This is a genomic window from Pseudomonas rubra (genome assembly GCF_028656935.1).
GTDB lineage: Bacteria > Pseudomonadota > Gammaproteobacteria > Pseudomonadales > Pseudomonadaceae > Aquipseudomonas > Aquipseudomonas rubra.
This window is the reverse complement of the sequence record NZ_JAMDGZ010000013.1, coordinates 1-57,318: the sequence shown is the minus strand read 5'-3', so window position 1 is coordinate 57,318 and position 57,318 is coordinate 1. Positions and strand designations below refer to the sequence as shown.

Below are 57,318 nucleotides of genomic sequence, written 5' to 3'. Positions count from 1 at the left end.
GACATGGCGATGGTCTTCCAGGACCCGATGACCGCGCTCAACCCCAGCTACACCGTGGGCTTCCAGATCGAGGAAGTGCTGCGCCAACACCTGGGCCTGCGCGGCAAGGCCGCTCGCCAGCGCGCTCTGGAGCTGCTCAAGAAGGTTGAAATCCCCGGCGCCGAAAGCCGCCTGAACGCCTACCCGCACCAGCTTTCCGGCGGCATGAGCCAACGGGTGGCGATCGCCATGGCGATTGCCGGCGAGCCCAAGCTGCTGATCGCCGACGAACCGACCACGGCCCTGGACGTGACCATTCAGGCGCAGATCATGGAGCTGCTGCTCAACCTGCAAAAAGAGCAGAACATGGCCTTGATCCTGATCACCCACGACCTTGCCGTGGTCGCCGAGACCGCCAAACGGGTCTGCGTGATGTACGCAGGCCAGGCTGTGGAAGTCGGCCAGGTGCCGGAGCTGTTCAACGTACCGGCACACCCCTACAGCGAAGCACTGCTGGCCGCGATCCCCGAGCACAGCGAAGGCGCCGAACGCCTGGCGACCCTGCCGGGCATCGTCCCCGGGCGCTATGACCGCCCTGAAGGCTGCCTGCTTTCACCGCGCTGCCCCTATGTGCAGGACAGCTGCCGTCGGCAACGGCCAACCCTCGATCCCCAGGCCCATAGCCAGGTACGTTGTTTCTACCCGCTGAACCAGGAGGTGGCGTAATGACTGTCGTCCTTACCGCCCGTGAACTGACCCGTCACTACGAAGTTTCCCGTGGCCTGTTCAAGGGCCATGCCCTGGTACGCGCACTCAACGGTGTGTCCTTTGAACTGGAAGCCGGCAAGACCCTGGCCGTGGTCGGTGAGTCCGGCTGTGGCAAGTCGACCCTGGCTCGCGCCCTGACCCTGATCGAAGAGCCCTCCTCCGGTTCGCTGAAAATTGCCGGCCAGGAAGTCGCCGGGGCCAACAAGGCCGAGCGCAAGCAGTTGCGCAAGGACGTGCAGATGGTCTTCCAGAGCCCCTATGCCTCGCTCAACCCGCGGCAGAAGATCGGCGACCAGCTGGGCGAGCCGTTGCTGATCAACACCAACCTGTCCAGGGCCGAACGTCGCGCGAAGGTCCAGGCGATGATGCAGCAGGTCGGCCTGCGCCCTGAGCATTATCAGCGCTATCCGCACATGTTTTCCGGTGGTCAGCGCCAGCGTATCGCTCTGGCCCGGGCAATGATGCTGCAACCCAAAGTGCTGGTGGCCGACGAGCCGACGTCCGCACTCGACGTGTCGATCCAGGCCCAGGTGCTGAACCTGTTCATGGACCTGCAGAAAGAGTTCAACACCGCCTATGTGTTCATCTCCCACAACCTTGCGGTAGTGCGCCATGTGGCCGACCAGGTGCTGGTGATGTACCTGGGCCGTCCGGCGGAAATGGGGCCCAAGGAGGACATCTACAACAAGCCGCTGCACCCTTACACCCAGGCGTTGCTGTCGGCCACGCCGACCATTCATCCGGACCCGCTCAAACCGAAGATCAAAATCTCCGGCGAGCTGCCCAACCCGCTGAATCCGCCGTCTGGCTGCGCCTTCCACAAGCGTTGCCCGTACGCGACCGAGCGTTGTGCTGCTGAGGAACCGGCGTTCAGGCAGGTGGGGACGCGGCAGGTGGCATGCCATTACGCTGAGCAGTTCCTGTAACTGTATCGCGGGTCAAGCACGCTCCCACAGGGCACACTGTAGGAGCGGGCTTGACCCGCGATCGGGCACTCCATCACTATCGCGCAATGACCCCTGAGCCAATCCCCGACGGCCCGCAACAAACCCCGGAAACCGCCGCCACCGTCCTGCGGTACCACCTGTGCTGGAAGCATCGCGACCTGGACGGGGTGATGGCCTTGTATCACCCCGATATCCAGTACAACGATTTCTTCCAGAACCGTGTCCTGCACCTCGATGAGCTGCGTGAGTACGTGCGCGTGAGCATGCCCCGCGAAGCCGATGAAGACATCGTCCACAGCGACCGCATCCGCGTCGATGGCTGTACCGCCTTCATCCAGTACCAGGTCACCCTGCGCGGTGGCGAGGGCCTGGTGGCGTTCCAGTCCAGCGAAGCGATCACCGTGCGCGACGGGCTGATCTGGCGGGTCAACGAATATGCCTCGCTGGTCCGTGCCCCCAGCCAGGACACCGGCCACAATGACCTGCGCCCGGCCGTCAGCCGCCTGGGCCTGTCACCACGCCAGTTGAGCTTCATGGCCCAGGACCTGGAGCAGTACTTCCAGCGCCAGCAACCCTACCTCGATCCGGAACTGGACCTGCAACGGGTGGCTCGCGAAAGTGGCTACAGCCGCAACCAGATCTCCTACCTGCTCAATCAGGTGCTCGGCCAGAGCTTCTACCGCTACGTCAATCAGGCGCGCCTGCAACACTTGCTGACCCGCCTGGGGGCCAGCGCTACGGTCGCGCCCATCGACGAGCTGGCGTTTGCCGCCGGCTTCAACTCGCTGTCGGCATTCTACAAGTGCTTTCGCCAGCACACCGGCCTGTCGCCCAAAGCCTATGTGAAGCAGAATTCTCTGCGTGCACGCACGTAAGACACAGCCCCCCGCAAGCTTCTAGGATCGCCACAGACCGTTTTGATGTGGAGCCGAACAATGCTGGCATGGCGCAGTATCAGCCTGTGGATGGACCAACTCGATGAGCCGTTGAGCGCACGCCCCGCGCTGCAACAGGACCTGGACGTCGACGTTTGCATCATCGGCGCCGGTTATACCGGCCTGTGGACCGCCTACTATCTCAAGCGTCTGGCACCGCAGTTGAACATCGCCATCGTCGAAGCGCAGATTGCAGGCTTTGGAGCCTCCGGACGCAATGGCGGCTGGCTGATGGGCAATCTGCTGGGCGAAGACCGCCTGCTCGCCGGTTGCTCGGCCGAACAACGGCGTGCGGCTTACGACCTGCTGCACGGCATTCCCGATGAAGTCGCCCAGGTACTGCAACGCGAAGGCATCGACTGCGACTATCGCAAAGGTGGCGTGCTGTACTGCGCCGCGCGCTACCCCGAGCAGGAAACCAGCCTGCGCAATTACCTGAACAAACTCTACAAACAAGGCCTGAACGAGGCCGACTATCGCTGGCTGAGTCCCGGCGAGCTGGCCTCCCAGTTGCGTATCAGCCGCCCCTTTGGCGCAATCTTCAACCCCAATGTCGCCACCATCCAGCCGGCCAAGCTGGTGCGCGGCCTGGCCCGCACGGTAGAGGCCATGGGCGTGACACTCTATGAGAACAGCCCTGTAACCCAATGGCGCACCGGTGAGGTACGCACCTCGCAGGCACGGGTCAAATGCCAGTGGCTGGTGCCGGCGGTCGAGGGATACTCGGTCAACCTGCCGCCACTGGGCCGCTATCAAATGCCGGTGCAAAGCCTGCTGGTGGCCACCGAGCCGCTGTCCGATCAGGTCTGGGAGCAGATCGGCCTCGACCGCGGCCAGGCCTTCAGTGAGAACAGTCGCCAGGTCACCTATGGCCAGCGCACCCTGGACAACCGCCTGGTGTTCGGCGCCCGTGGCGGCTATCGCTTCGCCGGGCGCCTACGAGAAAACTTCGACCTCAGCGACAGTGAAATCGAACTGCGCCGCTACCTGTTCGGCGAGCTGTTCCCGCAACTGAAGAACGTCAACATCACCCACGCCTGGGGTGGCAACCTGGGCATGGCCCGGCGCTTCCAGCCGCACATGTTCTGCGACCGCAAACAAGGCATAGCCCTGGCCGGTGGCTACGGTGGCGAAGGCGTTGGCGCCAGTAACCTGGGCGGGCGAACCCTGGCCGAGCTGATCCTGGAGCGGCGCGGCGTGCTTACCGAGCAGCCCTGGGCCAGCCATGACCGGCCCCTGTACAGCCTGCCCGGCTGGGAGCCAGAACCCTGCCGCTGGCTGGGCTACAACGCGATCATCAAAAGCTTCGTCCATGAAGACCAGACCCTCGCCAACCCGGCCAGCGCTCCCTGGCGCCGACGCCTGGCCAGCGGCGTAGCGGACTTCATGGAAGGTTTCATGCGCTGACTTTTCGATCCCCCTGCACAGGATTCACCGCGATGAGCATTACTCAGTTCAAGAACACCGACAGCGTCACCCTGGCCGAATCCAACCCGGTGGCCGTCCCCCTCGGCGAGCCGGTCTCGATCGCCTCGGTCACCTGCGTTGAACGCAGCGATGGCGTTGAAACCGGCATCTGGGAATGTACCCCGGGGCGCTGGCGCCGGCAGATCGTCCAGCAGGAGTTCTGCCACTTCATCAAGGGCCGCTGCACCTTTACGCCGGATGGCGGCGAGCCGCTGACCATCGAAGCCGGCGACGCCATCCTGCTGCCGGCCAACAGTACCGGTATCTGGGACATCCAAGAGACCGTGCGCAAGACCTACGTGCTGATTTTCTGATCATTTGATCGCCTGCCTCCTTCGATAACAAACAGACCAAGCAAGGAATCCAGACATGCGCCCATTGCTCTTCGCACCCTTATTGCTGGCCGCCTCCGTCGCCCAGGCGGCCGATTCGGTGAAGATCTACAACTGGTCCAGCTACATTGCCCCCGACACCTTGAAGAACTTCCAGCAGGCCAGCGGCATCGTGCCGACCTACGACGTGTTCGACAGCAACGAAACCCTCGACGGCAAACTGATGACCGGCAACTCAGGCTATGACGTGGTGTTCCCGTCCAACCACTTCATGGCCCGGCAAATCCAGGGCAAGGCGCTCAAGCAACTGGACAAACGCCAGTTGCCCAACTGGAAGAACCTCAACCCGGTACTGCTCAAGGCCCTGGAGGTCAACGACCCGGGCAACCAGTACGGCTTTCCCTACCTGTGGGGCAGTACTGGCATCGGCTATAACATCAACAAGGTCAAGGCCGTACTGGGCGACAACGCGCCAATTGACTCCTGGGACCTGATCTTCAAGCCCGAGTACATCAGCAAGCTCAAAAGCTGCGGCGTCGCGGTGCTCGACAACGGCCCGGAACTGCTGCCGATTGCCCTCCATTACCTGGGCCTGCCGCACCACAGCCAAAAGCCGGAGGACTACGACAAGGCCAAGGATCTGCTGATGAAGGTGCGCCCGTACATCAGCTACTTCCACTCCTCCAAGTACACCGGTGACCTGGCCAATGGCGATGTCTGCGTGGTGGTGGGTTTTTCCGGTGATGTGCTACAGGCCAGAAATCGCGCCGAAGAGGCCAACAATGGCGTGAAAGTCGGCTACTCGATCCCCAAGGAGGGCGCGCCGATGTGGTTTGACATGGTCGCCATGCCGGCTGATGCGCCGGATGAAAAGGCCGGTTACGCCTACATGAACTACCTGCTTGAGCCCAAGGTGATGGCCAACATCAGCAACCACGTGCAGTACGCCAATGGCAACCTCCAGGCCGACACACTGGTCGACCCGGCCCTGAAGACCAACACCATGATCTACCCGAGCGATGAGATGCTCGGCACGCTGTATGCCCTGGAGGCAATGCCCGCCAAGATCGACCGCCTGCGCACGCGGATCTGGACCAGCATCAAGGCCGGCAATTGATCTATGTAGTGTTTCAACGCACAAGCGCCCCGGCAGACTGAAGGACGCCGGGGCCAGTTGGCATCCCGGCCTACCTTGAGCACTGACGAGGCCTGCCGATGCCACTGCGCGATCTTCCTTGTTTTCACCGTGATGTCCTGCGCGCGGGTTTTCTCCAGCATCTGAATCTGGCACACACAGCCGGTCTGCTCGACGACGAGGAGTACCGGCTGCTCCCTCTGCTCGCCTCCCCCACTGGAACGCCTGCGCCCACCGACCTTTGGCGGCTTGAAGGGCTCAACGCCCTGAGCGCCGAGAGCCAGGCCTTGCCCCTGGACAGCAGCGTACTCATCAGCGACAGAGCCGCCAGGGTATTTCTCTACACCCCGGATATCGGCCTGCAGCGCTTCATCGACCGCCACCAGGCCGAGGCTGAAATACTTAAGCAACTGAGCCAGCCAAGCACTGCACTGGCCTATGTACGCTATGCCACCCCGGAGCAACAAGAGTGGTTGGCCACCCGCCAGTTCGTCCAAATGCAGGTCAACCTGCTGGACCTGCCGCTGTTTGATCACCTGATGCTCACGCTCAACAGCAACCTGAACCGTGCGCTGTGGCAGATGCACCAGCTGTTGAGCAACCAGCCCGAGGCCGAACAGGCCATCAGCAACACCCTCAATCGCGCCCTCAAGGGCGCCGCGCAAGGACCGGCCTCGTTCGGCTACCTGGCCCCATATGCCAGTGCCGCCACCACACCCGCACCCCTGGACGACCTGCTGCTGGACCTGCTGCGTGAACCGCAGGCCAGGTTCAGCGGGCAATGGTTCATCAACGGTCACCCCAGCAGCGACCAGACAACGCCTGACACGGCTCTGCAACGCGCGCGCGAGATCCTGGCCAAGCAGTGCCAACGTATCCTTGAGCAATACTGGTCGAATGCCCCGGCAGGCAAACCCAGCCGCCGCGAGCAACTGGCGTCACTGCTGCGTTGTCGCCTGCAGCACGTCGTGGAGCAGGCCCACCGACAAGGTGCACTCGGCAGCCTGGATTACCGAAACCTGGCGAGCTGGCTGAATCCGGGCGACACACCCTTGCTGCGCACCTGCACAGTGGCGTTGATGGCTGCAGATCAGCCTGCAATCTTCCTCGATGCGTTGCTGGTCATCGCCTCCAGCAACCCCCACGACGAACCTTGCTTCACCTACAGTGCCCGCTATGGGCTAGAACGCTTCCCCAGCGCCAAGGCATTGCTGGCGAGTATCGACGCTCCCCTTTCCCGCACACGCTGGCTCGATTGCGCAGCACCCGGGCAACACCTGCGCTTAAGCACACTGGTGCTTGGCGAGAGCAAACTGATGGCCCTGGCAGCGTCGGGCTTGCAGCCTTTTGTCGACAACCTGCTCGACGGACAACGCCAGCGCCTGGCCGCCAGCCTGGCTCAGCCCAACAGCATCGACCTGCACGCCTGCTTCAAGCAGGCACGTGAACTGGGCAGCATGCTCGACCCGCAACTGGACGAGCTCGCCCCTCTGAGCCCCACACGTCCCTCGTTGAGCGTCCTGCAGCAGGTCACCGCCAGCCTGGCCAGCCCAGTATCGACCGGCAGCGATACCAAGCTGCTGCAACAGTTGCTGGACGACTATGGCCATATGCAAACCCAGCGCCCGGGATTGCGCGCCATCACCCAGGCACTGCTTCAACTGCACCTGGGTGGCCTATTGGCAACGCAACTGCCACTCACCGCCATCACCGTGCGTCCTACTCCCGCCCACGCCACGCAGCCGCTGCACGCCCTGGCCTGGCGTTATGTCGCGGCGCAGCAGGCGGCTGCGCCGGTTACGCAACACTATCAACTGGTCACCGAATCGGCTGACGCAGATGAGCTGGCCACACGCCTGCCTTGGGTCGTGGTGGATCAGGGCCTGCTCAAGGTCGCCCAGGCATTGCCTTTACGGCTGGAGAAAATCGTTGCCCGCGATGCCCAGTACACCCAAGCCTACCAGCGCCGTCTATTGAGCCTGTGCATGGCACTGGAACGGCGCCTGCCAGGTACGGCCCAACGGCCGCCGCCGACCTGGCTGAGGTCTGCCTTCCCAGGGCCGGCCACCACGGTGCAACGCTACAGTGACCTGCTCGCAGGCTTTGAACAGGGTGTGGCTGCAGGCCTGCCAGCCAACGAACTGAAGCGCCTGGCCCAGGGTTACGGCAGCCTCGACAGGGGCCTGCAGGCCCTGCAGCGTCTGAGCGACCTGGCCCTGGATCTGCAGCAAAGCAGCCAGTTGCCCGACTGGCTGGGCAAGGCCTCTTCAACACAGCGCCGACATTACCTGCAAGCGCTGCTCGGCAGCCTGGCCAGTGGCAGCGGCGCACGCGACTATCTGTTCGAGGTACCGACACTCGAGCAATACAGCCGTGACCATTTGCAAACGCAACTGGACCTGGATTTTGGCCCTGCCGGCCTGCGCGCTGAGGATATCCAAGTGACCAGCAACCGCTGGATCGCCGCCCCCGTAGCCATCGGCCAGATTCCCTCGGCGTTTCCCGCTGCCTATGAACGCAATCGCCAGTCCCTGGTGAGCTACGTCCAGAACCACTTCCATGACTGGCAAAACCCCATCCTGCATATCGAGCTGGCGACTGGCGTGCAGTTGCCCAATACCCTGAACGCCCACTACCTGCGCAACCTGGTCCGGCAACTGGATATCGGTGGGCGCTACCAGTTGCTGCTGCGCTCAACCTTCGATCCGAGCGACGCGCTTTATACGCAACGCTTGCAGCTGTTCTGCCAGCAGTTGCCTGGCCAATTGCTGGAAACTGCCTGGCGCGCACGGCTGCAGGGAGCGCTGGATGACCGCGGCCTGGCGTGCATTGAGCAACTGATGCTAATGCCGCAAAGCAGCAGCCGGGCCACTGTCGACGGTGGCAAGGTCGAGTTGATGCCGCTGGTGTTGCAATGCGCGGAACTGACCCCCGACCCGGTGCCTGGCCTGTGCCTGATCGGCCCCACAAGCCAAGGCCCGCTGCTACTCTACTGCCCCTATGAAGCGAGCGCCCCGCTGCGCCAGTTCCGCCATGAGCAGGACCTGCTGCAACAGCTCAAAACCGATTACTCGCTGCAACAATTGCTGCTGTCACGCCTGCCGCCGGACACACGCAAGCGCTATGCCCATGGCGGTTTCAGCGAGCCGCACCTGCCGGTCATCATCGAGTCCGACTTCGACCTGCCCTGGCCCAGACCAGCGCCACCGCAGCTGGTCCGGCAACCGATCCAGGGCAACATCCTGCACTGGTTGTTCCTGGACAATGCACAGCAGTTGCAGGCCATGGCCAAGGCCCAACTAATCACTGCTGACAGCGCTCGCTGGCAAGCATTCACCCAGCTGCTTGGCGAGCTCTGGCAAACCGTCAGCCTGTTCCTTCCGGGCAGGCTCGGTTCCCTGCTGGCAGTCTGGCAACTGGAACTGGCCGCCGTGCAGGCGCTGGACAGTATCGGCAGACGCCATTGGAGTGAGGCACTGGCCCAGCTGGGTTTGGGCCTGGTCCAGGCTCTGCTGCTCGACGGGAACAGCAGCTCAGGGGAGCCCAAGGCACAATTCTGGAACAACGTACGCAAGCTTGCGCAGTACGACACCACACTGCTGCACTATGAAGCCCCGGGACAGGAGCTGGCACCACTGCAACTGGACCCTTCGACCCAGGTCTATCGCTCGCTCACAGGCGATGACTGCTTTATCGACCTCAACAGCCGGATTTATCACGCACGCGAGTCGGCCAGCCACTGGTACCTGCAAACACGCGATGGCGAGCCCGGCCCAAGGCTGCTGCTAGGCACCAACAGACGCTGGCTCATCGACCCGGCCCAGCCCTTGCCGCTGGAGTACGGCGGGGCCCTGAGCCACCTCAGCAGTCGATTCAGCCGTTGGCGCGCCTCTCGTACTGACACGGTGATCCTGGCCGTCGGCATGCGCCGGATCCAACGCCTGTTCCCCGGCCACGCCCGCAAGATACGCGACGCCCATCGCATTGCCGTGCACCACCTGGTGACCTGCCACAGCAACCTGGACAGGGCTTCGGCCGCACAGCTATCGCCCGAGACCGCACAGATCCTGAAAGCGTTCTTCGAACTGCCCCAGGTGACCGATGACATTCTGGAACTTGTGCGTAGCAACGTGCAAAAGCTGCTCGCCAAGATGCTGGCTACGCAGTACTCCCCCTTGCGCTCGCAACGTTACGTCCTCGGCTCCGATGCTAGCGCGCCTGCCGGCACTCTGGCTTTTGTCCTGCCGTTCGACTACTCCGGGCAAGTGTTTCTGCTGGACGACTTCTTCAACTTCAGCCCCAGCAGCTATCTGCCATTGCAACTGATCTATCGTCCCGAGGAAGCTGCGGACATGACCCGGGCCATGACAATGCTCCACGAGTTTTCTCACCTAGCCTGTGCAACTCGGGATATCCGCTACCTGGATGGCACCACCCCTTACTCTGACTGGCTGGTCCTGGGCGAGGAGCGGACAAGGGTCGAAGAGCTGCATCAGGATGCTTTCTCGGTGCGCACCCCGGCCAACCAGCTGTTCATCGTGCAGACCCCGGCCGGGCATCTGCGCGACCTGCAGGCCAGTGACCGTAGCGGCCTACGCCTGATCCTCGAAATCACAGGCGCACGGGATCTGAATGATGCACGCATGGCGTTCTACAGCGATGTAAAAAAACGCGTGCGGATCATGCTGGCCAATGCCGACTCGCTGGTCCTGCTGATCTATCAATTGAGCAGAACGCTGCACACCTGAGGCTGCCAACAGGCCGAAAAAAACCCCGCTGGGCGTGCCCGGGCGGGGTTTGGCAGATCAATGATGCTCGCGGGTCGCACGGAACTTCACATCCGGCCAACGCTCTTCCATCAGCGCCAGGTTGACCCGGGTCGGGGCCAGGTAGGTCAGGTGACCACCGCCGTCGATGGCCAGGTTTTCCACGGCCTTGTTCTTGAATTCCTCGAGCTTCTTCTTGTCGTCGCAGCTGATCCAGCGCGCCGACCAGACGGTGATGGGCTCGTAGGCGCACTCGACCTTGTACTCTTCCTTCAGGCGGCTGGCGACCACATCGAACTGCAGCACACCGACGGCGCCGAGGATGATGTCGTTGCTGCGCTCGGGGAAGAACACCTGGGTCGCGCCTTCTTCGGCCAACTGCTGCAGGCCCTGGCGCAATTGCTTGGACTTGAGCGGGTCCTTGAGGCGCACACGGCGGAACAGTTCCGGGGCGAAGTGCGGAATACCAGTGAAGCCCAGAGCTTCGCCTTCGGTGAAGGTGTCGCCGATCTGGATAGTGCCGTGGTTGTGCAGACCGATGATATCGCCGGCCCAGGCCTCTTCCAGTTGCTCACGCTCGGAGGAGAAGAAGGTCAGCGCGTCGCCGATACGCATGTCTTTGCCGGTGCGTACGTGGCGCATTTTCATGCCCTTCTCGTAGCGGCCGGAGCAGATGCGCATGAAGGCGATACGGTCGCGGTGCTTGGGGTCCATGTTCGCCTGGATCTTGAACACGAAGCCGCTGAATTTCTCTTCGGTCGGCTCGACATTGCGCTCGTTAGCCTCACGCGGCAGCGGGCGTGGCGCCCAGTCGACGACGGCATCGAGCACATGATCGACACCGAAGTTGCCCAGTGCGGTACCGAAGAACACCGGAGTCAGCTCGCCGCGCATGAACTCGCCCTGGTCGAACTCGTGGCAAGCGCCCTGGACCAGCTCCAGCTGCTCGAGGAAACGCGCGTACTCGTCACCCAGGTGAGCGCGAGCTTCATCGGAGTCGAGCTTCTCGATGATCTTCACCTCGGTACGTTCGTGGCCGTGGCCCGGGGTGTAGACGATGATGTAATCGCCCGCCAGGTGATACACGCCCTTGAAATCGCGGTAGCAACCGATCGGCCAAGTGATCGGCGCAGCCTTGATCTTCAGTACTGCTTCGATTTCGTCGAGCAGTTCGATCGGGTCGCGGATGTCACGGTCGAGTTTGTTGATGAAGCTGACGATCGGCGTGTCACGCAGGCGGCAGACGTCCATCAGGGCAATGGTCCGCGGCTCGACCCCTTTACCGCCGTCGAGCACCATCAACGCCGAGTCGACGGCGGTGAGGGTACGGTAGGTATCTTCCGAGAAGTCTTCGTGGCCCGGGGTGTCGAGCAAGTTGATCATGTGTTCGCGATAGGGGAACTGCATCACCGAGGTGGTGATGGAGATACCACGCTGCTTCTCCATTTCCATCCAGTCAGAGGTGGCATGGCGGTCGGACTTTCGCGATTTCACCGTACCGGCAACGGCAATTGCCTTGCCCATCAGCAACAGCTTCTCGGTGATGGTGGTTTTACCCGCATCGGGGTGGGAAATAATGGCGAAGGTGCGGCGTTTCGCGACTTCGGCGGCCTGGTTGGTCATGGGAAATCGCCTGGCAGGTGATTCAAAAAGGGCCAGTATCATACCCGAAGTCGCTCGGGGACCAAAGCCTGAGGCCTCCGCCGGTCGCACGAAGCGACCAGTACGCTATTTACTTATGTCCAGCCAAACTGTCAGTGAAGCCTTCTAGGGTGACAGGTCCGCGATCAGGCATGTGCGCAACCAGTTCCAACGTACCGCCCATTGCTTCCACATAGTTGCGCAGGGTCGAAATCAACATGTCGCTACGCTTCTCGACCTTTGAAACATTCGCCTGGCGGATTTCAAGACGCTCGGCCATGCCTTCCTGGGTAAGCTCAAGCTGCTTGCGCAGCGCCTGGAGGGTCATTTCTTCACGGATCAATTCACGTCCGCGCTGCTCGACACGTGCCCGTCGTTCAGGGGCAAGGCTGCTGATGACTTCATCAAGTGTTTTCGACATGTCCTACACCTCCTGATAGATACCTGGCAAAGCGCTCATCGGCATGCCGGATCAAATTTCGGTAAAACCGTTGCTGGCTGACTCCGGTCTTGTCGCCTGCGACCAGAACAATGGCACAACGCTTGGGATCGAACGCAAACGCCACTCTCCAGACACCGCTTTGCACGTCAAACCGCAACTCCTTCATGTTGCGGTGCCGAGATCCCTTCAAGGTATCCACCCGCGGACGCCCAAGGGCGGGTCCACGATGCTCCAGCACCCTCAGCTGACCGAGTAGCTCGTCCTGAACTCTTTCATCCAGCCCATCGAAATCGGCAAGGAACTCAGGACAGAATCGAATTGACCATGGCAATAAAATACCTCCAGAGGGATATTCCCTCAAGTGAATATCATGATTTCTCCGCCGCAATGTTGAGCCTTGTGAGAATTGGCCGGATAGCAGACGCGTCAAAGGCTCCAAGGAGGAAACATCTGGTTTTTTCGTATGAATCCCCATGAATTTCGGGGATTAACGCTGGCCAAACGCCGCTTCAGATGGGAACCTTTACGGCTGTGGAGGCGTCCACTGCCCTGATACGCAATCGGTCATGACCGTTGGTCAGGGTTGGTTTCACCGGCACTACGAGCCTGACGAGGCTTCGCTTATGGCGTGTTCCGCTCCGTTTTCGGACAACGCGCTGCTTATCGCGATCACACTGCCTGCCGCCTGGAATGGTGGCCGCCACGGGAGTGTGTTCGCCGACAACAAAAGGAGTCCGCCTGTGGCTAAAAGCTATGGCAAGGGGCTGATGGGATGTGCCTTCGTGCTCGTCATCCTGGCCCTGCTGATCCACTGGATCGGCATTGAGACGATCGCGCACTACCGCGCCGATCTGTGGTTCTACCTGCAAGCGCACCTGATGCTGGTGTTGCTGTCGATGGTGGCGGCGTTAGCCGTGGGCATACCCGCCGGGATTGCCTTGAGTCGACCGCACCGGGTCGACCGCGCCGAACGCTTCATGCAGTTTTTCAACATTGGCAACACCATCCCCCCTCTGGCCGTTCTGGCCATTGCCCTGAGCTTTCTGGGCATTGGTGCCGGTCCCGCGATCTTCGCGCTGTTCCTCGCCTCCCTCCTGCCGATCGTGCGCAACACCTACGAAGGCTTGAAAAACGTACCCGCCTCGCTCAAGGAAGCCGCCACCGGCATCGGCATGACCCCGCGCCAGAGTCTCTGGCGGGTCGAGTTGCCCAACGCCGTGCCGATCATCGTCGGCGGTGTGCGGGTGGCGCTGGCAATCAATGTCGGGACCGCACCGCTGTCGTTCCTGATCGGCGCCAATAGCCTGGGCAGCCTGATCTTCCCCGGCATTGCCCTGAACAATCAGCCGCAACTGCTGCTCGGCGCGGCCTGTACCGCCCTGCTCGCCCTGCTGCTCGACGCCCTGGTGGCGCAGTCCAGCCGCCGTTGGCTTGAACGCGGCCAGGCCCACTAAGCGAAGGAGCTGTCATGAAAAGAATCGCCTTGTTACTGGGCGCGGCCCTGCTGTTCGCAGGATTTGCCCAAGCCGCGAGCAAACCCGTGATCCGCCTTGGTGCGCGGGTCTTTACCGAGCAAACGGTGCTGGCTGAAATCACCGCCCAGTACCTCAACCAGAACGGCTTCGACGTACGTATCACCGGGGGCCTGGGCAGCAACCTGGCACGCAGTGCCCACGAAACCGGCCAGTTGGACATGGTCTGGGAATACACCGGTGTCTCGCTGGTTTCCTACAACCATATCGACGAACGCATGCCCAGCGCCGAGGCGACCTACGCCAGGGTCAAGGAACTGGACGCCAAAAAAGACTTGATCTGGCTGACCCCCTCGAAGTTCAGCAACACCTACGCCCTGGCCCTGCCGCGCAAGGTCGCCGAGCAGTACCCGCAGGTCAACAGCATCAGCGAACTGAACCAGGTGCTGCGCGACGAGAAGGACCGCACTCACGTGGTGGCCCTGGACACCGAGTTCGCCAACCGTCCCGATGGTCTGGTGGGCCTGAGCCAAATCTACGACCTGCAACTGACCCGCCGCGATATCCGCCAGATGGACGCAGGTCTGGTCTACACCGCGCTGCGCAACGGCCAGGTATTCAGCGGCCTGGTGTACACCACCGACGGGCGCTTGAGCGCCTTTGACCTCAAGCTGCTGGAAGACGACAAGCACTACTTCCCCGACTACACCGCAGCCCCAGTGGTGCGCAAGGCCGTGCTCGACGCCCACCCGCATCTGGCCAGCCTGCTCAAGCCGTTGGCCGAACAGCTCGACGACCAGACCATGCGCCAGCTCAATGCCAAGGTCGATGTCGAACACCAGAGCCCGGGCAAAGTCGCCGCCCAGTACCTGCGCCAGCATCCACCTGCACAGGAGCAGCCATAACATGCTCGATACCTTCGCCCACCTGGACTGGGCCCAGGTTCTGCACCTGACCTGGCAACACATCACCCTGGTCGGTATCGCCGTCAGCCTGGCGATCCTGTTCGGCGTGCCGCTGGGCATTCTCATGACCCGCTTCCCAGCCCTCGCCGGCCCCTTGCAAGCCAGCGCCACGGTGCTGCTGACCATCCCCTCGATTGCCCTGTTCGGCCTGTTGCTGCCGTTCTATTCCAAGTTCGGCCAGGGCCTGGGCCCGCTGCCGGCAATCACTGCGGTGTTTCTCTATTCGCTGTTGCCGATCCTGCGCAACACCTACCTGGCCCTGACCAACGTTGAGCCGGGCATCCGTGAAGCCGCCCGCGGCATCGGCATGACCTTCGGCCAGCGCCTGCGCATGGTCGAACTGCCCATCGCCGTGCCGGTGATCCTGGCCGGTGTGCGGACCGCCGTAGTCATGAACATCGGCGTCATGACCATCGCCGCGACCATCGGCGCCGGTGGCCTGGGCGTGCTGATCCTCACCTCCATCAGCCGCAGCGACATGTCGATGCTGCTGGTCGGTGCCGTGCTGGTGAGCCTGCTGGCCATCTTCGCCGACCTGCTGCTGCAAGCCCTGCAACGCTCCCTGACTCCAAAAGGACTGCGCCCATGATCGAACTCCAGAACCTCAGCAAGACCTTTCACGCCAATGGCAAAGACGTCAAAGCCGTCGACTCCGTCAGCCTGACCGTCAATGAAGGCGAGATCTGCGTGTTCCTCGGCCCCTCCGGTTGCGGCAAGAGCACCACACTGAAAATGATCAACCGCCTGATCGCGCCCACCTCGGGCAAGGTTCTGATCAACGGTGAAGACACCACCGGCCTGGATGAAGTGACCCTGCGCCGGCGCATCGGCTATGTGATCCAGCAGATCGGCCTGTTCCCCAACATGACCATCGAAGAGAACATCACCGTGGTCCCACGCCTGCTTGGTTGGGACAAGCACAAATGCCACGAGCGCGCCCGCGAGCTGATGAGCATGATCAAGCTTGAGCCCAAGCAGTACCTGCAGCGTTACCCGCGCGAGTTGTCCGGTGGCCAGCAACAACGCATCGGCGTAATCCGCGCCCTGGCGGCCGAAGCACCGTTGCTGCTGATGGACGAACCCTTCGGTGCGGTCGATCCGATCAATCGCGAGATGATTCAGAACGAATTCTTCGAAATGCAGCGCGCGCTGAACAAGACCGTGATCATGGTCAGCCATGACATCGACGAAGCCATCAAACTGGGTGACAAGATCGCGATTTTCCGCGCCGGCAAGCTGATCCAGATCGACCATCCGGACACCCTGCTGGCCCATCCTGCGGATGACTTTGTCAGCAACTTCGTCGGCCAGGACAGCACGCTCAAGCGCCTGCTGCTGGTGCGTGCCGAAGACGCCGCCGACAACGCGCCGTCGCTCAGCCCGCACACACCGGTCAGCGAGGCCCTGGAACTGATGGACGAACATGACCGCCGTTACCTGGTGGTCACCGACGGGCAGAACAAGGCCAGGGGTTACGTGCGCCGTCGCGACCTGCATCGCCAACAAGGTAGCTGCGCTGATTTTCTGCGCAGCTTCAACGCCACCGCAGCGCACGATGAGCACCTGCGCATCCTGTTGTCACGGATGTACGAGTTCAATCGTTCGTGGTTGCCGGTGCTGGACGCCGAACAGGTGTTCCTCGGTGAAGTGACCCAGGAATCGATTGCCGCCTACCTGAGTTCGGGGCGTTCGCGGGGAGGCAAGACCAGCATAGTGTCGCCGGCAGAAGCGCTGGTCTGACCTTTAAAAGCATCGCTGGCAAGCCAGCTCCCACAGGGTCCGGTGTCCACCCACCCTGTGGGAGCCGGACTTGCCGGCGATGGGCCGCGACAGCGGCCCCTGCTGTTTAGAATCCTACACTGGCCTGCACATAGAAGGTACGCGGCTCACCCAGGTAGATCCCCGAGTTGTTGTCGCTGGAGCGGGTGTAGTACTGCTTGTCGAAGATGTTCTTCACCCCGGCCGCAAGCTTGAGGTTCGACAGTTCCTTGCCAAAGTCATAACCACCGCGCGCAGCCCAGGTCACGTAGCCTGGAATGTCACCGTACTGGCCATCGGCACTCGGCTCGGTGATGTAGTTGCCGTTGAAGCTGCCATCGGCATTCATGCCGGTACCCGGTGCGCGCTGTTTCGATTGGGCGTAGGCATCCAGGTTCCAGGTCCAGCGATTAATCTCATAGCGCAGCCCGGCGTTGACGATCTGCCGTGAGTAGAACGGCAGGTCACGGCCCTTGAAGCCGGGGATCTCACCTTCATAAGTGGCGCGGGTGTAAGTAAAACCAGCGTTGGCACTCAAGCCTTGCAGGCGCGGATCAAGGCCGGACAAATCGTAATGTATCGACGCTTCAATGCCCTGATGCTTGGTCGCACCCAGGTTGGTCCAGCCGATGTCGTTGCTGATGTACTGCAGCTCGTCATCGAAGTCGATGTAGAACGCAGTCAGCTCGCCCCCCCAGGTACCGTTGTTGAAGCGCGTGCCCACTTCATAAGTCTTGGCTTTCTCGGCTTGCAGGCCGTTGGCAGTCTGGTCGCCGCTACCACCTTGACCGAGCTGGAAGTACTGCAGGCTACCGAACGATGTCTCGTAGTTGGCAAACAGCTTCCATTCATCAGACAGGTGATACATCACGCTCAGCGCCGGCAGCGGCTCGTTGCTGGTCACACTGCGGCTCTTTTCCTGCACCGGCACGCCGTTGGTGCCGCGCACCGGACGCTCATGCCAGTCGGTGTTGATGTGTTCGAAACGGATACCCGGGGTGATGGTCCAGTTGCCCACATCGATCTTGTCATCGATGTAATAGGCACTGGCTTCGGTACCGCCGGTGCGGTCCTGGAACACATGGCCGTCGGAGCTTGGGGTGACGGTCGGCACATTGTTGACCAGTGCCAGGCGGGTCGACTGCTCGTGCATCGCTTCTTTGAGGTAGCGGTAACCGACGCTGACTTCCTGGGTGGTGGGGCCGGCGAAGAATATCCGCGAAACCCGTGGTTCGATGGCGAAGGTGTGGTAGCTGCGCGGGTACGACGACAGGGTCTTCTGGTCGCGGGCGGCGATGGTGCTGCCACGGAAGCTGTCGGTGTAGTAGGTCTGCACTTCGAACTGGGTGACATCATCGATCTGGCGCAGGTACTTGAAGGACACATCCTTGCGCCGGCCGCTGAAATTGTCGTAGTCGCGGTCGGACTGGTACGGGTCGTCGTCGAACTGGGCCTGGGTCAGGCCGCCGGGCATGTCGGCCTTGGCATCGTAGTAATGGAAGTTGAGCCAGAACTCGTCGCTGTCGGTGACCGCCCAGTGGGTCTTGAGCAACACATCGTCGATGTCATTGTCGTTGTTGCTGCTGCGATACCCATTGCCGTTGACCCCGGAGTACAGCAAGGCCGCACCCAGGCCATTGTCGGCAGTACCGCCGAGGAACGCCGATTCGATATGCTTCCAGCCGCCATGGCGGGAGGTTTCCATCGTAGTGGACAGCTCGCCGGTGGCTTTCTCGGGGATCGCCCGGGTCACGAAGTTGATCACCCCGCCAACGTTTTGCGGGCCATAACGCACGGAACCGGCGCCGCGCACCACGTCGATGCTGTCGAGGTTGCCGGAGGAAATCGGCGCCATCGACAGTTGCGGCTGGCCATAGGGGGCAAAAGCCGCCGGGATGCCGTCGATCAACACCGTGGAGCGTGGCGACAGCCGCGAAGTCAGGCCGCGCACGCCGACGTTCAAGGCGATGTCACTGCCGCCGGTGCCGTTGGAGTCCTGCACCTGAACACCCGGCACACCACGCAGCACGTCGCGGACGTTCAAGGCGCCCTGCTCGATCATCGCTTCGCGGCGCACCACGGTACGGGCACCAGGATGGTTCTGCACCACGGCTTCCTCAGCGCTGCCAAGCCAGTCGCCGACCACCTTGACATCGGTAGGGGCCAGTTCGAGGCTGCCGGTGCTCAGGGTCCCGGCGGTCTGTGCCGGGTGCAGGACGACGGTGCCCTGGGAGATTTCGTAGGTCAGGCCACTGCCCTCGAGCAACGCGCGCAGGGCCTCTTCCGCTTGCAGGTTGCCGGAGACCGCTGGCGCCTGCTTGCCCGCCACCAGCTCCGGGCTGAAGAACAGTTGCAGCGATGTCTGCTGGCCCAGCTGGCTCAACGCCGACGCCAGGGGCTGAGCCTGGATCTGGATACTGGTGGCTGCCGGTGCGGCGTAGCTGCTGGCAATACCACCGCTGACAGCCAGTGCCAGGGCCAAAGGCAACCAGCGGGAAGAACGCGGGGAAAATTTGTTGTTGTTCACGTCGTCAAGAGGTCCTGAAGGTCCATACAGATGTCAATGCCATGCAAATGGAAATGCTTGGCAGTTGCAGTTGGCCAGGAAGACGAACAACTGAAAAAAAACCTGAATCTATTTGGCGATTATTTCGCTGGAGCCATCGGCATGGGCCTTGATCGCTACCGGCAGGATGCTTGGCAGCGCCCGCAACAAGGCGTCGGTATCGTCAGCACTGAAGGTGCTGCTCAGGCGCAACGCGGCAATTTTTCCGGGAGCGACACGCAGCGGGTGTTGCCGGTAGCGTGAGACTTCCTTGACCACCTCGCTCAGCGGCGCATCGTTGAACACCAGCTTACCGTTGCGCCAGGCGGTCAGTGCGGCGGCATCCACTGCATAGGGCGCAGCCACCTGGCCTTTGCTATCAATATGCGAACCCAGGCCAGCGCTGAGCAGGGCCTTGGAAGCATCGCGACCTTCGACCCGTACCGAGCCATGCTCGACCGCTACGCGGGTTTGCGCAGGGTCCTTACGAACATCGAAGCGGGTGCCGGTCACGGTCACCGTGCCATTACCCGTGCTGACCACAAAAGGCCGCGCACTGTCGTGAGCGACGCTGAACATCACCTCGCCTTCACGCAGCTCGATGCGCCGTTGGCCGGCGCTGAACTGCACGACCAGTTGCGTGCGGCCGTTGATTTCAAGCTGTGAACCATCGGGCAAGTCGAGCTGACGTCGCTCGCCCAGAACGGTCTGCATCTGGCCCTGATAATTAAGCTGATGCTGCTGCCAGCCCGCCCAGCCCAAGCCCAGCGCCAGAGTCGCAAGACCGGCGGCCAGCGCGTTGCGGATAAAACGCCGACGTGGCAACCGGCTCACCGGATCGGCCTGGCAAAGGGCCTCAAGACGGGCCCGTGGCACCTGCCCGGCAGCACTCCAGAGCGTGCCAAGCAGATCGAATTCGTATTGATGCTGGGGGTGCTCGGCCAGCCAGCGCTGCTGCTCGCCCTGCTCTGCCGGTGCCAGGGCACCCTCGCGGCTGCGGGCAAACCAAAGGGCTGCCTGCTCGCGCACGGCTTCGCTGCCGCAGCGGCACGCGTCCTGATTCATGAAAATACTCGCCTGACTCATCTCGTCGACACATCCAGGTGCTCACGCAGATGCCGGAGCGTGCGGATCATATACTTTTCGACCATGTTCTTGGTCAAGCCCATGCGCTCGGCGATCTCGGCCTGGGTTAAACCTTCGAGTTTCTGCCAGATGAACACCCGCCGACAGTTGAGAGGCAGTTCAGCCAAGGCGCGCTCTACGCTATCGGCCAGTTCCATGGCATTCACATAGGCCTCCGGATCGCCGCTGGCACTGGCGCTCGACTCGAAGGCGTCCTGTTCCAGTGCCTGGCGGCGGTCTTCTCGACGGTACCCGTCCACCGCAATGTTGCGCGCGGTCTGGTGCAGGTAAGCCCGTGGTTGCTCGACCTCGGCCTGGTCGCTTTCCAGCACCCGCACAAATGCATCATGCGCCAGGTCCTCGGCCTGCTGACGACTGCGCAACTTGCGCGTCCAGGTGCCGATCAGCTCGTGGTAGTGGTCGAGAAAACCTTTGTGTAGCGACACGGTGCGGGAGTCTTCGCAGGCGATGAGGAATGGCGCGAATAGTAATGTTTCTTATTAAGACCGGCAATCGGAGATCGCCGCTGCCGACGAAGCGCCGTTGGCGAAAATAGTGCTTAAAAAAGTGTGTGGCTAACCGGCTGCCAGAGCGGAAAAAAATTTGAACGGCTGCCTCGAAATCGCACGCGCAGAAGAACCACCATGCGGCCGAAAATCCCCGATATTTGCAGCACTTTCGCCACCAACTTCGACGATCATATCCATTTGCGTGTTCTACGAAAGATCCCAGCGTATACGGGTATTTTTAACGCTTTTACCATCAAATTGAACATCTACTGTTTACCTGGGTCGGTTACCAAGAGGCTGACCAAACCAGGGCGACGGACGTATGCAAAAACGCGACATTTTTTGTTGATCTTGAGCCCCTCAGGTCCTAAAGTTCGCGCCGAACGTCCATGCTGGAAACGATCCATCCGGCTCAAGTACTGACGACGAGACAGCAAGGTCACCCGTAGCCGCTTTATCACGCACGGTTGACCTTTTTGCTTTCGGCGACATGCCTTGGGAAGTAGGCGAACCAAAGTGGGGATACGGAGGACGTTCAGTTGCAGCCACTTATTTTTTCAGTTTGCCCATGGAGTCCCTAAGCATGTCGATTCAGGTCGAAGACTACTTCGCGCGCGATACCTTTCAGAAGATGAAGGCCTTCGCCGACAAGCAAGAAACCCCGTTCGTGGTCATCGACACTCAGATGATCAGCCAGGCTTATGATGACCTGCGCGCCGGTTTCGAATTCGCCAAAGTCTATTACGCGGTCAAGGCCAACCCGGCCGTGGAAATCATCGACCTGCTCAAGGAAAAGGGCTCGAGCTTCGACATCGCCTCGATCTATGAGCTGGACAAAGTTCTGGGCCGTGGCGTCAGCGCCGATCGCATCAGCTACGGCAACACCATCAAGAAGTCCAAGGACATCCGCTACTTCTATGAGAAGGGCGTGCGCCTGTACTCCACCGACTCCGAAGCCGACCTGCGCAACATCGCCAAGGCCGCCCCAGGCTCGAAAGTCTACGTGCGCATTCTCACTGAAGGCTCGACCACTGCCGACTGGCCGCTGTCGCGCAAGTTCGGCTGCCAGACCGACATGGCCATGGACCTCTTGATCCTCGCCCGCGATCTGGGCCTGGTGCCTTACGGTGTGTCGTTCCACGTCGGCTCGCAGCAGCGTGACATCAGTGTCTGGGATGCAGCGATCGCCAAAGTGAAAGTGATCTTCGAGCGCCTGAAAGAAGAAGACGGCATCGAGCTCAAGCTGATCAACATGGGTGGCGGCTTCCCGGCCAACTACATCACCCGGACCAACAGCCTGGAAACCTACGCCGAGGAAATCATCCGCTTTCTCAAGGAAGACTTCGGCGACGACCTGCCGGAAATCATCCTCGAGCCTGGCCGTTCGCTGATCGCCAACGCCGGCATCCTGGTCAGTGAAGTGGTGCTGGTGGCACGTAAATCGCGTACCGCCGTCGAGCGCTGGGTGTACACCGATGTGGGCAAGTTCTCCGGCCTGATCGAAACCATGGACGAGTCGATCAAGTTCCCGATCTGGACCGAGAAGAAAGGCGAGATGGAAGAAGTGGTGATCGCAGGCCCGACCTGCGACAGCGCCGACATCATGTACGAGCACTACAAGTACGGCCTGCCGCTGAACCTGGCGATCGGTGACCGCCTGTACTGGCTGTCGACCGGGGCCTACACCACCAGCTACAGCGCAGTGGAGTTCAATGGTTTCCCCCCGCTGAAGGCTTACTACCTGTAACGACCTGAGCAAGGGCGCCAAGCGGCGCCCTTGCCGATTGCACAAGTTCAAGTTTCAAGGAATTTAATGTTGGTGGCCTTGAAGCTCAACCGAGCCCCCTCATACACATTTAGAAACCAACTGTTGGCGTATTCGTAATTGGATACCTCGTGACCTTGGTGATCTCGCAGGTAAAAATCAAGCCCATTAGTTCCGTCCCACTCGCCGATAAGTTCAAGCTTCCAGAACGGCGATGCTCCATTTTCGTACAGCCCAAGGTAACCGTTGCGACTGACACCCAGCTTGCGACCGTAATAGTTCTCCACCTCAGAATCACCGCTGATGTGGTAATGGATTCGATCACCTTTGGTTTCCAGGTAGTCGAAACGGAAGCGGGATCCGACCATATCGCCGCGATTTCTGCCGCTGACCACTTGCAGCCAACCACTGGTTGCAAGATCGACAATCATGCTTCGGGAAGTACGCGAGATACCTACCACGCCTTCATGACCGGGTGTGGTGCAATTCACTAACGCGCAGAACGACTGCTTTCGAGGGTCTTTCATCGTGGCCTCCTGGCCTTTGTTGGCCGCTGGCAGTAGCGACCTCGATCAACCCTACCGCGCCTTTGAACTAGCACCCACCTCGCAGCGTTTCCTCAAGGGAAACACCTGCCCCGACGTCGGATCTGGAACGTTCTCAATGGGCCGCCGACCTCTCAATCCGGGATACCCACGCCAACCTGACTAATGCTCAGTTTGAAACGCAGCGTGGGGCCTTCTGCTTCATTAAGGAAGCTGTACCAGTAGTTTCTAACCTGCCGACGTGCATACGCACGCATCGCACTGCCATGGGTAAACTTCAGCGACACTCCCCATAGCGTGTCGACAGCGATGCGCGACGGCGCAACCATCTGCCCATCATTCCCTTGCAATTGCCACTCAGCCGCCAAGCGCCCCTTCGCCGGGTAGAGACCAATGTAATTGTTGTGGCTCCAGCCCAAGCGCAGATTCGGATGCACAGCCCCAGGGCCAAGGTCATTGGTGCGTACTTCATAGAAGTGTTGCCCCTCGTACTCCCAGCAACCAAACCAAAAACTCGTGCGCCGCTCTCTGTCCAGCGGGTAGTTGGTCAACGTCAACCAACCATTCTTGTAGTTGGGCACCGGGTAGCCTCCTGTGCCATAAAGAGAAAGCTCGCAAGTATCGAGAAACCCTTCCCAGCCAGGCGTGGTGCAATCCAGAGTGGCAATGAAAGAACGATCACGTAAGAAATTTCCAGCCACACCAAAGTACCTCCTTGAGCAGGTATTCACTGACCCCGTCTCGTCGCTCGACTTGACTGAAACCTGGATGACAATCACCCTGCCTCAACGCGCATCCTCAAGGTAGCTGCAGCAACTTCCTCGCTAGGAACGCCTGCAGCTTGGCCAAAGCTTGAGGACAACTTCGGTGATGACCTGTCCGTGTGTATTTCAGTGCGCCACTCGCAGTTGCGCCAAACGTGCCTGATAGGCTGGCGCCAGGGCACGGATCTCGGCTTGCCCGGCTTGCTCCAACGCCGGTCCCGCGACACTCAGAAAGTTCACATTGCCAATCGCCAATGCGCGCTCAAGCCAAATGATCGCCTCTGCTGTCTGGCCCTTGGCGGCGAGCACCCCGGCGTGACTGAACTGTCCGCGAAAATCTCCCGCCTCGGCTGAACGTTGATACCAGCGCTGCGCCTGCAGCTCATTTCGCGGGCAATACCGACCGTCTTCCAAGTACCGCCCCAACAGGTTCATCGACTTGGCATGGCCAAGCTGGGCAGCCTGACGATAAAAACCGAGTGCTGCGCCATTGTCCGCTGGCACGCCACGACCTGTGGCGAGCATATTGGCGTAGTTGTACATCCCCCAATCGAGTCCGGCCCGGACCGCCTGGCGATAGCGATCGGCAGCCATGGCCAAGTTCACCTCGCCTCCCCAGCCATGCTCCAGGCAGCGTCCGAGCATGTTGTGCGCCATGGCACTGCCGGCGCTGGCGGCAATGCTGAACCAGCGCCTGGCCAGCGCCGGGTCCTTCTCGATGCCGCGACCATCGAGGAGGATCTGCCCAAGCAACAGCTGAGCCTCGACAATGTTCTGCGCGGCTGCAGCCAGCAACGCCTGGGCGGCCTTGGACGGGCTGTGTTCGAGCATCTGGGCGAATTGCTCGCTGTCCAGCTCCTGACGGTTGTGCAAGGCGAATGTCATCAATCAGACCTCGGCCCAGCGGCGCAACAGGTTGTGGTAGGTGCCGGTCAGCTGGATCAACGCCGGGTGCTCGGGCATGTCGGCGCTCAGTTGCTGGATGGCGTTATCCATCTCGAACAGCAAGGTGCGCTGGCTGTCTTCACGGACCAGACTCTGAGTCCAGAAGAACGCCGCGTAACGGGCGCCACGGGTCACCGGGTTGACCTTGTGCAGGCTGGTACCCGGATACAGCACCAGATCGCCTGCCGCCAGTTTCACCTGCTGCAGTGCGTAGGTGTCCTGAATCACCAGCTCACCACCGTCATAGTCCTCGGGATTGCTCAGGAACAACGTCGAGGACAGGTCGGTGCGCACCCGCTCATGACTGCCGCGAGGCTGACGCAGGGCGTTGTCGATATGAAAGCCGAAATTGCCGCCTTCGCGGTAGCAGTTGATCAGCGGCGGGAAAACCTTGTGCGGCAATGCCGCCGACATGAACTGCGGGTTCTGCCACAGGCGCTCGATCAACGCCGCGCCGATCTCCTTGGCCAATGGGTGAGCTTCAGGCAATTGCAGGTTGTGCTTGGCCTTGGCCGACTGGTGACCTGCGGTGATCTTGCCGTCAGCCCACTCAGTCTGCTCCAGCGCCTCGCGGATGCGCTGGACTTCCTCGGTGGAAAACAGCCCGGAGATATGTAACAGCATGGTGTGAACACCTGAGGCGAGAAAAGATGCCAATGGTATTGATTCCCATTGACTCCCTTCAAGCCCTTTCGGTGGCTGGGACGTTTCAGCAGGAAAAAACCGCCAGTTACAATTTGTAAAGATTGTAAATTCAGCGCAATTAGCAATACTTCTCAATTGTTACTCATATTTGTTTACATTATATTTCGCGGCCTAAAAACCTGGGGAAGGGGACCACCATGCCGCGACACTACGTGCCAACCGCTGTCAGTTCACCACGCTTGCTCACTTGCGCCATTGGTGTAGCGCTCAGCGCTACCGGCCACGCGGCTTTTGCCGCCGATGCCGAACCTGTCAAAAATGGCGCAATTGCCCTGGACGCGACCAGCGTTACCGGCCAGGCAGAAACTGCCAGCACCGACTACAAGGTCGAGCGTGCCTCTTCGCAGAAATACACCGCACCGCTGCTCGATACGCCGCGCACCGTGACAGTGGTCCCTCAGCAAGTCATCAAGGACACCAACGCCCTCAACCTGCAGGACGCCCTGCGTACCGTGCCCGGAATCACCATGGGCGCCGGTGAAGGTGGCAACCCGTCCGGCGATCGTCCGTTCATTCGCGGTTTCGACTCGCAGAGTTCGATGTACCTGGATGGCGTACGCGACACCGGCTCGCAAACCCGCGAAATCTTCGCCATCGAATCGGTCGAAGTCGCCAAGGGCCCGAACTCGGCCATCGGCGGTCGTGGTGCAGCAGGCGGCACCATCAACCTGGTCAGCAAGCGCGCGCACCTGGGCAACTCGACCGACGGTGCCTTCACCTGGGGTTCGGACCAGACCAAGCGTTACACCTTCGATGGCAACTACCAGTTCCTCGACACCGCCGCCTTCCGTCTTAACCTGATGAGCCACGAGAGCAACGTCGCCGGGCGCGACGAGGTCAACTACGACCGTTGGGGGGTGGCACCATCGCTGGTATTCGGCCTGGGTACCGAGACCCGCCTGAGCCTGGACTACTACCACGTGGAGAGCGATGACCTGCCTGATTCGGGGATTCCCTATAGCCTCCGGTCCGGCAGTTCCGCCAACCGTACGTCGGCCAACCCGGACAAACCCACCGACGGCGGCGACAGCGACAACTTCTATGGTCTTGTGGGCCGTGACTTCTACAAGAGCCGCGCCGACATCAGCACCATCGCTCTGGAGCACGACCTGAGCGATTCGCTGACCATCAAGAACACCCTGCGCCACGGCAATACTCTGCAGGACTACATCTTCAGCCAGCCCGATGACAGCAAGGGCAACATCCTCAAGGATCAAGTCTGGCGTCGTCCGAACAACCGCGTTTCCAACACCAGCACCACCACCAACCAGACCGACCTGTTAGGTGAGGTCTACATCGGTGGCTTCAAAAACAGCTTCTCGACCGGTATCGAGTTGAGCCGCGAAGCCTCGGTCAAGACCGGCTACAACGTTACCGGCTTCAGCTCCGGCAACTGCAGCAGCGCAACGGGGCAGATCTCCGGTGTCTGCACCTCGTTCACCGATCCAAACCCCAACGAGGCGTGGAATGGCACGGTAAGCCGCACCCTGGCCGGTGCCGATACCACCAGCAACACCCGCGCTATCTACCTGACCGACACCCTGGAACTGGACCCGGCCTGGCTGCTGACCATGGGTCTGCGTTATGACCACTTTGACACCAAAGCCAAGACCAAGGTGGCCAGCGGTGCGACCAGCTTCAAGACCGAAGACACCAGTGAGTTCGTCACCGGCCAACTGGGCCTGACCTGGAAGCCGGCCGAAAACGGCAGCGTGTACGTTTCCTACGCGACTTCAGCGACGCCAGCAGGCGCCTCGCTCGGCGAAGGCAGCGATGGCAACCCGCTGCTGACGGCCACCACCACCAGCGACCTGAAGCCGGAAGAAACCACCAACTACGAAATCGGCACCAAGTGGAACCTGTTGGACGAGCGCCTAGCGCTCACCGCAGCGATCTTCCGTACCGAGAAAGAGAATGCCCGGGTTCTGGTCAGCACCAATACCTACGAGAACGTTGGCACAAGCCGCGTTGATGGCCTGGAACTGACTGCCACTGGCAAACTGACCAACGACTGGCAAGTCTTTGCCGGTTACACCTACATGGACGCCAAGTTGATCGATGGTGGCAAACAGAACGTTGGCGGCGTGTTTGTCGACAGCCCGAACAACGACAACCAGATGCCCAACACGCCAAACAACAGCCTGACCCTGTGGACCACCTACAACGTCACGCCGAAACTGACCGTCGGTGGCGGTGCCTTCTACGTCGATGACGTGTTCGGCAACGTCAACAACACCGTGATGGTCGATTCCTACTGGCGTTACGACGCAATGGCCAGCTACAAGCTGACCAAAAATGTCGACCTGCAACTCAACGTGCAGAACCTCACCAACGAGGTGTACTACGACAAGGCCTACGCTGCCCACTACGCCAACCAGGCCGCCGGGCGCACTGCCCTGCTGACCACCAACTTCCACTTCTGACGGATGCTGACTGGCAAGCCCCGTTCATTTAGGTGAACGGGGCTTTTGTGTATCAAGGCATAATGTGCGTCGTATTCGCATTTGCGACACGACAAGGTGATTGATGTGGTGAAGAAATCCCTGTTTCAACTGCACTGGTTCTTCGGTATCACCGCAGGGCTGGTGCTGGCCCTGATGGGAATTACCGGCGCTGTCTGGTCGTTCCAGGATGAGCTGTTGCAGTTGTTCAACCCTGACGTGCTCAAAGTCGAGGTGCGCCAGGAAGGTGTACTGCCGATGCCCGAACTGGTCCGGCGCATAGAGGCAGAACAGGGCGACAAGGTCGCCATGCTCTGGGTCCAGGCCGACAATGACAAAGCCGCGCGGGTGTTCTTCACCCCTCCCCTGGGCGAACGCCGGGGCCTGATGCGCTATGCCGATCCTTACACCGGTAAGTTGCAGGGTGACGTAGGCGGCCAGGGTTTCTTCGACCTGATGCTCCAGCTGCACCGCTTTCTGGCCATGGGTGACACCGGCCGGCAGATCACCGGCGCCTGTACCTTGATGCTGATTTTCTTCTGCCTGTCCGGGCTGTACTTGCGCTGGCCGCGCAAAGCGCTGAACTGGCGGGCGTGGCTGACCCTGGAGTGGGCGAAAAAGGGTCGCGCCTTCAACTGGGACCTGCACGCCGTAGCCGGCACCTGGTGCCTGTTGTTCTATTTGTTGTTTGCCCTCACCGGCCTGTTCTGGTCCTACGAATGGTATCGCGAAGGCCTGAACAAACTGCTGGGCGATGCCCCTGCCGCTGGCGAGCAGCACAAGCGCGGCGAGGGTCGCGGCGGGCGCCCTGGTGGCGCGCCAGGCAAAGAGGCCAAACCCCTGGAGGTCGATTACGACGCCGTCTGGAGCAACCTGAAAGTGGCCGCAGGCCCCGGGATGACCAGTTACAATCTGCGCCTGCCGCCGGCGGGCGGGCAGCCGGCGATGATCTTCTACCTGCTTGAAGGCGCCGAACACGAACGCGCGCTCAACAGTTTGAGCCTCGACCCGGCTACCGGCCAGGTGAAAAAACACGACCTCTATGCAGACAAGTCGTTCAAGGCGCAGTTGCTGGCCAGTGTCTACGCCTTGCACGTGGGCAGCTACTTCGGCCTGACCGGGCGCATCCTGGTGACCATCGCCAGCTTGAGCATGCCGTTGTTCTTCGTCACCGGCTGGCTGCTCTACCTCGATCGTCGGCGCAAGAAGCGCCAGGTCCGTGCCGCACGCGGCAACCTTGCGCCAGCAAACGGGCAAGGTGACGGCTGGCTGGTTGGTTTTGCCAGCCAGAGCGGCTTTGCCGAGCAACTGGCCTGGCAGAGTGCCGGACAATTGCAGGCAGCAGGTTTGCAGGTAGAGGTGCGGCCTTTGGCCGAACTCACCGAACACGACCTGAAGCAGGCGCAAAAGGCCCTGTTCGTGGTCAGTACCTTCGGCGACGGCGAAGCACCCGACAGTGCTCGCGGTTTCGAGCGCAAGGTACTTGGCCAGCCCTGGGCCCTGGGCAACCTGAACTATGCCCTGCTCGCCCTGGGTGACCGCCAGTACCCGGACTTTTGTGGCTTCGCCCGCCGCCTGCAGGCCTGGCTCGGTGAACGCGGGGCGACCAGCGCCTTCGCCCCGGTTGAAGTCGACAGCGCCGACCCAACGGCCTTGCAACACTGGCAGCAGCAGTTGGCACAGTTGACCGGTGGTGCGCCGCCAGCGGCCTGGCAAGCGCCCGAATTTGGCAACTGGAGCTTGGTCAGTCGCACACTGATGAACCCTGGAAGTCAGGGTTCGGCGGTTTACTTGCTCGGCCTCAAGCCTGAACAGCCAGCGCAATGGCTGGCCGGCGACCTGGTGGAGATCCTGCCGCGCAACAGCGCCGCAAGCCTTGAGCTATTCCTCAAAGGGCTGGGCCTTGATGGCGAAGCATCCGTGCAGGTCGACGGCCTGCGCGAGAGCCTGCTGCAAGCCCTGGCCAGCCGACAATTGCCCAAGAGCCGCGAGCATCTGGTCGGCCTGCACGCCCAGGCTCTGGTCGATGCACTGATCCCGTTGGCAGCGCGCGAATACTCGATTGCCTCGATCGCCAGCGATGGTGTGCTGGAGTTGATCGTCCGTCAGGAACGCCACAGCGATGGCAGTTTGGGGCTTGGTTCCGGCTGGCTGACCGAGCACTTAGCTGTGGATAACAGCGTCAGCCTGCGCCTGCGTCGCAACAATGGTTTCCACCTGCCGGCAGCGGTAACGCCGATGATCCTGGTCGGCAACGGCACCGGCCTTGCCGGGCTACGCAGCCTGCTCAAGGCGCGCATCGTCGCCGGCGAGCAACGCAACTGGCTGTTGTTCGGTGAGCGCAACCAGGCGTATGACTTTCTCTGCGCGGATGAACTGCAAGGCTGGCAACGCAGCGGTGACCTGGCGCGACTGGACCTGGCCTTCTCCCGTGACCAGAGCCAAAAGGTCTACGTCCAGGACCGTTTGCGCGAACAGGCGCCAGAGTTGCGGCGCTGGCTGGATCAGGGCGCATCGATCTACATTTGCGGCAGTTTGCAGGGCATGGCCGGCGGCGTGGATGAGGTGCTCAACGAGGTGCTCGGGGTAGCCGAGGTTGAAAGGCTGATTGAGCTTGGGCGCTATAGGCGGGATGTGTACTGATTCGCGGGGCAAGCCCGCTCCTACCGTAGGAGCGGGCTTGCCCCGCGATCGGGCTCAGTGCAGATCGAAGGTGTCAGCATCCAGATTGGCCGGAAACCGCGTGCGGTAGGCCGCAAGCTCCGCCGCACTGAGCACCACGGTGAACACCCCATCCGCTTCCCCTGCGCTGAGCAGGCTCTCGCCCTGGAAGTCCAGCACCTGGCTATCGCCGGTATAGGCAAAGCCCTTGCCGTCAGTACCCACGCGGTTCACTGCTGCCACATAACACAGGTTTTCGATACCCCGCGCCGGCAACAGGCGATTCCAGTGCTGACGCCGGGCTGCGGGCCAGTTGGCGGTGTACAGCAACAAATCGGTGTCCTGAGCGTCGCGGCTCCACACCGGAAAACGCAGGTCGTAGCAAATCAATGGCCGCACCCGCCAGCCCTTGAGCTCGAACTGCACCTGACGCTCACCCGGGGTGTAGTGCTTGTGCTCACCGGCCATGCGAAACAGGTGGCGCTTGTCGTAGAACAGAATCTCGCCATCGGGCCGGGCCCACAGCAGGCGATTTCGATGGCTGCCGTCAGCGGCCTGGATGATCACGCTGCCGGTCACCACGGCATCGAGCTTCTTGGCCTGGCTCTTGAGCCACTTGTAGGTCGGGCCATTCTCAGGTTCGGCCAGGCTTTCGGAGTCCATGGAGAAACCGGTGGTGAACATTTCCGGAAGAACAATCAGGTCGGCACCACGAGCCTGCTCGATCAGGCTTTCGAAATGCTCGTAGTTGGCCAGGCGGTCCTGCCAGGCCAGGTTGGTCTGAACCAGGGCCACTTTCAGATTGGGCAGAGTACTCAGATCGCGCATAACTTCTCCGCTGCCTGACGCAGCGTCTCCTCGCGTTTGGCAAAGCACAGGCGCACCAGGCGCTGCTCGGGGATAGGTTGCTGGTAGAACACCGACACCGGAATGGTCGCCACGCCGTGCTCGCGGGTCAGCCACAGCGACATGTCGACATCGTTCAAGTCCGGGCGGATCTGCGAATAATCCACCAACTGGAAGTAAGTGCCCGGCGTGGGTTTGAACTGAAAACGCGAAGACGCAAGCAACTCGCAAAAAAGATCACGCTTGGTTTGATAGAACGCTGGCAGCTCTTCAACGTGCTCAGGGTGCGCGGCCATGAAGTCGGCCAGGGCCCATTGCAGCGGTGTCACCCCACAAAAGTTGACGTACTGGTGAACCTTGCGCAATTCAGCACTAAGGGCTGGCGGCGCCACCACATAGCCGGTTTTCCAACCGGTGACGTGGTAGGTCTTGCCGAACGAGCTGACCACGAAAGCACGCTGATACAGCGTTTCATGGGCCAGCACACTGGCATGCTTGACGCCGTCGAACACCAGGTGCTCGTAGACCTCGTCGCTGATCAGGTAGATATCACGATCAGCAATCAGTAACGCCAGCTTGTCCAGGTCATCACGAGTGATCAACGCGCCGCTGGGGTTATGTGGCGAATTGATGATGATCATCCGCGTGCGCGGGCTGAGGGCATCGGTGAGCTTCTGCCAGTCGATGGCAAACTCGCCGTCAGTCAGTTGCACATGCACGCAACGTCCACCTGCCAGTTCCACCGAGGGTTCATAGCTGTCATAGCTGGGGTCGAAGACGATGACCTCGTCGCCCGCCCGGATCACCGCATGGATGGCACAGAAAATCGCTTCGGTGGCACCGGGGGTGATGGTGATTTCGTTGTCGGCATCGACACTGACGCCATAGCTGCGCAAGATCTTACTGGCCACTTGCTCGCGTAAAGACGACAGGCCAGTCATGGGGCTGTACTGGTTGTGCCCGGCACTGACATGCCGGCCAACCGCATCGAGCAATGCTTGCGGGCCGTTGAAATCGGGGAAACCCTGGGACAGGTTCAAGGCGCCGGTTTGTGCGGCGAGCTGGGACATGGTGGTAAAGATGGTCGTGCCGACATTCGGCAACTTGCTGCTGATCATGGAACCCTCTTTCCTGGGCGGTCAGAGGACGAGCATAGCGGATTGATTGGGCAGGAAAAAGGCTGTAACAGTCGCAGGGGCTGCGTTGCAGCCCATCGCTGGCAAGCCAGCTCCCACAAGGTTCGCTGTACACCCTGTGGGAGCTGGCTTGCCAGCGATGAGGCCCTCAAGCCTTGTTAGCGTTTGTCTTTACGCTTTTTCTCGGCCTTCTTGTGGTGCGACATCAAGCGACGCTTCTTGTTGACCTGGCGGTCGGTCAGCGTGTTCTTGTTGCCTTCGTACGGGTTTTCGCTACCTTTGTACTCGATACGAATCGGCGTACCGACCAGCTTGAGCACCCGGCGGTAGGTGTTTTCCAGATAGCGCGAGTAAGACTTGGGTACCTTCTCGACCTGGTTGCCGTGGATCACGATGATCGGCGGGTTGGCGCCACCCAGGTGGGCATAGCGCAGCTTGATCCGACGGCCGTTGACCAACGGCGGCTGGTGCTCGCTGACCGCATCTTCGAGGATCTGGGTCAGGCGGCTGGTCGGCCAGCGGGTGACCGCCGACTTGAAGGAGTTCTGCACCGACTGGTACAGGTTGCCCACGCCAGTGCCGTGCAGCGCCGAGATGAAGTGGATGTCGGCGAAGTCGACGAAGAACAGCCGGCGTTCCAGCTCGGTCTTCACATAGTCGCGCTCGCCTGGCTGCATGCCATCCCACTTGTTCAGGGCGATGACGATGGCGCGGCCCGCTTCCAGGGCAAAGCCCAGCAGGTTCAGGTCATGGTCAACCACGCCTTCACGGGCGTCCATGACGAAGATCACCACGTTGGCGTCCTTGATCGCCTGCAGGGTCTTGACCACGGAGAACTTCTCGACTTCTTCGTGGATCTTGCCGCGCTTGCGCACACCGGCGGTGTCGATCAACGTGTACTTCTCTTCGTTACGCTCGAAGGGAATGTAGATACTGTCGCGGGTAGTGCCAGGCTGGTCATAGACGATGACCCGGTCTTCACCAAGCATGCGGTTGACCAGGGTGGACTTGCCGACGTTCGGCCGGCCGATGATGGCAATCTTGATCCCGTCTTTTTCGCTCGGGCCAGGAATGCGTACCGCTTCCTCGCCTTCGGCGACGTCGGTGTCGATTTCTTCGTCGGCATTGTCCCGCGGGAAGTCGCTGAGCACGGCTTCCAGCAGGTTGTTGACGCCACGGCCTTGAGCACCGGCCACGCCAATGGCGTTGCCCATGCCCAACGGCGAGAACTCGGCGATCGCGGTGTTCGGATCGATATTGTCGATCTTGTTCGCCACCAGAACCGAGCGCTTGTTGCGCTTGCGCAGGTGCTCGGAAATCATCTGGTCGGCGGCGGTCAGGCCAGCACGGGCATCGACCAGAAACAGCACCACATCAGCTTCTTCGATGGCCATCAGCGACTGCTCGGCCATTTTCTCGTCCATGCCATGCTCGTCACCGGAAATACCGCCGGTGTCGACCAGAATGTACGAACGACCTTGCCAGCTTGCTTCACCGTACTGGCGGTCTCGGGTCAGCCCGGACAGGTCGCCGACGATAGCGTCGCGGGTCCTGGTCAGGCGGTTGAACATGGTGGATTTACCGACGTTCGGTCGGCCCACCAGGGCGATTACGGGAACCATTCGGCTCTCCACTGCATAAATTCAAAAAATACAAAGGCCGCTGCATAGCAGCGGCCGGAGTTCGAGCGGCACCCGAAGTGCCGCAGCCCGAGGCCGGCATGGCCTCAAGCATAGCCTCAGCGGATGGTCAGCGCCTCGAGCTTGCCGCTGTTGCCGTACACATAGATGGTGTCACCCACCACCAGCGGACGGGCGCGCAGGCCATCGCTGTCGATACGCTCACGACCGACGAAACGACCATCGACCTGGCTGAGCAGGTGCAGGTAACCTTCCAGGTCACCCACCGCGACGTAGCTTGAGAACACTTCCGGCGCCGACAGCTGGCGACGTGCCAGCGAGTCATTGCTCCACAGGGCGCTGGACGAACGCTCGTCGATACCTTCGACGGTGCCCGAAGCCAGGCTCACGTAGACGTTACCGAAGCCCTGGGCCACACCGGTGTAGCTGGACGCATCACGCTGCCACAGCATACGGCCACTTTCCAGATCAAGGCCGGCAACGCGGCCCTGGTAACTGGAGACGTACAGGGTACCGCCAGACAGCAGCAGGCCGCCGTCGATGTCCACAACCCGGTCAAGCTCCGAGCGACCTTGCGGGATGGCCACACGCTGCTCCCAGACCGGCGCGCCGTTCTGGGTGTCGAGGGCAACCACTTTACCCGTCGACAGGCCGGCAACGGCCAGGCGATTGGTCACGATCGGGGCGCCGGTACCGCGCAGAGTCAGTACCGCCGGGGTGCTTTCGTAGATCCAGCGACGGTCGCCGGTGCTGGCATCCAGGCCAATCACACGGTCGTCCTGAGTCTGTACCACCACCACGTCACCGTTGGTAGCCGGCGGTGCCAGCACTTCACTGGTGACGCGCGAGCGCCAGCGTTCTTCGCCGGTGCTGGCATCCAGGGCAATCACTTCGCCCTTGAGGGTACCGAGCATGACCAAGCCGTAACCCACGCCAACGGCGCCAGAAACGGGCAACTCCAGGTCCTTCTTCCAGGCCACGTCGCCGTTGCTGCGATCCAGCGCCATAACCACGCCGGTCACATCGGCGGCGTAGATGCGGTCGTTTTCGATTGCCGGGACCAGCATGTTGAAGGTTTCGCCCTGACCGTCACCGATCGAGCGGCTCCACTGCTTCTTGAGAACAACCTCTTCGGTGAACTTGGTGAGTTCGGCCGGCGGCAATTCCTTTTTGCTGTTGCTGCTGCAACCCACGGCCAGAAGGGCCAGGGTCAGCACTGCTGCATGTTTCCAACCGATCACGTCACGCATCCCCTTTGGCCAGGTCGTCGAGCTTGAGTTGCAGGCCACCGATCGCGGCGTCATCAGACAGCGCAGCCTTGGCTTTTTCGTAAGCGGCATGAGCATCGCCAGCACGGCCAAGCTGTACCAGCAGGTCGCCCTTGAGCTCTTCACGGCTGGCCAGGAATGCCTTGTCGGCATCGCCATCGAGCAGTTTCAGTGCATCTTCGACCTTCTGCTGCGCAGCCAGGACACGAGCCAGGCGCTGCCGGGCGATTTCACCCAGGGTGGCGTCGGCCGGCTTGTCCATTACCGACTTGAGCTCGGCGACGGCGTCATCGAGCTTGCCGCTGTCGACCGCGACCTTGGCCACGAACAGACTGGCGTACTGGGCATAAGCCGAGCCGCCGAATTCGTTCTTGAGCTTGCCAGACAGCTCCGCGACCTTGGCCTTGTCAGGCTCGCCGCTTGGCGTCAGGGTAGTCTCCAGCAGGGCCTGGTAGAGGTTCGAGGCGCCTTGCGACTGGTTGGTCTGGTATTTCTGCCAGGCTTGCCAGCCGAACACCACGACCAGCGCCAGCAGGCCACCGGTAACCAGCGGCTTGCCATTGCGGTCCCACCAGTCCTTCATTGCGACCAGTTGTTCATCATCGGTACTCGACACCCCAATACTCCTTTTCACCAAATCGGCTGTTGACTCGCCTCACGCCTGCGCGAGCGAGGCTTCCAGGTGCTCTGCCAGAGCATCCCAGGCAATGTTTTGTTGTTCGCCCTGACCGCGCAGGGGTTTGAAACCTACCACTTGTTGCGCCAGTTCGTCGTCCCCCAGGATCAAGGCGAACAGCGCGTTGCTCTTGTCGGCTTTCTTGAACTGGCTCTTGAAGCTGCCAGCACCGGCATTGACCTGCAGGCGCAGGTTCGGCAGGCGGTCCCGCAAGCGCTCGCTCAGGACCAGGCCAGTCAGCTCGGCCTGCTCGCCAAAGGCGCACAAGTAGACGTCGACCTGACGGTTGATCGACTCAGGCACCTGCTCGAGGGTTTCCAGCAGCAGGATCAGGCGCTCGATACCCATGGCGAAACCAACGCCCGGGGTCGGCTTGCCGCCCATCTGCTCGACCAGGCCGTCGTAGCGCCCGCCGGCACAGACGGTACCCTGGGATCCGAGCTTGTCGGTGACCCACTCGAATACGGTCTTGCTGTAGTAGTCCAGGCCACGCACCAGCTTGGTGTTGATCACGAACGGAATGCCGGCGGCATCCAGACGGGCCTTGAGGCCTTCGAAGTGCACGCGGGACTCTTCGTCCAGGTAGTCTTCGAGCTTCGGCGCGTCGACCAGCACGGCCTGGGTGTTGGCATCCTTGCTGTCGAGGATGCGCAGCGGGTTGCTTTTCAGGCGGCGCTGGCTGTCTTCGTCGAGCAGCGAAAGGCGCGCCGAAAGGAACTCGACCAGCGCATCACGGTAGCGGGCACGGGCTTCGCTGGTGCCCAGGCTGTTGAGCTCGAGCTTGACCGCGTCACGGATGCCCAGCAGGCCCCAGAGGCGCCAGGTGAGCATGATCAGTTCGGCGTCGATGTCTGGACCGTCGAGGTTGAAGACTTCGACACCAATCTGGTTGAACTGACGATAACGGCCTTTTTGAGGGCGCTCATGGCGGAACATCTGGCCGATGTACCAGAGCTTCTGTACCTGGCCACTGCCGGTGATGCCGTGCTCGAGCACTGCGCGCACGCAGGCCGCGGTGCCTTCCGGACGCAGGGTCAGGGAGTCGCCGTTACGATCATCGAAGGTGTACATCTCTTTTTCGACGATGTCAGTGACTTCACCAATCGAGCGCTTGAACAGCTCGGTGAACTCGACGATCGGCGTGCGAATCTGGCGATAGCCATAGGTGTCCAGCAGGCCTGCGACCGTGCTCTCGAAATAACGCCACAGCGGTGTTTGCTCCGGCAGGATGTCGTTCATGCCACGAATGGCTTGCAGCGATTTGCTCACGGAAAATCCCTTAACAATTCTGTGTCAGTCAGCCACGGGCGATCAGCGCCGCGTCGGCCTCGGCTTTTTCAGCCGCTTTCTGGCGGATGAGCCTTTCCAGCTCATCGACCAGGTTGTCATTGGTCAGCTTCTGCGCAGGCTTGCCGTCGATGTAGATCAGGTTCGGCGTGCCACCGGTGAGCCCGACATGGGCTTCCTTGGCCTCGCCCGGACCGTTGACCACACAACCGATCACCGCGACGTCCAGCGGCACCAGCAGGTCTTCCAGGCGCCCTTCCAGCTCGTTCATGGTCTTGACCACATCGAAGTTCTGCCGCGAGCAGCTCGGGCAGGCGATGAAGTTGATGCCACGCGAACGCAGGTGCAGGGACTTGAGGATGTCGTAACCGACCTTGACCTCTTCGACCGGATCGGCTGCCAGCGAAATGCGAATAGTATCGCCAATCCCGTCGGCAAGCAGCATACCGAGGCCTACTGCGGATTTCACCGTGCCCGAGCGCAAGCCGCCAGCTTCGGTGATGCCCAGGTGCAGCGGCTGGATGATCTGCTTGGCCAGAAGGCGATAGGCTTCGACGGCCATGAACACGTCGGAGGCCTTGACGCTGACCTTGAAGTCCTGGAAGTCCAGGCGGTCGAGGTGCTCGACGTGACGCATGGCCGACTCGACCAGCGCCGCCGGAGTCGGCTCGCCGTATTTCTTCTGCAGGTCCTTTTCCAGGGAACCGGCGTTGACGCCGATACGGATCGGGATACCGCGGTCACGGGCGGCATCGACCACTGCACGCACACGGTCTTCACGACCGATGTTGCCGGGGTTGATGCGCAGGCAGTCCACCCCAAGCTCGGCCACACGCAAGGCAATGCGGTAGTCGAAGTGGATGTCGGCGACCAGCGGCACGCTGACCAGCTTCTTGATCTTGCCGAAGGCTTCGGCGGCGTCCATGTCCGGTACCGAGACACGCACGATGTCCACACCGGCATCGATCAAGCGGTTGATCTGCGCCACGGTCGCGGCCACGTCATTGGTGTCGGTGTTGGTCATGCTCTGGACCGCGATGGGAGCATCGCCGCCGACAGGCACATTACCTACCCAGATTTTCCGGGATTCGCGACGTTTGATCGGTGATTCGCCGTGCATGACTTATTGTCCCAACTTCAGGCGAGCGGTCTCGCCACTGGTGAACGGCGCAACGTCGACTGGCTGGCCGTTGTAGCTGACCTGCACGCCACGGGCAAAGCCCAGGCGTACCGCGAACGGCGGCTTGCCGGTCAGGTCCAGGCTGTCGCCCTTGCGCTTGATGGCGCTGAACAGCACCTTGCCATTGCCATCGGTGACCGAAGTCCAGCAATCGGCATTGAATTGCATGTGCAACTGGCCGCTACCGGCCGCGGCTGGGGCGGCAACAGCAGGTGCTGCTGGCGTGGCAGCCACCAGGTTGTTGACCACTGGCACTACCGGGGCGGGCGCAGGTACAACTGGAGCGACCGGGGCTACTGGTGCCACCGGGGTTGCCGGAACACTGACCACCGGGGCAACGGGTACGACAGCCGGGCTGGCCGGCGCCTGCTCAGATGCTGGAGTTACCACTGATTCGGCGGATGCCGGAGCGGGTTCGAGGTTCAAGGTAGTGCTTTGCGGTTGCTGCCCCGCGCTCACCGCCTGGTCTTCAGGCTCGTCCAGCGGGTGAATCTGGGTAGTGCCGTCGGCGCTTTCGACTTCAACGTGTTCCAGGGCCATGGTCGCAAGGTCCTTGCCACGCTGGCTGGTCTGGTCCTGCCACCAGAAGAAGCCACCGCCGATCACCACCACCAGCAGCACCAGGCTGACAATGCGCAGAATGTTGTGGGACAGGCGTACCGGCTCTTCGATACGCCCCAGGGCATGTACATCGCTACCCTGCGCATGAGTGCCGGTGCACTGGTCGAAGGCCTGCACCAGGGGCGCCTGATCCATATCCAGCAGCTTGGCGTAGGCACGGATGTAACCACGGGCGAAGGTATGCCCCGGCAGCTTGTCGAAGGCGCCGGTTTCAAGATTGTTCAGGGAACTCACGGTGAGGTTGAGCTTGCGGGCCACTTCAGCCTGAGACAAGTCCCTGCTCTCGCGGGCCTGACGCAGGATTTCACCGGGATTTTCGCGAGTCGCTGCTGCTGCTTCGGGATGCGCCGCTTTCATCATTGCTCCGACAGGTATTGCTGATATTCCGGCGTACCGGGATAAAGTCGTTGTAATTGCAGGCCCAGTTCACTGGCCTTGTTCCGTTCTTCGAAGACACTGGCCAAGCGACTGCCCAGCAGCAGGCTGCGGGCACTGGGGTCGCTCAGCTGGCTGAAACGATCGTAGTAGTCACGTGCCGGCACATAATGCCTGTCTTCGTAAGACAACTCAGCCATTTCCAGCAACGCGCGCGGCTGCTGGCGGTTGAGCCGCAAAGCTTTTTCCAGGTATTCCTGCGCTTCGGCGCGCTGGCCTTGCCTGAGCGCGGTCAGGCCAAGGTTCTCGAACACCCGGGAGCGTTCAGGATACAGGGTATCGGCCGCCGCTTGGGCAAACATCTGCTGCGCCTGGGCGTATTGCCCACGAGCATAAAGGAAACTGCCGTAATTGTTGCGAATTCGGGTGTCACCCGGACGGCTGGCCAAAGCCTTGCGAAAGTGCATCTGGGCCAGTTCCGGTTCATCTTCGGCCTGAAACACCAAAGCCAGGGCGGCATGGGCTGCGGCATCCTGGCTATCGAGGTCGAGGGCTTTTTTCAGCGGCGCCTTGGCCGGCTCGGTCAAACCTTGTTGCAAATACCCCAGGCCCAATTGCACATAAGCCTGCCCTGCCTGCTCACGACCTTCACGGCTGCCCAGCGCGTCCGAACTCCCGCCGGACACGCAACCTGCAAGCAGGGCCAGCGCCAGGATCGACAGCGCGAAGCGCAGGGTCATGGAGGTCCTCTCTTCAGTTGCGCGCGGCGCTTTCTTGCACATCAGCGTCGGCGTTCAGCTGACGCACGGCGATGTAGCGTTCGCTGCGGCGGGTCCGGTCCATCACCTGGCCAACCAACTGGCCACAGGCGGCGTCGATGTCTTCACCACGGGTGGTGCGCACGGTGACGTTGTAGCCGGCGTGATGCAGGTGGTCCTGGAAGCGACGGATGGCATTGTTGCTCGGCCGCTCGTAACCGGAATGCGGAAACGGGTTGAACGGGATCAGGTTGATCTTGCACGGTACGTTCTTGAGCAGCTCGGCCATTTCCACGGCGTGCTCGAGCTTGTCGTTGACGTCCTTGAGCAAGGTGTACTCAATGGTCAGCACGCGCTTTTCGCCCAGCTGCGCCATGTAGTTCATGCACGCCGCGAGCAACACCTTGAGCGGGTACTTCTTGTTGAGCGGCACCAGCTCGTTGCGCAGCGCATCGTTCGGCGCGTGCAGCGACAGGGCCAGGGACACGTCGATGTGCTTGGCCAGCTCTTCGATCATCGGTACCACGCCGGAGGTGGACAGGGTCACCCGGCGCTTGGAAATGCCATAGCCGAGGTCGTCCATCATCAAGTGCATGGCGGCGACCACGTTGTCGAAGTTCAGCAGCGGCTCGCCCATGCCCATCATCACCACGTTGGTGATAGCACGGTCGATGGTGGCTGGAACACTGCCGAACGACTTGTTGGCAATCCACACCTGGCCGATCACTTCGGCGGCGGTGAGGTTGCTATTGAATCCTTGCTTGCCGGTGGAGCAGAAGCTGCAGTCCAGGGCGCAACCGGCCTGGGACGAGACACACAGGGTGCCACGCTTGCCCTGGGGGATGTACACGGTCTCGACGCAGCTGCCGGACGCCACACGCACCACCCATTTACGGGTGCCGTCGCTGGAGATGTCCTCGCTGACCACTTCGGGGCCGCGAATCTCGGCAACAGCCTTGAGCTTTTCGCGCAAGGCCTTGCCGACATTCGTCATGGCGTCGAAATCATCGACGCCAAAGTGGTGAATCCATTTCATTACCTGACCGGCACGGAAACGCTTCTCCCCGATAGAGTCGAAGAATTTTTCCATTTCCGGTTGGGTTAGCCCCAACAGGTTAGTTTTACCAGTCGATGTCGTCATGGATTCACCCTCACTCGTAAGCTTTCGCTTAGCGAGCGGTTACCTCGGTAGCTGCGAAGAAGTACGAGATTTCGCGAGCAGCAGCGGCTTCGGAGTCCGAACCGTGAACGGCGTTGGCGTCGATCGACTCGGCGAAGTCAGCGCGGATGGTGCCGGCAGCAGCTTCTTTAGGGTTGGTAGCGCCCATCAGCTCACGGTTCAGAGCGATAGCGTTTTCGCCTTCCAGAACCTGAACAACGACAGGACCGGAGATCATGAAAGCAACCAGGTCGCCGAAGAAGCCGCGCTCTTTGTGCTCGGCGTAGAAGCCTTCGGCTTCAGCTTTGGACAGTTGCTTGAGTTTCGAGGCAACGACGCGCAGGCCGGCTTTTTCGAAACGGGTGGTGATCTCGCCGATCACGTTTTTAGCAACGGCGTCAGGCTTGATGATCGAGAAAGTACGTTGAACAGCCATGGTGAAACTCCAGAAACGTTGAGTGAAGCGAAAAATTAAACCCGCGAATTATACGCGGGTTCCGGGGGATTGCCTAACCTGCCGAGCGCGCTCAGTCGGCTTCTTCGATCCAGGCCGCCTGGATGGCTTCGAGAACCTTCTCGCCGCCACGGGACGGATCGTCACTGAACTCCGGCAAAGCCAGCACCCACTGGTGCAGATCGACGAAGTTCACATAACGAGGATCGACTTCCGGCTTGCTTTCGGCAAGCTGGATTGCAATTTCAAGTACATCAACCCATTTCAGACTCATGATGGCCTCCTGAATCAGTGCGGTGCTTCGGCGGCGTGGTTGAGCGAGTACTTGGGTATCTCGATGGTCAGGTCTTGCTCACCAACGATCACCTGGCAAGCCAGGCGCGACTGGCGCTCCAGGCCCCAGGCCTTGTCGAGCATGTCTTCTTCGAGCTCGTCGGCTTCTTCCAGCGAATCGAAGCCTTCACGCACGATGCAGTGGCAGGTGGTGCAAGCGCACACGCCGCCACAGGCGCTTTCCATCTCGATGTGGTGCTCGTGGGCCAGTTCCAGGATGTTGGTCCCTGGCGCCACCTCCACCACCAGCCCGTCCGGGCAGAATGTTTCATGGGGCAGAAAAATCACCTGCGGCATCAGTTATTCCTCGATCTCATTCAGGTTGCGCCCGGCCAAAGCGGCTTTTACCGTCGAATCAAGGCGACGGGCGGCAAAGGCATCGGTCACCTGCGACAGACGCTTGGTCTGCTGCTCGATGGCCGCGCCATCGGTGCCGTTGATCAAATCACGCAAGTCTTGCATCTGTTGCTCGATCGCCAGACGCTCTTCGGCATCCAACAGTCGCTCGCCATCGGCGTCCAACGCGCCCTGCACCGCTTCGAGCAGGCGCTCGGCATCCACCTGGTGCTCGCGCAACTGGCGCGCCACCTTGTCGAAACCTGCGTGCTCGAACGAGTCTTTAAGCATGCGGGCGATTTCACCGTCGGTCAGGCCATAGGACGGCTTGACCTGGATGCTCGATTCGACGCCCGAGCCCAGCTCACGCGCAGAAACACTGAGCAGGCCGTCGGCATCGACCTGGAAGGTCACGCGGATCTTCGCAGCACCGGCAACCATCGCCGGAATGCCACGCAATTCGAAACGCGCCAAGGAGCGGCAGTCACTGATCAGTTCGCGCTCGCCCTGCAGCACGTGAATCATCATGGCCGACTGGCCGTCTTTATAGGTGGTGAACTCCTGGGCGCGGGCAACCGGGATGGTGGTATTGCGCGGAATCACCTTCTCCATCAGCCCGCCCATGGTTTCCAGGCCCAGGGACAGCGGAATCACGTCCAGCAACAGCAGTTCGCCACCATCGCGGCGGTTGCCAGCCAAGGTATCGGCCTGGATAGCGGCGCCGATGGCGACCACCTGATCCGGGTCGATTTCGGTCAGTGGCGTGCGGCCAAACAGCGCGCCTACAGCCTCGCGCACACGCGGCACGCGGGTTGAACCACCGACCATGACCACCGCAGCGACCTCTTCAAGCTCCACACCGCTGTCACGCACGGCGCGACGGCAGGCCTTGAGGCTGCGGGCGACCATCGGCTCGATCAGGGCGTCGAAGGCGCTGCGGGTTAGCTCGGCCTGCCAGGTGCCATGGGCAACGGTTACCGAACCGGCGTCGGTCAAGGCTTCCTTGGCCGCGCAGGCGGTTTGCAGCAGCTGACGCTGAGCCCCTGGATCCAGGTCCGAGGACAGGCCGGCCTGCTCGACGATCCAGTTGGCAATGGCATGGTCGAAGTCGTCACCACCCAAGGCACTGTCGCCACCGGTGGCCAGTACTTCAAATACACCGCCGGTCAGGCGCAGGATCGAAATATCGAAGGTACCGCCACCCAGGTCATAGATGGCCACCAGGCCTTCGGCATTCTGGTCCAGGCCATAGGCTACGGCAGCAGCGGTTGGCTCGTTGAGCAGGCGCAGCACGTTGAGCCCGGCCAGGCGCGCGGCGTCCTTGGTGGCCTGGCGCTGGGCGTCATCGAAATAGGCCGGGACGGTGATCACCGCGCCGACCAGCTCGCCACCCAGGGTTTCTTCAGCGCGCTGGCGCAGCACCTTGAGGATATCGGCCGAGACTTCCACCGGGCTTTTCGGGCCCTGGACCGTGTCGATGAACGGCATGTGCGACTCGCCGCCGACAAAGCGGTAAGGCAGTTGCTCACCCAGTTGCTTGACGTCTGCCAGGCCACGGCCCATCAGGCGCTTGACCGACAGCACGGTGTTGAGCGGGTCGCTGGAGGCGGCGTCGCGGGCGATCTGGCCGACGTCGATGTGGTCGGCGTGATAACGCACGGCGGACGGCAGGATGACCCGGCCCTGGGCATCGGGCAGGGGCTCGCTGCGGCCGCTGCGCAACGCGGCAACCAGGGAATTGGTGGTACCAAGGTCAATACCAACCGCCAGGCGACGCTGGTGCGGCTGAGGGCTCTGACCGGGTTCGGCGATCTGCAGTAGGGCCATGCTTATCTGAATACCAAAGGCGCCGCCAGAAGCAGCGTCGGGTTAATCGTCGAGGCGCTCTTCCAGCTGGCGCACTTCGTAGGCGAGCTTGTCGAGAAACTGCATGCGGCGCATCAGGCGCTCGGCCTGTTCACGCTGCGCAGGATCATCCCAGCAGGCGGCGAAGTCCTCGTTGAGTGCTTCCTGGGCGGCCTTCAAGCGGCGCTTGAACACAGCCACGCCATCGAGGTCGGCACTGTCCTGGAGGTCTTCGAGCTCTTCGCGCAGTTGCATCTGCTGGAGGAGGAACTCGGGATCATGGACGGTGACTTCCTGCGGCACTTCATGGCCGCCGATCGCCAACAGGTAGCGGGCACGCCGGGGCGCGCTCTTGAGTGTCTGGTAGGCCTCGTTCAGCGCAGCCGAACGCTCCAGCGCAATGCGCTGCTCACGTTCGGATGCATCGGCGAAGCGATCCGGGTGGACCTCGCGGGCCAGCTCGCGATAGCGAACAGCCAGCTTGTCGAGGTCCAGGCGGAAGCCAGGTTGCAGGTCAAACAGGGCGAAATGACAAGGAGTACCCACGCGCAGCCTCAGACGTTGAAGCTTTCGCCGCAGCCACACTCACCGCGCACGTTGGGGTTGTTGAACTTGAAGCCTTCGTTCAACCCTTCCTTGACGAAATCAAGCTCGGTACCGTCGAGGTACGTCAGGCTTTTCGGATCGATGATCACCTTCTCGCCATGGCTTTCGAAGACCAGGTCTTCGCTGTCCGGCTGATCGACGAACTCCAGCACATAGGCCAGGCCCGAGCAGCCAGTGGTGCGCACGCCAAGGCGAATACCCTCACCCTTGCCACGTCCGTCGAGGGAGCGCCGCACATGCTTGGCGGCGGCTTCTGTCATGCTGATAGCCATCGAGACTCCTTACCTGCAACAGGCGACCTTAGAGCAAACCTTTCTTCTGCTTGTAATCGCGCACGGCCGCCTTGATGGCGTCCTCGGCGAGTACCGAGCAGTGGATCTTCACCGGCGGCAGGGCCAGTTCTTCGGCCAGCTGGGTGTTCTTGATGGTCTCGGCTTCGTCCAGGGTCTTGCCCTTCATCCACTCGGTAGCCAGGGAGCTGGAAGCGATGGCCGAACCGCAGCCGTAGGTCTTGAACTTGGCGTCTTCGATGACGCCCTGCTCGTTGACCTTGATCTGCAGGCGCATGACGTCGCCGCACGCAGGAGCGCCGACCATGCCGGTGCCGACATCCGGGTCCTCGGCATTCATCTTGCCGACGTTACGCGGGTTTTCGTAGTGGTCGATGACCTTTTCACTGTATGCCATGGTGCAATTCCTTCCTCATCAGAGAGCCGCTCTTGCCGGCGACTACTTAGTGCGCAGCCCACTCGATCTTGGAGATGTCGACGCCGTCTTTGAACATATCCCACAGCGGCGACAATTCGCGCAGCTTGGTCACGGCCTCGCAAACCTTCTGCGCGGCGTAGTCGATTTCTTCTTCAGTGCTGAAACGGCCGAAGGTGAAGCGGATCGAGCTGTGCGCCAGTTCGTCATTGCGGCCCAGGGCGCGCAGGACGTAGGACGGCTCGAGCGATGCCGAAGTACAGGCCGAACCGGACGAAACGGCCAGGTCCTTGAGCGCCATGATCAGCGACTCGCCTTCGACGTAGTTGAAGCTCAGGTTCAGGTTGTGCGGGATGCGCGCGGTCATGCTGCCGTTGATGTACAGCTCTTCAAGGCCTTCGACCTGCTTGTAGAAGCGGTCGCTCAGGGCCTTGATGCGCAGGTTCTCGCTGGCCATCTGCTCTTTGGCGATGGCGAAGGCTTCACCCATGCCGACGATCTGGTGGGTGGCCAGGGTGCCCGAACGCATGCCGCGCTCGTGACCGCCGCCGTGCATGGTGGCTTCCAGGCGCACGCGAGGCTTGCGGCTGACGTACAGCGCGCCAATGCCTTTAGGGCCGTAGGTCTTGTGGGCGGAGAAGGACATCAGGTCGACTTTCAACTTCTGCAGGTCGATTTCGACCTTGCCGGTGGACTGTGCTGCGTCGACGTGGAACATGACGCCGCGGGCACGGGTCAGCTCACCGATGGCGGCGATGTCGTTGATGGTGCCGATTTCGTTGTTCACATGCATGATCGACACCAGGATGGTGTCTTCACGCAGGGCCGCTTCGATCATGGCCGGAGTGATCAGGCCATCGGCGCCTGGCTCGATGTAGGTGACCTCGAAGCCTTCACGCTCCAGTTGACGAGTGCTGTCCAGAACAGCCTTGTGCTCGATCTTGGAGGTGATCAGGTGCTTGCCCTTGGTGCTGTAGAAGTGCGCGATACCCTTGATTGCCAGGTTGTCGGACTCGGTTGCACCGCTGGTCCAGACAATTTCCCGCGGGTCGGCGTTTACCAGGTCGGCGACCTGACGACGGGCGTTCTCGACCGCTTCTTCGGCTTTCCAGCCAAAGACGTGGGAGCGCGACGCCGGGTTACCGAAGTTCCCGTCGACCAGCAGGCAGTCGCTCATCTTCTGGGCAACGCGTGGATCGACCGGGGTGGTCGCGGAGTAATCGAGGTAGATCGGCAACTTCATTGAATATCTCCTATCAGGCGGTCGCGCCGCGCGTCGAAACGGTCATTCGACGGCGGACGTCTCAATCTTGTCCAGCTGCGGTGCCCGGCCTGCGATACGACGCAGGTCCTGGCGCTGGGCGACTTCTTGTACCTCACGGCGAGTGACAAGGTCAGCCAGGCTGATGCCGCTGAGGAATTCGTGAATCTGCTGGCTCAGGTCACACCACAAGTGGTGAGTCAGGCAGGTGTCGCCAGCGTGGCAATCACCCAGCCCCTGACAGCGCGTGGCATCGACCGATTCGTTGACCGCATCGATGACCTGGGCGACCTGAATGCTCTCCATGCTTCGCGACAGCTGATAGCCGCCGCCAGGGCCGCGCACACTGGAAACCAGGCTGCTACGGCGCAGCTTTGCAAACAGCTGCTCCAGATAAGAGAGGGAGATGCCTTGGCGCTCGGAAATGTCGGCCAGAGACACCGGCCCATTCTGCGCGTGCAACGCCAGGTCGAGCATGGCGGTCACGGCGTATCGGCCTTTTGTAGTCAGTCGCATGGCTAGTAGGTACCACGGGTTTCGGAATGGGAGCGAGTATGCTATTCCCGAGCATTTAAGTCAACTATAAGACCTAGTGCTTTAGTCGGGTTTACCGCAAGAGGGCGGCCGAATGATAGCAAACTAAGGGGCGCTTGCGCACGCCCCTTCTGTCAATGCGTCGACGCGTCGCTACGGGCTTTGTCCTTGATCTCGGCGAAGTCCTCTTCGCGCAGAGCCGGCAGCTCCTTGGCGCAGTAGTCACTGCCCAGGTTCTTGAGTGCGCCGCACATGTCTTCCAGGCGGCCGTCGACGGCCTGCAGATGATCGAGCAGTTGACCAATGGCGCGGGCGACCGGGTCGGGCATGTCTTCGCTGACACCATAGGCATCGAAGCCGATTTTCTCGGCCATGGCCTTGCGCTTGGCTTCCACCTCAGCATCGGTTTTGACGATGACCCGCCCCGGGATACCCACGGCCGTGGCCCCTGCAGGCACGGCTTTGGTGACCACTGCGTTAGAGCCGATCTTGGCCCCGGCACCGACGGTGAACGGGCCCAGCACCTTGGCCCCGGCGCCCACCACCACCCCGTCTTCCAGGGTCGGATGGCGCTTGCCCTTGTTCCAGGTGGTGCCACCCAGGGTCACGCCCTGATACAGCGTCACGTCGTCGCCGATCTCGGCGGTTTCGCCGATGACAATACCCATGCCATGGTCGATGAAGAAGCGCCGGCCAACCTTGGCCCCCGGGTGAATCTCGATACCGGTCAGCCAGCGGCCGAAGTTCGACACCAACCGCGCCAGCCATTTCCAATCCCTCACCCACAAGGCATGCGCCGCGCGATGCAGCCAGATCGCATGCATGCCCGGATAGCAGGTCAGCACTTCAAAGGCATTGCGCGCCGCCGGGTCACGGTGGAAAACGCTCTGGATATCTTCACGCAGACGCTCGAACATCTATTGATCCTTCCGCTTATGCGGTTCGCCACGGGCCGCTTTCTGGGTTTCCGTAAGAATGCCGCGCAAAATACTCATTTCCGAACGATCGACCGAGCTACGCCCATACAGCCGGCGCAGGCGCGGCATCAGGTGCTTGGGTTTTTCTGGATCAAGAAAGCCGATATCAACCAGGGTCTTTTCCAGGTGCTCGTAGAACAGCTCCATTTCATCCATGGTCGCCAGTTCGCTGCTGCGCACCGAGGCCACGTCGGTTTTTTCCGCCTGCGACGACTGCCCTTCCAGCGCCAGCCAGGCCATGCGCACTTCATAGACCAGGACCTGGACCGCAGCACCGAGGTTCAGCGAGCTGAAGTCCGGGTTCGAGGGAATGTGCACATGGAAGTGACAACGCTGCAGCTCTTCGTTGGTGAGGCCGGCGTGCTCACGACCAAACACCAGGGCAATCTCCTCGCCCTGAGTGGCATGCTCAATGACCTTGCTGGCGCACTCGCGCGGATCGACCAGCGGCCAGGGGATACGCCGCTCGCGGGCACTGGTGCCAAACACCAGATTGCAACCGACCAACGCCTCTTCGAGGGTGGCGACCACTTGGGCGCTGGCCAGCACGTCATCGGCACCCGACGCACGGGCATCGGCCTCAGGCGAAGGGAAGTCCTGCGGATCGACCAGCACCAGGCGCGACAAGCCCATGTTTTTCATGGCACGCGCAGCGCCGCCGATGTTGCCGGGGTGGCTGGTATTGACCAGAACAACACGAATATTTTGCAGCAAGGCGAAGTGCTCACAGACGCGGGAAAGGGGGAGTAAATCTTACAGAAGCGACCAGCGTAACGCCATGAAAGCAAATCTCACACTTCTGCGAAGAAAGTTTTCTGCTAGAATATGCGGCTTTATTCTTTAACATCCCCAGGTGAAACGCCCATGCAGCCTATGCTGAATATCGCGCTGCGCGCCGCTCGCAGCGCCAGTGAACTGATTTTCCGCTCCATCGAACGCCTGGATACCATCAAGGTTGATGAGAAGGACGCCAAAGACTACGTCTCCGAGGTTGATCGCGCCGCCGAGAAAATGATCGTCGACGCCCTGCGCAAGGCATACCCGAACCACACTATCCGTGGTGAAGAGACTGGCCTGCATGCCGGCAGCGGCGAAGAAGGCAAGGACTACGAGTGGATCATCGACCCACTGGACGGTACCACCAACTTCCTGCGTGGCGTTCCACACTTCGCCGTCAGCATTGCCTGCAAATACCGTGGCCGCCTTGAGCACGCCGTGGTGCTGGACCCTGTCCGCCAGGAAGAATTCACCGCCAGCCGTGGCCGTGGCGCCCAACTCAACGGCCGCCGCCTGCGCGTCAGCTCGCGCACCAGCCTGGAAGGCGCCCTGCTGGGTACCGGCTTCCCGTTCCGCGACAACCAGTTGGCCGATCTGGACAACTACCTGGGCATGTTCCGCGCCTTGGTTGGCCAGACCGCCGGCATCCGCCGCGCCGGTGCTGCCAGCCTGGACCTGGCCTATGTTGCCGCCGGTCGTTTCGATGCCTTCTGGGAATCGGGCCTGTCGGAATGGGACATGGCTGCCGGCGTGCTGCTGATCCAGGAAGCAGGCGGCCTGGTGAGCGACTTCACCGGCGGCCACGACTTCCTCGAGAAGGGCCACATCGTTGCCGGCAACACCAAATGCTTCAAGGCTGTTCTGACGGCTATCCAGCCGCACCTGCCTGCTTCGATCAAACGCTGAGTTTCGATCGAGTACAAAAAAGCACCTTTCGAGGTGCTTTTTTTATGGGCTTTTGTGGGAGCGGGCTTGCCCCGCGATGCGATGCGACTGACAGATCGCAATCGCGGGGCAAGCCCGCTCCTACCGGGGTGCTTACTGACCGGGCTGAGCCTGGCTCAGTACCAGCTTGCCTTCTTTATCCAGCGGAATCTGCGAGCCCGGGTCACGGTCCATGCGCACCTGACCGACCTTGTCGCCGATCGAATACTTCACGTCATACCCGACGACCTTCTCGCTCAGGTCGTTGACCGTGTTGCAGCGGGTTTGCGTGGTGGTATAGGTATCACGCTCCTGCATGCCCTCCTGCACCTTGTTGCCGGCATAGCCACCACCGACCGCACCGGCCACGGTAGCGATCTTCTTGCCGGTACCGCCACCAATCTGATTACCCAGCAAGCCGCCTGCCAACGCACCGACCACGGTACCGGCAATCTGGTGCTGATCCTTCACCGGTGCCTGACGCGTCACCGTGACATCCTTGCACACTTCTCGTGGGGTCTTGACGGTCTGTTTGACCGGCTGCACCGCCAGCACCTCGGCGTACTCCGGCCCACCCTTGACCAGGCTGTAGGTGGCAACAGCACCTCCGGCGGTTACACCGACAGCACCCAGAACCGCACCCACCAGCATCGACTTGTTCACGTGAACCTCCTGATCGTACCTGCGGGACACAGCCCGCCTTCTCCCTGCCTTGGAGCATAAAAAAAGGCGCGAGTTCAACACTCGCGCCCTTTTGTACGACCAGCAATGTGGGAAAAACCCTTACGGACGCTCGTCCACACCCTCGGCTTTCACCGTCGGGATCAGGTCTTCGCTGTTCAGGTTCAGCCAGATCAGCACCACGTTGGCGATGTAGATCGACGAGTAGGTACCAGCCATGACACCTATGAACAGCGCCAGGGAGAAGCCCCACAGGTTGTCGCCACCGAAGAACAGCAGTGCGGCGATGGCCAGCAAGGTCGATACCGAGGTCGCGACAGTACGCAGCAGGGTCTGGGTGGTCGAGATATTGATGTTCTCGATCAACGAAGCCTTGCGCAGTACCCGGAAGTTCTCACGGACCCGGTCGAACACGACGATGGTGTCGTTGAGCGAGTAACCGATGATCGCCAGTACCGCCGCCAGCACCGTCAGGTCGAAGGTGATCTGGAAGAACGAGAGGATACCCATGGTCACGACCACGTCGTGGATCAGCGACAGAATCGCACCCAGGGCGAACTTCCACTGAAAGCGGAAGGCCAGGTAGATCATGATGCCGCCCAGGGCCAGCAGCATGCCCAGACCGCCCTGGTCGCGCAGCTCTTCACCCACCTGCGGGCCAACGAACTCGACACGCTTGACCACGGCCGGGTTATCGGTGCTGACCTTTTGCAGCGCCTCGGAGACACGGTTGCCCAGCAGCGGATCATCGCCCGGCATGCGCACCAGCAGGTCGGTGGTGGCACCGAAGCTCTGCACCACGGCATCCTGGAAGCCGGCCTTGACCAGCTCCTCGCGCACTTCGCCAAGGTTGGCCGGACGCTCGTAGGTCAGCTCGATGAGCGTACCGCCGGTGAAGTCCAGACCGAAGTTGAGGCCTTTGTAGAACCAGCTGAACAAAGCCAGCACAGTCAGAAGCAGGGTGATGCCGAACGCAAGGTTGCGCACACCCATGAAGTTGATGGTACGTAACATGGCAGCCCCTTAAACCCACAGCTTCTTGATATCACGCCCGCCGCAGGTCAGGTTGACCATTGCGCGGGTAACCATGACGGCAGTGAACATCGAGGTGAAAATCCCGAGGGACATGGTAACCGCGAAGCCCTTGACCGGCCCGGTACCCATGGCGAAGAGGATGCCGCCGACCAGCAAGGTGGTCAGGTTGGCATCGACAATCGCCGTGTAGGCACGGTTGAAACCTTCGTGGATGGCACGTTGCACCGACATGCCATTGGCCAGCTCTTCGCGAATCCGCGAGAAGATCAGCACGTTGGCGTCCACGGCCATACCCATGGTCAGAACGATACCGGCGATACCTGGCAGGGTCAGCGTCGCACCCAGCAAGGACATCAGCGCCAGCAGCATGACCATGTTACCGGCCAGGGCGATGGTGGCGATCAGGCCGAAGAAGCGGTAGATGGCCATGATGAACAGCGAGACGAACAGCATGCCCCACAGGGATGCATCGATACCCTTGGTGATGTTGTCGGCACCCAGGCTTGGGCCAATGGTGCGCTCTTCAGCGAAGTACATCGGCGCCGCCAGGCCACCGGCACGCAGCAGCAGGGCCAGTTCCGAAGATTCGCCCTGACCGTTCAGGCCGGTGATACGGAACTGACTGCCCAGTGGCGACTGAATGGTCGCCAGGCTGATGATTTTCTTCTCTTCGGTGAAGGTTTGCACGGCAACGTCTTTCTCGACGCCGTCGACCATCTGCTTGACATAGCGAGTGGTTGGACGCTGCTCGATGAAAATCACCGCCATGCTGCGACCGACGTTGCTGCGGGTGGCGCGGCTCATCAACTCGCCGCCATGACCATCCAGACGGATGTTCACTTGCGGGCGACCCTGCTCGTCAAAGCTGGCCTGGGCGTCGGTGACTTGGTCACCGGTGATGATCAGGCCACGCTCGACCGGAGCCGAACGACCGCCCTCACGGAACTCGAAGGTTTCGGTGGTGGCTTTCGAGGCACCCGGCTCTGCACCCAGGCGGAACTCGAGGTTGGCGGTCTTGCCGAGGATACGCTTGGCTTCGGCGGTGTCCTGCACGCCTGGCAGCTCAACCACGATGCGGTTGGCGCCCTGGCGCTGAACCAGTGGCTCGGCCACACCCAGCTCGTTGACGCGGTTACGTACCGTGGTCAGGTTCTGCTTGATCGAGTATTCACGGATTTCCGCGACCTTGGCCGGGGTAATCGCCAGGCGCAGCACGGACAGGCCATTGCGCTCGGTGGTGGTCAACTCGAAATCATTGAAATTCTTGCGGATCAGGCTACGGGCCTGTTCGCGGGAAGCATCATCGGAGAAGCCCAGCTGAATGCCGCCATCTTGTTGCGGCAGGCTGCGGTAGCGCACACGCTCTTTGCGCAGCAGGCTTTTGACTTCGCCTTCGTAGACTTTCAGGCGGGCCGCCATGGCCTTGTCCATGTCCACTTCGAGCAGGAAGTGCACACCACCGGAAAGGTCCAGGCCCAGCTTCATCGGGCTTGCACCCAGGTTACGCAACCATTGCGGGGTGGTAGGGGCCAGGTTGAGCGCTACTACATAGTCGTCGCCCAGTGCCTTGCGCACTACATCCTTGGCTGGCAGTTGGTCTTCCTGCTTGGTCAGGCGCACCAGGCCAACCTTGCCCTTCTCGCCAAGGCTTGCGGCCTTGACCTGGATACCGGACTCGTTGAGCGCTTTGCTCACGCGGTCCAGATCAGCCTGAGTGACCTGCAGTGCAGTACTGGCACCGCTGACCTGAACGGCCGGATCATCAGGGTAGAGGTTGGGAGCGGAATAAATAAAACCGATCGCCAGTACCACCAGGATCAGTGCGTATTTCCACAGAGGGTATTTGTTCAGCATCACGCCGCCCGTTCAAGACGCGGGGCGCCTTGCGCGCCCCGTCGATTGGTAAAAAACTGAAACTTAGATCGCTTTGAGCGTGCCTTTAGGCAGGGTCGCGGCTACGGCGCCCTTCTGGAACTTCAGCTCAACGTTGTCGGACACTTCCAGAACCACGAAGTCGTCGGCAACTTTGACGATCTTGCCGGCGATGCCGCCGTTGGTAACAACTTCGTCACCTTTTTGCAGGTTGCTCAGCAGGTTCTTCTGCTCTTTGGCACGTTTGGCCTGCGGGCGCCAGATCATCAGGTAGAAGATGACCAGGAAACCGACCAGGAAAATCCACTCGAAGCCAGTACCGGCTGGGCCGGCGGCTGGGGCAGCAGCGTCCGCGTATGCGGCAGGGATCAAAAAGCTCATTTAGCACTCCAGTTGCAAATCAGTACTTGTAAGGGATCGACAATACATCAGTCCAAGGGCGGCACAGGCAGCCCGCGCTTGGCGTAAAAGGCATCGACAAAGACGGCCAATGTACCTTGTTGAATAGCCTCGCGTAAACCAGCCATCAAGCGCTGGTAATGACGCAAGTTATGGATCGTATTCAACATACTGCCTAACATTTCGCCGCATTTATCCAGGTGATGCAGATAAGCACGGGAGAAGTTCTGGCAGGTATAGCAATCGCAGGTCGCGTCCAGGGGCGAATCATCATGGCGATGGAACGCGTTACGGATCTTCAGCACGCCGGTATCGACAAACAGATGGCCGTTGCGCGCGTTGCGCGTGGGCATCACGCAATCGAACATGTCGACGCCGCGGCGCACACCCTCAACGAGATCTTCCGGCTTGCCTACCCCCATAAGGTAACGAGGTTTGTCAGCCGGCATGCGTCCTGGCAGGTAGTCCAGTACTTTGATCATTTCGTGCTTGGGCTCGCCCACCGACAGGCCGCCAATGGCCAGGCCATCGAAGCCGATCTTTTCCAGGCCTTCGAGCGAGCGCATGCGCAGGTTCTCGTGCATGCCGCCCTGGACGATGCCGAACAGCGCCGCAGTGCTGTCGCCATGAGCGTTCTTTGAACGCTGGGCCCAGCGCAAGGAAAGCTCCATGGACACCCGGGCAACGTCTTCATCGGCCGGGTACGGAGTGCATTCGTCGAAGATCATCACCACGTCCGAACCCAGGTCGCGCTGAACCTGCATCGACTCTTCCGGGCCCATGAACACCTTGGAACCATCAACCGGCGAGGCGAACGTCACGCCCTCTTCGCGGATCTTGCGCATGGCGCCCAGGCTGAACACCTGGAAACCACCGGAGTCGGTGAGGATCGGACCCTGCCACTTCATGAAGTCGTGCAGGTCGCCATGGGCCTTGATCACCTCGGTGCCCGGGCGCAGCCACAGGTGGAAGGTGTTGCCGAGGATCATGTGCGCGCCGATGGCCTCGATGTCACGCGGCAGCATGCCCTTGACCGTGCCATAGGTGCCCACCGGCATGAATGCCGGGGTCTCGACCACGCCACGAGGGAACGTCAGGCGGCCGCGACGGGCCTTACCGTCGGTGGCGAGCAATTCGAAGGACATACGACAGGTGCGACTCATGCTTGATCCTCGGGGCCGCGTGGCGCCGGATTGCGGGTGATGAACATGGCATCACCGTAACTGAAGAAGCGGTACCCGTTGTCGACTGCTGCCGCGTAGGCAGCCATGGTCTCGGGGTAACCAGCGAAGGCCGAAACCAGCATCAGCAGCGTGGATTCAGGCAGGTGGAAGTTGGTCACCAGGGCATCGACCACGTGGAACGGCCGGCCCGGGAAGATAAAGATGTCGGTGTCGCCGCTGAACGCCTTGAGCACGCCATCACGGGCAGCGCTCTCCAGCGAGCGCACGCTGGTGGTACCCACGGCAATCACCCGCCCGCCACGGGCACGGCAAGCGGCCACGGCATCGACCACATCCTGGCCAACCTCCAGCCACTCTTTATGCATGTGGTGGTCTTCGATGCGCTCGACCCGCACTGGCTGGAACGTGCCAGCGCCGACATGCAGGGTGACGAAGGCGGTTTCCACACCCTTGGCGGCGATCTTGCCCAGCAGCTCTTCATCGAAGTGCAGGCCGGCGGTCGGCGCAGCCACGGCGCCAGCGCGCTCGGCGTACACCGTCTGGTAACGCTCGCGATCGGCGCCCTCGTCCGGACGGTCGATGTACGGCGGCAGCGGCATGTGACCGACGCGATCGAGCAGCGGCAATACCTCTTCGGCGAAGCGCAGTTCGAACAGCGTGTCGTGACGGGCGAGCACTTCAGCCTCGCCCCCACCATCGATGACGATCTGCGCCCCCGGCTTGGGTGACTTGCTCGAACGCACGTGGGCCAGCACCCGATGGCTGTCGAGCACGCGCTCAACGAGGATTTCCAGCTTGCCGCCGCTGGCCTTCTGGCCGAACAGACGTGCCGGAATTACCCGGGTATTGTTGAACACCATCAGATCGCCCGGGCGCAGATGCTCGAGCAAGTCGGTGAATTGACGATGCGCCAGCGCACCGCTTGGCCCGTCGAGGGTCAGCAGCCGGCTGCTATGGCGCTGCGCCAAAGGATGGCGAGCGATCAGGGAATCAGGGAGCTCAAAGGAGAAATCGGCGACGCGCATGATGGTGTTCGGTTCGACAGGGCTGCAAAGTTTAGCCGATACGATGAAAATTGACCATGAAAGCTGATTGACCAACGGTAAACGTCTCTCTATACTTCGCCGCCACAAGCCCTGATGGCGGAATTGGTAGACGCGGCGGATTCAAAATCCGTTTTCGAAAGGAGTGGGAGTTCGAGTCTCCCTCGGGGCACCAAATAGCAGTATCTGATTGTCTCTACCAGACCTTCAGACCCAGAGAAACCGGCCACTGAGCCGGTTTTTTTGTGCCTATCGTTCCAGTGGTTCCCTTGTAAGCTCAAAAGTACGTGAGTGGGGCGAGTTCGGTTTTGAAATTTACTCACATACTGACCGCCCCAAGCGCGCTCAGGCAACTGCAAGGGAATCGCCGCGGTGCTCACCGACACTGCCATCCGCACCGCCAAACCCCGCGACAAGCCGTATCGCATGTCTGATGCTCACTGCTTATGCCTTGGCAGCAAGCTGTGGTGCGTCTGCTACCGATTCGAAGGCATTGCAGTATCTGGAGTCAGACATTTCCCCTGTGATCGGCCAGCGGCCCGCTGCAGAGCTACAACGCCCAGAGCAGCGACTGGCGCCCTGGGGCGAGCTCGACCTGGATTCGGCGAGCTGGACGACCCCAGCGGCACGGATGAAGGTTCTATGAGCCATAAGCTTCAAGCTATAAGCCACAAGCCACAAGCCACAAGCAAGAGCCGATCGCGGTCTGCTCTTGCTTGTGGCTTGTGGCTTGTGGCTTGTGGCTTGTGGCTTGTGGCTTATAGCTTGCAGCCGGAAAAGACAAAACCCCTACC

Annotated in this window: 52 protein-coding genes, 1 tRNA gene and 1 pseudogene (1 of these 54 only partly in view); 17 read left to right on the top strand and 37 right to left on the bottom strand. The window is 61.2% G+C overall.

Annotation, left to right across the window (positions count from 1 at the left end; all coding sequences use genetic code 11):
- The 7 genes from M5G17_RS06145 to M5G17_RS06115 form a co-directional block, all read left to right on the top strand.
- A protein-coding gene (locus M5G17_RS06145; RefSeq protein WP_273892102.1) for an ABC transporter ATP-binding protein crosses the window boundary here: on the top strand, positions 1-705 show its 3' portion. It extends 264 nt beyond the left edge of the window; only the last 705 of its 969 coding nucleotides appear in the window; its start codon lies beyond the left edge, outside the window; its stop codon occupies positions 703-705.
- Positions 705-1,673: a peptide ABC transporter ATP-binding protein gene (locus tag M5G17_RS06140; protein WP_273892101.1), complete on the top strand. Its 969-nt coding sequence runs from the start codon at positions 705-707 to the stop codon at positions 1,671-1,673. Before M5G17_RS06145 ends, M5G17_RS06140 begins: the two co-directional genes overlap by 1 nt.
- Before the next feature lie 86 nt (positions 1,674-1,759).
- Positions 1,760-2,569 carry an AraC family transcriptional regulator gene (locus M5G17_RS06135; RefSeq protein WP_273892181.1) on the top strand — a complete coding sequence of 270 codons (810 nt, stop codon included), beginning with the start codon at positions 1,760-1,762 and terminating at the stop codon, positions 2,567-2,569.
- Positions 2,570-2,629: 60 nt separating this feature from the next.
- Positions 2,630-4,036, top strand: a complete 1,407-nt coding sequence (locus M5G17_RS06130) for an NAD(P)/FAD-dependent oxidoreductase (protein WP_273892100.1) — start codon at positions 2,630-2,632, stop codon at positions 4,034-4,036.
- 32 nt (positions 4,037-4,068) lie between these two features.
- Positions 4,069-4,410, top strand: coding sequence for a cupin domain-containing protein (locus M5G17_RS06125; RefSeq protein WP_273892099.1), 342 nt, complete (start codon positions 4,069-4,071; stop codon positions 4,408-4,410).
- A gap of 55 nt (positions 4,411-4,465) precedes the next feature.
- Positions 4,466-5,545 (top strand): polyamine ABC transporter substrate-binding protein, encoded by a 1,080-nt coding sequence (locus M5G17_RS06120; protein WP_273892098.1) that lies wholly within the window; start codon positions 4,466-4,468, stop codon positions 5,543-5,545.
- Between the two features lie 98 nt (positions 5,546-5,643).
- Positions 5,644-10,311: a dermonecrotic toxin domain-containing protein gene (locus tag M5G17_RS06115; protein ID WP_273892097.1), complete on the top strand. Its 4,668-nt coding sequence runs from the start codon at positions 5,644-5,646 to the stop codon at positions 10,309-10,311.
- 57 nt (positions 10,312-10,368) lie between these two features.
- On the opposite strand, the gene M5G17_RS06110 is transcribed toward M5G17_RS06115, so the two are convergent.
- From M5G17_RS06110 to M5G17_RS06100, 3 genes are all read right to left on the bottom strand, one after another.
- Positions 10,369-11,952, bottom strand: coding sequence for a peptide chain release factor 3 (locus M5G17_RS06110; protein ID WP_273892096.1), 1,584 nt, complete (start codon positions 11,950-11,952; stop codon positions 10,369-10,371).
- 109 nt (positions 11,953-12,061) lie between these two features.
- Entirely contained in the window at positions 12,062-12,391 is a 330-nt protein-coding gene (locus M5G17_RS06105) for an XRE family transcriptional regulator (RefSeq protein ID WP_273892095.1), read from the bottom strand.
- Entirely contained in the window at positions 12,375-12,743 is a 369-nt protein-coding gene (locus M5G17_RS06100) for a type II toxin-antitoxin system RelE/ParE family toxin (RefSeq protein ID WP_273892094.1), read from the bottom strand. The genes M5G17_RS06105 and M5G17_RS06100 overlap by 17 nt, the downstream gene beginning before the upstream one ends.
- A 409-nt stretch (positions 12,744-13,152) precedes the next feature.
- On the opposite strand from M5G17_RS06100, the gene M5G17_RS06095 reads away from it, so the two are divergent.
- The 4 genes from M5G17_RS06095 to M5G17_RS06080 are packed head-to-tail and all read left to right on the top strand — an operon-like array spanning position 13,153 to position 16,589.
- On the top strand, positions 13,153-13,866 hold the full coding sequence (locus tag M5G17_RS06095) for an ABC transporter permease (RefSeq protein WP_420793345.1): 714 nt from the start codon (positions 13,153-13,155) through the stop codon (positions 13,864-13,866).
- 14 nt (positions 13,867-13,880) lie between these two features.
- Positions 13,881-14,789, top strand: a complete 909-nt coding sequence (locus M5G17_RS06090; RefSeq protein ID WP_273892093.1) for a glycine betaine ABC transporter substrate-binding protein — start codon at positions 13,881-13,883, stop codon at positions 14,787-14,789.
- 1 nt (position 14,790) lies between these two features.
- Positions 14,791-15,438, top strand: a complete 648-nt coding sequence (locus M5G17_RS06085) for an ABC transporter permease (protein ID WP_273892092.1) — start codon at positions 14,791-14,793, stop codon at positions 15,436-15,438.
- Positions 15,435-16,589, top strand: coding sequence for an osmoprotectant ABC transporter ATP-binding protein OsmV (locus M5G17_RS06080; protein WP_273892091.1), 1,155 nt, complete (start codon positions 15,435-15,437; stop codon positions 16,587-16,589). The genes M5G17_RS06085 and M5G17_RS06080 overlap by 4 nt, the downstream gene beginning before the upstream one ends.
- Before the next feature lie 106 nt (positions 16,590-16,695).
- Here the strand turns inward: M5G17_RS06080 and M5G17_RS06075 are convergent, their stop codons facing one another.
- From M5G17_RS06075 to M5G17_RS06065, 3 genes are all read right to left on the bottom strand, one after another.
- Positions 16,696-19,134, bottom strand: a complete 2,439-nt coding sequence (locus M5G17_RS06075) for a TonB-dependent siderophore receptor (protein WP_273892090.1) — start codon at positions 19,132-19,134, stop codon at positions 16,696-16,698.
- Positions 19,135-19,242: 108 nt separating this feature from the next.
- On the bottom strand, positions 19,243-20,217 hold the full coding sequence (locus M5G17_RS06070) for a FecR family protein (protein ID WP_273892089.1): 975 nt from the start codon (positions 20,215-20,217) through the stop codon (positions 19,243-19,245).
- A gap of 17 nt (positions 20,218-20,234) precedes the next feature.
- Complete coding sequence (locus tag M5G17_RS06065; protein WP_273892088.1) at positions 20,235-20,723, bottom strand: sigma-70 family RNA polymerase sigma factor; 489 nt, start codon at positions 20,721-20,723, stop codon at positions 20,235-20,237.
- A gap of 646 nt (positions 20,724-21,369) precedes the next feature.
- On the opposite strand from M5G17_RS06065, the gene M5G17_RS06060 reads away from it, so the two are divergent.
- Positions 21,370-22,533, top strand: a complete 1,164-nt coding sequence (locus M5G17_RS06060) for a type III PLP-dependent enzyme (RefSeq protein WP_273892087.1) — start codon at positions 21,370-21,372, stop codon at positions 22,531-22,533.
- A gap of 47 nt (positions 22,534-22,580) precedes the next feature.
- Here the strand turns inward: M5G17_RS06060 and M5G17_RS06055 are convergent, their stop codons facing one another.
- From M5G17_RS06055 to M5G17_RS06040, 4 genes are all read right to left on the bottom strand, one after another.
- Complete coding sequence (locus M5G17_RS06055) at positions 22,581-23,078, bottom strand: hypothetical protein (protein WP_273892086.1); 498 nt, start codon at positions 23,076-23,078, stop codon at positions 22,581-22,583.
- Between the two features lie 152 nt (positions 23,079-23,230).
- Positions 23,231-23,797 carry a hypothetical protein gene (locus M5G17_RS06050; RefSeq protein ID WP_273892085.1) on the bottom strand — a complete coding sequence of 189 codons (567 nt, stop codon included), beginning with the start codon at positions 23,795-23,797 and terminating at the stop codon, positions 23,231-23,233.
- Between the two features lie 189 nt (positions 23,798-23,986).
- Positions 23,987-24,745, bottom strand: coding sequence for a tetratricopeptide repeat protein (locus M5G17_RS06045; protein WP_273892084.1), 759 nt, complete (start codon positions 24,743-24,745; stop codon positions 23,987-23,989).
- 3 nt (positions 24,746-24,748) lie between these two features.
- Complete coding sequence (locus M5G17_RS06040; protein WP_273892083.1) at positions 24,749-25,429, bottom strand: Fe2+-dependent dioxygenase; 681 nt, start codon at positions 25,427-25,429, stop codon at positions 24,749-24,751.
- A 218-nt stretch (positions 25,430-25,647) separates the two neighbouring features.
- On the opposite strand from M5G17_RS06040, the gene M5G17_RS06035 reads away from it, so the two are divergent.
- Positions 25,648-27,933 (top strand): TonB-dependent receptor, encoded by a 2,286-nt coding sequence (locus tag M5G17_RS06035; protein ID WP_273892082.1) that lies wholly within the window; start codon positions 25,648-25,650, stop codon positions 27,931-27,933.
- Positions 27,934-28,038: 105 nt separating this feature from the next.
- Complete coding sequence (locus tag M5G17_RS06030) at positions 28,039-30,594, top strand: sulfite reductase flavoprotein subunit alpha (protein WP_273892081.1); 2,556 nt, start codon at positions 28,039-28,041, stop codon at positions 30,592-30,594.
- A gap of 54 nt (positions 30,595-30,648) precedes the next feature.
- Here M5G17_RS06030 and M5G17_RS06025 read toward each other — a convergent pair whose 3' ends face one another.
- From M5G17_RS06025 to trmJ, 21 genes are all read right to left on the bottom strand, one after another.
- Entirely contained in the window at positions 30,649-31,440 is a 792-nt protein-coding gene (locus M5G17_RS06025) for an amidohydrolase (RefSeq protein ID WP_273892080.1), read from the bottom strand.
- Positions 31,428-32,576 (bottom strand): pyridoxal phosphate-dependent aminotransferase, encoded by a 1,149-nt coding sequence (locus M5G17_RS06020; protein WP_273892079.1) that lies wholly within the window; start codon positions 32,574-32,576, stop codon positions 31,428-31,430. Before M5G17_RS06020 ends, M5G17_RS06025 begins: the two co-directional genes overlap by 13 nt.
- Before the next feature lie 176 nt (positions 32,577-32,752).
- Entirely contained in the window at positions 32,753-34,216 is a 1,464-nt protein-coding gene (gene der / locus M5G17_RS06015; protein WP_130263215.1) for a ribosome biogenesis GTPase Der, read from the bottom strand.
- Between the two features lie 116 nt (positions 34,217-34,332).
- On the bottom strand, positions 34,333-35,484 hold the full coding sequence (gene bamB / locus M5G17_RS06010) for an outer membrane protein assembly factor BamB (protein ID WP_273892078.1): 1,152 nt from the start codon (positions 35,482-35,484) through the stop codon (positions 34,333-34,335).
- The gene (locus tag M5G17_RS06005) at positions 35,477-36,085 is read right to left on the bottom strand and encodes a tetratricopeptide repeat protein (RefSeq protein WP_273892179.1); all 609 of its coding nucleotides are present in this window, start codon (positions 36,083-36,085) and stop codon (positions 35,477-35,479) included. The genes bamB and M5G17_RS06005 overlap by 8 nt, the downstream gene beginning before the upstream one ends.
- 72 nt (positions 36,086-36,157) lie before the next feature.
- Positions 36,158-37,447, bottom strand: coding sequence for a histidine--tRNA ligase (gene hisS / locus M5G17_RS06000; RefSeq protein WP_273892077.1), 1,290 nt, complete (start codon positions 37,445-37,447; stop codon positions 36,158-36,160).
- Positions 37,448-37,475: 28 nt separating this feature from the next.
- Positions 37,476-38,585 (bottom strand): flavodoxin-dependent (E)-4-hydroxy-3-methylbut-2-enyl-diphosphate synthase, encoded by a 1,110-nt coding sequence (gene ispG, locus M5G17_RS05995; RefSeq protein WP_273892076.1) that lies wholly within the window; start codon positions 38,583-38,585, stop codon positions 37,476-37,478.
- 3 nt (positions 38,586-38,588) lie between these two features.
- A complete protein-coding gene (locus M5G17_RS05990; protein ID WP_273892075.1) occupies positions 38,589-39,623 on the bottom strand; it encodes a RodZ domain-containing protein in 1,035 nt (344 codons plus the stop codon).
- Entirely contained in the window at positions 39,623-40,381 is a 759-nt protein-coding gene (gene pilW, locus M5G17_RS05985; protein WP_273892074.1) for a type IV pilus biogenesis/stability protein PilW, read from the bottom strand. The genes M5G17_RS05990 and pilW overlap by 1 nt, the downstream gene beginning before the upstream one ends.
- Before the next feature lie 13 nt (positions 40,382-40,394).
- Complete coding sequence (rlmN, locus tag M5G17_RS05980; protein WP_273892073.1) at positions 40,395-41,540, bottom strand: dual-specificity RNA methyltransferase RlmN; 1,146 nt, start codon at positions 41,538-41,540, stop codon at positions 40,395-40,397.
- 28 nt (positions 41,541-41,568) lie between these two features.
- Complete coding sequence (ndk, locus tag M5G17_RS05975) at positions 41,569-41,994, bottom strand: nucleoside-diphosphate kinase (RefSeq protein ID WP_043864469.1); 426 nt, start codon at positions 41,992-41,994, stop codon at positions 41,569-41,571.
- A 91-nt stretch (positions 41,995-42,085) separates the two neighbouring features.
- Positions 42,086-42,286: a Fe-S cluster assembly protein IscX gene (iscX, locus tag M5G17_RS05970; protein WP_116549434.1), complete on the bottom strand. Its 201-nt coding sequence runs from the start codon at positions 42,284-42,286 to the stop codon at positions 42,086-42,088.
- Between the two features lie 14 nt (positions 42,287-42,300).
- Positions 42,301-42,642 carry an ISC system 2Fe-2S type ferredoxin gene (gene fdx, locus M5G17_RS05965; protein ID WP_130263207.1) on the bottom strand — a complete coding sequence of 114 codons (342 nt, stop codon included), beginning with the start codon at positions 42,640-42,642 and terminating at the stop codon, positions 42,301-42,303.
- A 3-nt stretch (positions 42,643-42,645) separates the two neighbouring features.
- Positions 42,646-44,508 (bottom strand): Fe-S protein assembly chaperone HscA, encoded by a 1,863-nt coding sequence (gene hscA, locus M5G17_RS05960; protein ID WP_273892072.1) that lies wholly within the window; start codon positions 44,506-44,508, stop codon positions 42,646-42,648.
- A 42-nt stretch (positions 44,509-44,550) separates the two neighbouring features.
- The gene (hscB, locus tag M5G17_RS05955) at positions 44,551-45,072 is read right to left on the bottom strand and encodes a co-chaperone HscB (protein WP_045196206.1); all 522 of its coding nucleotides are present in this window, start codon (positions 45,070-45,072) and stop codon (positions 44,551-44,553) included.
- An 8-nt stretch (positions 45,073-45,080) separates the two neighbouring features.
- Positions 45,081-45,404: an iron-sulfur cluster assembly protein IscA gene (gene iscA, locus M5G17_RS05950; RefSeq protein ID WP_010223463.1), complete on the bottom strand. Its 324-nt coding sequence runs from the start codon at positions 45,402-45,404 to the stop codon at positions 45,081-45,083.
- Positions 45,405-45,432: 28 nt separating this feature from the next.
- Positions 45,433-45,819, bottom strand: coding sequence for a Fe-S cluster assembly scaffold IscU (gene iscU / locus M5G17_RS05945; RefSeq protein WP_002552476.1), 387 nt, complete (start codon positions 45,817-45,819; stop codon positions 45,433-45,435).
- A gap of 46 nt (positions 45,820-45,865) precedes the next feature.
- Positions 45,866-47,080, bottom strand: coding sequence for an IscS subfamily cysteine desulfurase (locus M5G17_RS05940; protein WP_273892071.1), 1,215 nt, complete (start codon positions 47,078-47,080; stop codon positions 45,866-45,868).
- 42 nt (positions 47,081-47,122) lie between these two features.
- On the bottom strand, positions 47,123-47,614 hold the full coding sequence (gene iscR / locus M5G17_RS05935) for a Fe-S cluster assembly transcriptional regulator IscR (RefSeq protein WP_036993915.1): 492 nt from the start codon (positions 47,612-47,614) through the stop codon (positions 47,123-47,125).
- A gap of 152 nt (positions 47,615-47,766) precedes the next feature.
- Positions 47,767-48,549, bottom strand: coding sequence for a serine O-acetyltransferase (gene cysE / locus M5G17_RS05930; protein ID WP_273892070.1), 783 nt, complete (start codon positions 48,547-48,549; stop codon positions 47,767-47,769).
- Positions 48,550-49,323 carry a tRNA (cytosine(32)/uridine(32)-2'-O)-methyltransferase TrmJ gene (gene trmJ, locus M5G17_RS05925; protein WP_273892069.1) on the bottom strand — a complete coding sequence of 258 codons (774 nt, stop codon included), beginning with the start codon at positions 49,321-49,323 and terminating at the stop codon, positions 48,550-48,552. It lies immediately after the preceding gene.
- Between the two features lie 150 nt (positions 49,324-49,473).
- Between trmJ and suhB the strand changes: the two genes are divergently transcribed.
- The gene (suhB, locus tag M5G17_RS05920) at positions 49,474-50,292 is read left to right on the top strand and encodes a type III secretion system regulator SuhB (RefSeq protein ID WP_130263201.1); all 819 of its coding nucleotides are present in this window, start codon (positions 49,474-49,476) and stop codon (positions 50,290-50,292) included.
- A gap of 132 nt (positions 50,293-50,424) precedes the next feature.
- Here the strand turns inward: suhB and M5G17_RS05915 are convergent, their stop codons facing one another.
- From M5G17_RS05915 to queA, 6 genes are all read right to left on the bottom strand, one after another.
- Positions 50,425-50,973, bottom strand: a complete 549-nt coding sequence (locus M5G17_RS05915) for a glycine zipper 2TM domain-containing protein (protein WP_115088646.1) — start codon at positions 50,971-50,973, stop codon at positions 50,425-50,427.
- Positions 50,974-51,093: 120 nt separating this feature from the next.
- Positions 51,094-52,005 (bottom strand): protein translocase subunit SecF, encoded by a 912-nt coding sequence (gene secF, locus M5G17_RS05910; protein WP_273892068.1) that lies wholly within the window; start codon positions 52,003-52,005, stop codon positions 51,094-51,096.
- Between the two features lie 9 nt (positions 52,006-52,014).
- On the bottom strand, positions 52,015-53,880 hold the full coding sequence (gene secD / locus M5G17_RS05905) for a protein translocase subunit SecD (protein WP_273892067.1): 1,866 nt from the start codon (positions 53,878-53,880) through the stop codon (positions 52,015-52,017).
- A gap of 63 nt (positions 53,881-53,943) precedes the next feature.
- Positions 53,944-54,279, bottom strand: a complete 336-nt coding sequence (gene yajC, locus M5G17_RS05900) for a preprotein translocase subunit YajC (protein WP_010223473.1) — start codon at positions 54,277-54,279, stop codon at positions 53,944-53,946.
- A gap of 47 nt (positions 54,280-54,326) precedes the next feature.
- The gene (gene tgt / locus M5G17_RS05895; RefSeq protein ID WP_213604480.1) at positions 54,327-55,442 is read right to left on the bottom strand and encodes a tRNA guanosine(34) transglycosylase Tgt; all 1,116 of its coding nucleotides are present in this window, start codon (positions 55,440-55,442) and stop codon (positions 54,327-54,329) included.
- Positions 55,443-55,456: 14 nt separating this feature from the next.
- Positions 55,457-56,506, bottom strand: coding sequence for a tRNA preQ1(34) S-adenosylmethionine ribosyltransferase-isomerase QueA (queA, locus tag M5G17_RS05890; protein ID WP_273892066.1), 1,050 nt, complete (start codon positions 56,504-56,506; stop codon positions 55,457-55,459).
- A 108-nt stretch (positions 56,507-56,614) separates the two neighbouring features.
- Between queA and M5G17_RS05885 the strand changes: the two genes are divergently transcribed.
- Together M5G17_RS05885 and M5G17_RS05880 are read left to right on the top strand one after the other, a co-directional pair.
- Positions 56,615-56,699 (top strand) — tRNA-Leu (locus M5G17_RS05885).
- A 197-nt stretch (positions 56,700-56,896) separates the two neighbouring features.
- A pseudogene (locus tag M5G17_RS05880) lies at positions 56,897-57,016 on the top strand (Arm DNA-binding domain-containing protein); the annotation flags it as partial.
- Positions 57,017-57,318: the final 302 nt, after the last annotated feature.

What these genes read in the sequence shown, in the direction of transcription:
- M5G17_RS06140 (WP_273892101.1), top strand. Translation starts at nt 705, where the DNA reads ATGACTGTCGTCCTTACCGCCCGTGAACTGACCCGTCACTACGAAGTT.
- M5G17_RS06135 (WP_273892181.1), top strand. Translation starts at nt 1,760, where the DNA reads ATGACCCCTGAGCCAATCCCCGACGGCCCGCAACAAACCCCGGAAACC.
- M5G17_RS06130 (WP_273892100.1), top strand. Translation starts at nt 2,630, where the DNA reads ATGCTGGCATGGCGCAGTATCAGCCTGTGGATGGACCAACTCGATGAG.
- M5G17_RS06125 (WP_273892099.1), top strand. Translation starts at nt 4,069, where the DNA reads ATGAGCATTACTCAGTTCAAGAACACCGACAGCGTCACCCTGGCCGAA.
- M5G17_RS06120 (WP_273892098.1), top strand. Translation starts at nt 4,466, where the DNA reads ATGCGCCCATTGCTCTTCGCACCCTTATTGCTGGCCGCCTCCGTCGCC.
- M5G17_RS06115 (WP_273892097.1), top strand. Translation starts at nt 5,644, where the DNA reads ATGCCACTGCGCGATCTTCCTTGTTTTCACCGTGATGTCCTGCGCGCG.
- M5G17_RS06110 (WP_273892096.1), bottom strand. Translation starts at nt 11,952, where the DNA reads ATGACCAACCAGGCCGCCGAAGTCGCGAAACGCCGCACCTTCGCCATT.
- M5G17_RS06105 (WP_273892095.1), bottom strand. Translation starts at nt 12,391, where the DNA reads ATGTCGAAAACACTTGATGAAGTCATCAGCAGCCTTGCCCCTGAACGA.
- M5G17_RS06090 (WP_273892093.1), top strand. Translation starts at nt 13,881, where the DNA reads ATGAAAAGAATCGCCTTGTTACTGGGCGCGGCCCTGCTGTTCGCAGGA.
- M5G17_RS06085 (WP_273892092.1), top strand. Translation starts at nt 14,791, where the DNA reads ATGCTCGATACCTTCGCCCACCTGGACTGGGCCCAGGTTCTGCACCTG.
- M5G17_RS06080 (WP_273892091.1), top strand. Translation starts at nt 15,435, where the DNA reads ATGATCGAACTCCAGAACCTCAGCAAGACCTTTCACGCCAATGGCAAA.
- M5G17_RS06070 (WP_273892089.1), bottom strand. Translation starts at nt 20,217, where the DNA reads ATGAATCAGGACGCGTGCCGCTGCGGCAGCGAAGCCGTGCGCGAGCAG.
- M5G17_RS06060 (WP_273892087.1), top strand. Translation starts at nt 21,370, where the DNA reads ATGTCGATTCAGGTCGAAGACTACTTCGCGCGCGATACCTTTCAGAAG.
- M5G17_RS06055 (WP_273892086.1), bottom strand. Translation starts at nt 23,078, where the DNA reads ATGAAAGACCCTCGAAAGCAGTCGTTCTGCGCGTTAGTGAATTGCACC.
- M5G17_RS06045 (WP_273892084.1), bottom strand. Translation starts at nt 24,745, where the DNA reads ATGACATTCGCCTTGCACAACCGTCAGGAGCTGGACAGCGAGCAATTC.
- M5G17_RS06040 (WP_273892083.1), bottom strand. Translation starts at nt 25,429, where the DNA reads ATGCTGTTACATATCTCCGGGCTGTTTTCCACCGAGGAAGTCCAGCGC.
- M5G17_RS06035 (WP_273892082.1), top strand. Translation starts at nt 25,648, where the DNA reads ATGCCGCGACACTACGTGCCAACCGCTGTCAGTTCACCACGCTTGCTC.
- M5G17_RS06025 (WP_273892080.1), bottom strand. Translation starts at nt 31,440, where the DNA reads ATGCGCGATCTGAGTACTCTGCCCAATCTGAAAGTGGCCCTGGTTCAG.
- M5G17_RS06020 (WP_273892079.1), bottom strand. Translation starts at nt 32,576, where the DNA reads ATGATCAGCAGCAAGTTGCCGAATGTCGGCACGACCATCTTTACCACC.
- der (WP_130263215.1), bottom strand. Translation starts at nt 34,216, where the DNA reads ATGGTTCCCGTAATCGCCCTGGTGGGCCGACCGAACGTCGGTAAATCC.
- bamB (WP_273892078.1), bottom strand. Translation starts at nt 35,484, where the DNA reads ATGCGTGACGTGATCGGTTGGAAACATGCAGCAGTGCTGACCCTGGCC.
- M5G17_RS06005 (WP_273892179.1), bottom strand. Translation starts at nt 36,085, where the DNA reads ATGAAGGACTGGTGGGACCGCAATGGCAAGCCGCTGGTTACCGGTGGC.
- ispG (WP_273892076.1), bottom strand. Translation starts at nt 38,585, where the DNA reads ATGCACGGCGAATCACCGATCAAACGTCGCGAATCCCGGAAAATCTGG.
- M5G17_RS05990 (WP_273892075.1), bottom strand. Translation starts at nt 39,623, where the DNA reads ATGAAAGCGGCGCATCCCGAAGCAGCAGCAGCGACTCGCGAAAATCCC.
- pilW (WP_273892074.1), bottom strand. Translation starts at nt 40,381, where the DNA reads ATGACCCTGCGCTTCGCGCTGTCGATCCTGGCGCTGGCCCTGCTTGCA.
- rlmN (WP_273892073.1), bottom strand. Translation starts at nt 41,540, where the DNA reads ATGACGACATCGACTGGTAAAACTAACCTGTTGGGGCTAACCCAACCG.
- ndk (WP_043864469.1), bottom strand. Translation starts at nt 41,994, where the DNA reads ATGGCTGTTCAACGTACTTTCTCGATCATCAAGCCTGACGCCGTTGCT.
- iscX (WP_116549434.1), bottom strand. Translation starts at nt 42,286, where the DNA reads ATGAGTCTGAAATGGGTTGATGTACTTGAAATTGCAATCCAGCTTGCC.
- fdx (WP_130263207.1), bottom strand. Translation starts at nt 42,642, where the DNA reads ATGCCGCAGGTGATTTTTCTGCCCCATGAAACATTCTGCCCGGACGGG.
- hscA (WP_273892072.1), bottom strand. Translation starts at nt 44,508, where the DNA reads ATGGCCCTACTGCAGATCGCCGAACCCGGTCAGAGCCCTCAGCCGCAC.
- iscA (WP_010223463.1), bottom strand. Translation starts at nt 45,404, where the DNA reads ATGGCTATCAGCATGACAGAAGCCGCCGCCAAGCATGTGCGGCGCTCC.
- iscU (WP_002552476.1), bottom strand. Translation starts at nt 45,819, where the DNA reads ATGGCATACAGTGAAAAGGTCATCGACCACTACGAAAACCCGCGTAAC.
- M5G17_RS05940 (WP_273892071.1), bottom strand. Translation starts at nt 47,080, where the DNA reads ATGAAGTTGCCGATCTACCTCGATTACTCCGCGACCACCCCGGTCGAT.
- iscR (WP_036993915.1), bottom strand. Translation starts at nt 47,614, where the DNA reads ATGCGACTGACTACAAAAGGCCGATACGCCGTGACCGCCATGCTCGAC.
- cysE (WP_273892070.1), bottom strand. Translation starts at nt 48,549, where the DNA reads ATGTTCGAGCGTCTGCGTGAAGATATCCAGAGCGTTTTCCACCGTGAC.
- suhB (WP_130263201.1), top strand. Translation starts at nt 49,474, where the DNA reads ATGCAGCCTATGCTGAATATCGCGCTGCGCGCCGCTCGCAGCGCCAGT.
- secF (WP_273892068.1), bottom strand. Translation starts at nt 52,005, where the DNA reads ATGTTACGTACCATCAACTTCATGGGTGTGCGCAACCTTGCGTTCGGC.
- secD (WP_273892067.1), bottom strand. Translation starts at nt 53,880, where the DNA reads ATGCTGAACAAATACCCTCTGTGGAAATACGCACTGATCCTGGTGGTA.
- yajC (WP_010223473.1), bottom strand. Translation starts at nt 54,279, where the DNA reads ATGAGCTTTTTGATCCCTGCCGCATACGCGGACGCTGCTGCCCCAGCC.
- tgt (WP_213604480.1), bottom strand. Translation starts at nt 55,442, where the DNA reads ATGTCCTTCGAATTGCTCGCCACCGACGGTAAGGCCCGTCGCGGCCGC.
- queA (WP_273892066.1), bottom strand. Translation starts at nt 56,506, where the DNA reads ATGCGCGTCGCCGATTTCTCCTTTGAGCTCCCTGATTCCCTGATCGCT.